Origin of the sequence: Bradyrhizobium semiaridum (assembly GCF_020329505.1) — a bacterium.
In the GTDB taxonomy this organism is placed as follows: domain Bacteria; phylum Pseudomonadota; class Alphaproteobacteria; order Rhizobiales; family Xanthobacteraceae; genus Bradyrhizobium; species Bradyrhizobium semiaridum.
Genome location: NZ_JAGKJJ010000003.1, coordinates 171261 through 228931, shown reverse-complemented (window position 1 = coordinate 228931; position 57671 = coordinate 171261). Strand labels below are relative to the sequence as shown.

Here is a 57671-nt window from a genome sequence, read left to right as displayed (position 1 = left end):
GCTCTTCGGCTTCTGGCTGAAGGTCCGCGCGCCCTTGAGCCGCTCGACCCGGATCGAGAGCAGCAGCTTGTCCTCGTACATCAAGGAGCAGGTCAGCCGCGGGTCGGTCTGGTTCCATTCCAGCGGCATCCAGTAGAAGGCGTCGTCGGCATACATGTCGAGCCATTCGTCGAAGCGCTGCTGATCGATCAGCCGCGCCTCGCGGATGACGAAATCGATCAGGTCCTGATCGGTGGGGACGGCATTCTGCAGCGGGGCTTCGCTGACGTCAGTCATCTCACATCCCCATCGTCATGAACTTGGTCCAGGCCCGGAATTGATGGCGCATCGGCCATTCGCTGGTGCCGTTGACCGCGACATTGGTCTGCCCGGCTTCATCGGGACTGTAGAGGCGTTGCAGGTTGACCCACTCATTGCCGTTCGCATGCAGGCCTTCCTGGGCGCGCTCGTACATTTCGAGATCGTCGTGGCCGACGATCGAGGTCGGCGCGTTGATCAGGCGGTTGTACATCAGCGTGCGCTCGAGCAGGAGGTCGGGCGCGTCGACGAGCTGGAACGTCCAGGACTCCACCAGCGTCTTGTCGGCCGCGATCGGCTTGAACTGCCGCAGCAGCTGGATCGGGCCCTTAATCATGATGTTGGGGAAGTAGACTGTGTTGTGCCTGCTCTCGCCGAGGATCGCCTTGGCGCGCTCTTCGCCATAGGCCGCAGTCATCTTCTCGAAATAGCCGGGCACCGCCGAATAGTCGGAGTGGATCGAGTGGTGCACGCCGGTGTGGCCATGGCCGTTGTCCCAGATCCGGATGCCCATATTCTCGAAGAACTCGTACGGGCTCATGAAGGGCGCGATGATCTCGACCGCCATCGGCTTTTTGGTGCCGGGCGGAGCCTTCTTCCAGACCTCGACCACGGTTCCGGCGGAGGATTCGTGCGCCACCATCGGGTGGCAGGTGTCGGTCTGGTTCTCGACCAGCATCTTCCAATTGCAATTGTGCATGTAGCGCAGCACGCCGCCGGCAACCTTGAGCTGGCCGACCGGCGAGCGGTCGATCATGTTGTCGAAGCTCGACAGGCTGTCGCCGAAGAACTCCTCGAAATCGAGCCCGCCGTCGTTGATCTTAGCGAACACGAAGCCGCGATAGTTGTGCACGTGGCGCACCGGCGTCATGCCGCGCGCGGCCTGGCTCTGCTCGAAGCCGGTGTTCTCGTAGCCCTTCTTGAGCGGGATCGCGAGCAGCGAGCCGTCGGTCTTGAAGCTCCAGGCGTGATAGGGGCAGCGGAAGAATTTTCCGGTGTTGCCGCAGGTCTCGGAGGTGATGCGCGTGCCCTTGTGCGGGCAGCGGTTGAACAGCACCCGCACGGTGCCGTCGGTGTGGCGGACCATGAGCACCGGCTGGGTGCCGATCGTGGTGCCGTAATAATCGCCGGGGTTGGGCACCTGGCTGTCGTGACCGACATAGACCCAGCTGTTCGGGAACATCTGCTCCATTTCGAGCTGGAACACTTCCTCGCTGACATAGATGTCGCGGTGGACTTCGTGGTCGCGGACCAGCGCGCGGATCGCCGCCGAGTTGCCGGCATATCGGGACATGCGTTCCTCCATCACAGGTCGAGCACGAGCCGCGCTGTCTTCGCGCGCGACACACAGATCTGCATCACCTTGTTCGACGCCCTCTCGCTGTCGCTCAGGATGTAATCGCGATGATCCGGGATGCCCTCGATCACGGCGGTCTGGCAGATGCCGCAATCGCCGCGCTTGCAGTCATGCATCGGGTCCTCGCCGGCCTCGATCAGCACGTCCAGGATGGTCTTGCCGGGCGGAATCTCGTAGACGCGGCCGCTGCTCTTCAGCTCGACCTCGAAACTGCTGTCGCCGGACTTTTCTTCGGGCGCGGTAAAGATCTCGAAATGCAGCCGGCCCTGCGGCCAGTCCAGCCGCTTGGCCAGCGCGATTGCCGCCTCGATCATCGGCAGCGGGCCGCAGAGATAGAGCGGCACGCCGGGCGCGAGCCGCGTCATCACGCCCTCGAGATCGAAGAAGCGGCCGGCTTCGTCATCGGCGTGAATGGTCGCATTGCCGCCGGCCAGGCGCTCCACCTCACTGACGAAAGCGAGCTCGGCGCGGCTGCGACCGGCATAGTGGAACGAGAACGGCCGCTTCGCGGTACTGAGCTCGCAGGCCATCGTCAGCAGCGGCGTGATGCCGATGCCGCCGGCAACCAGCGCGACCTCGCCTGCGCCGGCATGAAGCGGAAAGTTGTTCGCCGGGGGTGAGATCTCGAGGCGATCGCCGACCTTGAGATTGTGCATACACGCCGAGCCGCCCTGGCCCTTGCTCTCCTGCAGCACGGCAATGCGATAGGAGGTCGGATGCTCGGTGGCGCGCGGCGAAGTGGTCTCGATCAGCGAGTAGGAGCGGCGGCCGACATCGAGCAGATGGACGTCGATATGGGCGCCGGCGGCCCAGCCCGGCATCGGCGCGCCGTTGGCGCGGGCAAGCACGAACTCCCGCACACGGGACGTGAGCGCCTCGGCCTTCGACACCACGACTTCGAAGCGATCCATCGTCAGGTGTCCTCGAACAGCGTCTCGATTGTGCGCAGCGCGCCGTCGAGCTCGGCACCATCGGCGTCCTTGAGCGCAAGCCTGGTCAGCCGCTGCACCCATTCGGCGGCGTCAGGGCGGCCGGCGAGGCGGTCGGCCGCGCGCATCACCTTGTCGAACTTGGATTCGCCGCGGGAATGCGTATCCGAATAGCCGCCGACCAGACGGCGTGCCTCGCAAACGGCGGTCGCGAGCGCGAGGTCATGTGCGGCGAATGTCCGGACGCGCTGCGCCCAATCCTCGAGGTGGCGCATCTCGCGGGCATGCCGCAGCGTGCCGCGGCGGAAGCGGCGCAGGCCCGCGACGCCATAGAGCAGCAGGAACGCCAGCGGTCCGGTGGTGCGCAGCTTGCGCCCGCGATCAATGAGCCGGGCGAGGCGCGCGTTGCGTTCGAGCTTCTCGCCGAGCCGCGGCGGCAGCAGTCCCGCCATCTCCTCGATCCGCGGATGGAAGAACTCGGTGATCGCGAGCACCTGGTCGTCGCCGGCCCGCACCTCGCGGCGCACCCGATCGAAGCGCCCGGGGCGGGTCTTGAGATCGGCGACGCGGATGACGTCGTCGTAGGCCATCGCGATGGCGAGATATTTGGCAAACGCCTGCATCAGGCCGAGCGCGTCACGCGGCATGGCCTCCAGCCGATTGAGATAGTCCTGGCCATAGGCGACGTCCTGGAAATCGACCACGCGCTGCAGGCCAGCCGCGACGATGCCGTGCAATTCAGCCGGCAGGTGCAGCGCCCGCGCGACCAGCGCGTCGTAGCCGGCATCGCCGATCGGCTCGAGTTTTGGATAGTGTTTAGCGAGTGGCGGCTTTGCCGCCGGCTTGATCTTCGGATCCTGTTTGAGCTCAGCGGCGGCGCGCTCGCGGCCGGCGGCGAAGGCGCGCAGGCTGGCATCGACGCCGACGCCGGCGGCGCGGATCGTGGCTTCGAAATCCTCGGTCGTGAAGGGCAGGGCAGCAGCGCCCGCCAGCGCGCCGAACAGCACCGCGGAGACCGCGCTGCCGGTGCTATCTGCAATCTCGGCCATGTCGAACGCGATGAAGCGGTTGGCGGCGACGTTGGCGGCCTCGTAGACCTGTGATGCGTCGGCGGTGCCGTCGCCGGGCGCGGTCTTCTCGATCACCGCGAGCGAGCGGTGCGAGGAGCCGATCAGCAGCGTGCGGTCGGGCGAGACCAATCCGCGCAACATGGCGCGGCCGGCTTCCATCAATTCGGCGCCGATCACGATATCGACCTTGCCCGGTGCCGGCATCAGCGACAGCACGGGATGACGGTGCGGCCGGCTCGGGTCGGGCGCGATCATTTCGATATAGTAGATCGTGGCGCCGGTGCGCTGGGCGACGCCGGGCACCGACGTCGATTGCGCGTACCAGCCGCGCCGCTCGGCCAGCGCGACGATCCAGTCGACCAGCACGCCGCCGCCCTGGCCGCCCATCGCCAGCACCGCGATGCTGATCGGACGGGCCTGGCTGAGGCCGACGGAGATGGGTGCGACCGAGACGTTCATGCCGTCTCCTGGGTGAACATGATGCGCCGTCCGGCCCGCCGGCGCTGCAAGGCGCCGATCATCCGCCGCCAGAGGCGGTCGAACCACACTTCAGCCGCGGTCGGATTGGAAACGATGTCGGCGCGATAGAACGACGGGCACAGCACGGCGGCATCGGCGACCTCGCCGCAATGGCCGCAGCCGACGCAGGAATTGTCGACGGCGGCGACCGGATTGTCCTTGAGCGGATCGCTGGTCGGCTTCACCGACAGCGACGGGCAGCCCGAGAGGCGGATGCAGGCGTGGTCGCCGGAACAGACGTCCTCGTCGACGCCGAAGCGTTCGCGCACGACGCGTTCGCCGCGCTTGGCGGCGGCCGCCGCCAGCGGCTTGACGCGGCGCTGCTTGTTCAGCATGCATTCGGAGGAGGCGACGATGATCTTCGGGCCCTTCTGCTCCGTGGTCAGCGCTTCGCGCAGCGTGTCGCGCATCCGCGTCACGTCGTAGGTGCGGTCGATCTGGCGCACCCATGTGGCGCCGACGCCCTTCACCGCCTCGACGATCGGATGCTTGGTCGAGCGCGAGCGGTTGTCGGCGCGCGAGGAGGGGATGTCCTGGCCGCCGGTCGCGGCGGAATAGTAATTGTCGACTACGACGATGACGCCGTCGTGCTGGTTGAACACCGCATTGCCGATGCCGCTGGTCAGCCCGTTGTGCCAGAAGCCGCCGTCGCCCATCATCGAGATCGAGCGCTTGCCGGCAGGGATGTTGAAGGCGGAGGCCGACGCGGGCCCGAGCCCGTAGCCCATCGTGGTGGCGCCGATGTTGAACGGCGGCAGGATCGAGAACAGATGGCAGCCGATGTCGGCGGCGACATGGTGCGGGCCGAGCTCCTTCTCCACGAGCTTCATCGCGGAGAAGATCGGCCGCTCCGGACAGCCGGTGCAGAAGCCCGGCGGACGCGGCGGCACCACCTCGGCGAGCGCGCGGATCTTGCCGTCGACCTCGACGCGGTCGATGTTCGGCGCGCGTGCCGCGTCCGGCAGCACGTCGGCGCGCCAGCGGCGGATGAAGGCGCCGATCGCCTGGCTCATCACCTGCGCGGTGTACTCGCCAGCCATCGGGAACAGGTCCTTGCCATGCAGCTTCGCCGGAATGTCGGCGTTGCGTAGGATCTTGTGCAGCGCCTGCTCGATGAATTCCGGCTGACCCTCCTCGACCATCAGCACCGCCTTCTTGCCGCGGCAGAACTCGATCACCTCGGCATCGACGATCGGGTAGGTCACGTTCATCACGTAAAGCGGAATGCGCGTCTCGCCCCAGATGTCGGCGAGCCCCGCCTCGCGCAGCGCCGTGATGACGCCGTTATACATGCCCCCCTGCATGATGATTCCGATATCGTCGATGTCGCCAGCGAACGTCTCGTTCATGCCGCGGGCGTGGATGAACTCGACCGCGGCCGGCCAGCGCTTCTCGATCTTCTCCTTCTCGTGGAGGTACGACGCCGGCGGCAGCACGATCCGGTTGGTGTCGCGCGACGGCTGCTCCAGCGCGCGGGACAGCGGGAATGACGGGCGGACATTGTCGCGGGTGGCGAAGCGGCCGTGGACATGGCAGGCGCGAATCCGCACCTCGAGCATCACGGGCGTGTTCGACGCCTCCGACAGCTCGAAGGAGTCGTGCACGGCCTTGACGATCGAGGCGACGTCCGGCCGCGGATCGACCAGCCAGAGCTGCGATTTCATCGCAAAGGCGTGCGAGCGCTCCTGCATGATCGAGGAGCCTTCGCCGTAATCCTCGCCGATGATGATCAGCGCGCCGCCGGTGACGCCGCCCGAGGTGAGGTTGGCGAGCGCGTCGGAGGCGACATTGATGCCGACCGGCGCCTTGAACGTGACCGCGCCGCGGACCGGATACATCACCGACGCCGCCAGCGTCGCCGCCGCGGTTGCCTCGCTGGCGCTGTTTTCGAAATGCACGCCGAGATCGGACAGGATGTCCTGGGCATCCGCGAGCACGTCCATCAGATGCGAGATCGGTGCGCCCTGGTAGCCGGCGACATAACTGACGCCGCATTCGAGCAGGGCCTTGGTGATGGCGAGGATGCCTTCGCCGCGGAATTCGTCGCCGGCGCCGAGCTTGAGGTCTTCGACCTCGCGCGCGAAAGAGCGTTCTGCCATGCTCGTCTCCTCGGCCTTGCCCGGAACCCGGAACGACCGGATTTAATTTTAGACCTCAAACAAAAATGGTGTCAATCGGGCTCGCGGCGTTCGCCGAAGCAAAACACCGCGCATTCCATTTCCTGCGTCTTGAAAGCGCTTTTCGCCTCGCGTGAGCACTGCAGACCTCGGCCCGATGTCTCCAATAATATTTCAATTATGAACCATTATCGCTTCGGTCAATGGCCGCCGAGATAGGCGGCGATCAGCTTCGGATCGTGGATCAGGGTTTCCGCCGGGCCGGACTGGATGATCTCGCCGGTTTCCAGCACGTAGCCGTAGTCCGCGGTCTCGAGCGCGGCGCGGGCGTTCTGCTCGACCAGCAGGACCGAGACGCCGAGGCTGCGCAGCGAGCCGATGGTGCGGAAGATTTCGCGCACGATCAGCGGTGCGAGGCCGAGGCTGGGTTCGTCGAGCACCAGCAGCTTCGGCTTTGCCATCAGCGCGCGGCCGAGCGCCAGCATCTGCCGCTCGCCGCCCGACAGCGTGCCGGCCGCCTGCTTGCTGCGCTCCCTCAACCGCGGAAAGCGGTCGAACACGTCGTCGAGGCTTTTGCGTGTCGTCGAGCGGTCGCGCAGGCTGTAGGTGCCGAGCAAGAGATTGTCGGCGACCGTCATGTCGGCGAACAGCTCGCGCTTCTCGGGCACGAGGCAGAGTCCGCGCTCGACGCGTCCCTCGACGTCGAGCTTAGCAAGATCGCTGCCCTGAAAGATCATCCGGCCCGTCGATCGCAGCAGGCCGATCGCCGCCATCAGCAGGGTGGTCTTGCCGGCGCCGTTCGGGCCGATCACGGTCACGATCTGGCCTTGCTCGACCGACAGCGAAACGTTGCGCACGGCCTCGACCTTGCCGTAGGCGACCGACACGTTCTCGATCGAGAGCATTTGCGTCACGCGACACCCCCGAGATAAGCCTCTTGCACCCGGGCATCGCTGCGGATCGCCGCCGGCCCGCCTTCGCAGAGTTTCGAGCCGAAATCGAGCACGACGATGCGGTCGACCAGCGACATCACGAATTCCATGTCGTGCTCGACCAGCAGGATAGTCAGATGGTCCGCGCGCAACGACCGCAGCAACTCGGCGAGCTTCAGCTTCTCCTGGCGGCGCAGCCCGGCCGCCGGCTCATCGAGCACGAGCAGCGTCGGATCGGCGGCGAGCGCGCGGGCGATTTCGAGCACGCGCTGATTGCCAAGCGGCAGATTGCCGGCGAGCTCGAACGGCTTCTCGCCGAGCCCGACCCGCTCGAGCTGCCGCAGGGCCTCGTAGCGCGCGCTGGCTTCCTCCGCCTGGTTCAGGTTCAGGGCGCCGGCAAGCAGGCCTGTCCTGGTGCGCGAATAGGTGCCGAGCAGCACATTGTCGAGCAGCGTCATGCGCGGGCGCAGCTTCACGTGCTGGAAGGTGCGGGAAATGCCGGAGCGGGCGATGCGGAACTGCGGATCATGGGTGATCGACCGTCCGGCGAATTTGATCTCGCCGCTGTTGGCGCGCAGCGCGCCGGTGAGCAGGTTGAACATCGTGGTCTTGCCGGCGCCGTTCGGCCCGATCAGGCCGAGGATCTCGCCGGACCGCACCTCGAAGCTGACATTGTTGACGGCGACGAGCCCGCCGAAGCGCCGCTGCGCGCTGCTGACCTTGAGCAGCGGCGTGCCGGGCGCCGGCTGCTCGCGGCGCGGCAGCGGAGCGGCCGGCTCCGGACGGGACGATTTCAGATCCGGCAAGAAGCCCGCGACGAATGGGACGATGCCTTGCCGCGCCCGCTGCAGGAACAGGATGAACAGCGCCGAGAAGGCGACGATCTCGAGCTGGCCGGAGGCACCCTTGGCGATCAGCGGAAGGTAGTCCTGCACGGAATTCTTCAGCAGCGTGACGATCGCAGCGCCCACCACGCCGCCCAGCACGCTGCCGGCGCCGCCGACCATCGCCATCATCAGATATTCGATGCCCATGCTGGCGTCGAACGGCCCGGGGCTGACGAAGCGGCCGAGATGGGCGTAGAGCCAGCCGGACAGTGCGCCGAAGAAGGCGGCGATGACGAAGGTCAGAAGCCTGATCTGGAACGCGCTGATGCCGAGGCTTTCGACCAGCGTATTGCCGCCGCGCAGCGCGCGCATCGCGCGGCCGACGCGGGAGTCCAGGAGGTTGTAGCAGACCAGCAGGACGGCGCCGACGATGGCCCAGATCAGGAAATAGATCTGCCAGCTCTCGGCCAAGGCGACCGGGCCGATCGAGATCGGTGGAATGCCGGAGATGCCGTTGTGTTCGCCGAGCCCCTCGATATTGCCGAAGAGGAACGCGATCGCGAGGCCCCAGGCGACCGTGCTCAGCGACAGAAAGTGTCCCTGCAGACGCAGCGTGACGAAGCCGAGGATCGCCGCAATGCTGCAGGTCAGGGCGACGGCCAGCACCAGCCCGAGCCACGGCGAATAGCCGTTCAGGGCCGTCACCCATGCGGTGGAATAGGCGGCGACACCGACGAAGGCGGCCTGGCCGAACGACACGATGCCGCCGACGCCGGTCAGCAGCGCGAGCCCGATCGCCGCAAGCGCGTAGATGCCGATATAGTTCAGCAAGGTGATGCTGAACGGATTGAGCACGAACGGCGCGGCGATGAAACAGGCGACCACCGCGGCAACGATCAGGCGGAGCTGCGGCCGGGTCATTCCTCGACTTCCTCTTCGGAGTGCTGCGAGGCGAGCGAACGCCAGAGCAGGACAGGGATCAGCAGCGAGAACACGATGACGTCCTTCAGCGTGCTGCTCTGGAACGAGGCGAAGCTCTCGAGCAGGCCGACGCCGAACGCGCCGAGCGCCGCCCCGGGATAGCTGGTCATGCCGCCGATGATGGCGCCGACAAAAGCCTTCAGGCCGAGCAGGAAGCCGGAGTCGTAGAAGATCGTGTTGACCGGCGCGATCAGGATGCCGGACACGCCGGCCATCAGCGATCCCAAGAGATAGGCGATGATGCCGGCGCGCGCCGGCCGGATTCCCATCAGCCTGGCGCCGGTCCGGTTGAAGGCCGTCGCGCGCAGCGCCTTGCCGAGCAGGGTGAAATCGAAGAACAGGAACAGCAATCCGCTGAATACCAGCGCGGCGACCAGGATCAGCACGGTCTGCCCGGGCACGTGAACGCCGGCGATCTCCATCGCGAGCGAGGTCAGCGGCTCGGTGCGGACGCCTTCGGGGCCGAAGAACAACAGGCCTAGACCAACAAGCGCGAAGTGGAGCGCGACCGAGACGGTGAGCAGCAGCAACACCGATGCGTCGGCGATCGGCCGGAACACGATCCGGTCGAGCAGGGGGGCGACCGGCAGGATCAGCAGCAGCGCCAGCACGATCCTGACCGGCATCGGCGGATAGAGGCGCATCGCCAGCCAGACGATCCCGACCGCGATCAACGGAAGCACGAGATAGCCGAGCACGGCTTTCGGCACCGCGCGGAGCTCGCCGGCTCGCGCCAGTGTGCTCACCTCCATCGCACAGGCCATGCAGGCGAGCACGACGACCAGCCCGACCGTTCCAGGAAGCTGCCTGGCATCGAGCGCCGCCAATGTCAGCGCGGTGAACGCCGCGATATCGCCGAACGGAATGAAGATCACCCGCGTGACGGTGAAGATCAGCACGGTTCCGATCGCGACCAGGGCGTAGACTGCCCCGGTCGCAATGCCGTCGATCGCAAGGATTGCCGCGATGTCTGCCGTCATGCCGTCAGCCGTCCTTCGCTATGCTTGCCGCTCACGGCTGGTAGGTCCAGGCGCCATTGATGAGGCGGACGATCACCAGCGAGCGCTCGTCCACGCCGTGATAGGCGCCGGCCTTGAAGTTATAGACCGCGTGCACGCCGGCGAGTTCCTTGGTGCTGAGGATCTCGTCACGCAGCGCCTTGCGGAATTCGGCGGTGCCGGGCTTCGCCGCCTTCAGCGCGCGCGCCGCGGCCGACGTGAAGATCATCCAGCCGTCGAAGGAATAGGCCGAGAAGACGTCGGTCGTCGGGGCATTGTTGGCCTTCTGGTAGGCCGCGCGGAATTCCAGCGCGAGCTTCTTGGCGAAATGGTCGTCCGGAAGCTGATCGGCGACGATGACCGGACCGGTCGAGACCTGGATGCCTTCGGCTGACTTGCCGCCGACGCGCACGAAATCCGGATTGATCAGCGCGACGGTGCCGTAGGTCTTGCCTTTAAACCCGCGCTCGCCGAGTGCCAGCAGCGGCAGCGCGCCCTGCGTGCCGGAGCCGCCGATCAGCACCGCGTCGGGACGCGCCGCGAGAACTTTCAGGATCTGGCCGGTGACCGAGGTATCGACGCGGGCGTAGCGCTCGTTGGTCAGCACCTTGATGCCGTCTTCGGCCTCAGCCGCCTTGGCGCCGTTGTACACGAGATCGCCCCAGGCGTCGGAGAAGCCGATATAGCCGATGTTCTTCATCGCGTCGCGCTTCATGCGGTCGGCGACGACCTTGACCAGCAGCGAGGCCGGTTGTGGCACGGAGACGCCCCATTGATCGGCCGGGTTCGGCTGGCCGGTGACCGGCGAGACGGCGATCATCGGCACCTTCAATTCGGTCGCGACCGCCATCATGGCGATGGTCGACGGGGCGGTCGCGGTGCCGATCAACAGATCGACCTTTTCTTCCTCGATCAGCTTGCGCGCGGCGCGCGTTGCCGCGGAGGGATCGGAGCCGTCGTCAAGCTGGATCAGCTTGATCTTCTCGCCATTGACCTCGTTCTTGTATTCGATCGCGGCCTGGATGCCCTTCCCATAGGGGATGCCGATCGAGGAGCCGGGGCCGCTGAGCGAGGTCACAAAGCCGACCGTGATATCGGCCTGTGCGGTCGATGCCGCGACGAGGCTTGCGACGAGTGCAGTCAAACTCAAGATCTTGCGCATTGAGTTCCCCATGGTTGAAAACAGCCGCTAGCTCTGCGACATGTCAGAAAGGATCGACATCGGATCGGAAGGAGGCGCGGGATGAGCGCGAGCAAGGCCGGCTTTGCCGTCGAACGCCGCTTCGTCGCGACGCATCTTGGCCGCATTCATCTGGCCATGGCGGGAGCAGGCTTCCCGGTCCTGCTGCTGCACCAGACGCCGCGTTCGTGGGACGAGTATCGCGACGTGCTGCCGCTGCTCGGCCGCGATTTCCGCGCCATCGCGATGGACACGCTCGGCTTTGGCGATTCCGACCGGCCCGCGGACGCGCCTTCCATCGAATTGTGGGCGCAGGGCGCGCTCGCGGCCCTCGATGCACTGGAAGTACCGCGTGCTGCGATCGTCGGCCACCACACCGGCGCCGCGATCGCGGTCGAGATCGCAGCGTCGGCGCCTCAGCGAGTCAGCGCGCTGGTGCTCTCGGCCTGTCCGTTCGTCGATGCCGCGCGACGCGCCAGGCACGAGGCCATGCGAGTCATCGACGATGTCGCGGCGCGAAGCGACGGCGCCCATCTCACCGAGTTGTGGGCGCGCCGGCAGCCGTTCTATCCGGCCGGTGATACCGACTTGCTGCATCGCTTCATGATCGACGCGTTGCGGGCCGGGGAGATGGCGGCGGAAGGCCACCGCGTGGTGAACCGCTATCGGATGGAGGATCGTCTGGGGCTCATCAAATGCCCCACGCTGGTCATAGCCCCAACCGACGATCCTCACGCTCATCCGGCAGCTCCTAAGGTTGCTGGAGCCATCGGCGGCAGTGTCCTGCGCGAGCTCTCAGGAGGCATGGTGCCGCTGCCCGATCAGATGCCGGAGGTGTTTTCCGAGCTGGTGCGCGATTTCGTGACTGTCAGCGCCGAACGGTCCTGAGACGCCGCGGCCGATCGCGACGAATGCGAAACCGCCCGTCGCACCTGCTGTTCCGAGCTCGATGATCTCAGCCACGATCGAGGAACCTTCATCCGCGCAACAATTGGCGTTGCGCGCCCGCCAGGGTCGATGCCTGTCAATTGTTTAAAGCCTAAAGTATCTCTCGACGGCAGGTCAATACGTCAAGTTTGCGGTTCGGGGAAAAGTTTGCGGTGGGGCGCAGGGTAGCAGAGCCTGCATTCGCCGCTGCAAAATCGACGGGCGCGCGCTGCCTGTCGTTGCGGCAGATCGTTTCCATCGTGTGCGGCGTGCGCCGTCGCGCCGTTCAATTGACGTCAAAATTGTTTTGTGCTTGAAATATTTCGGTCGATGCGAACGCCGTCCTTGCTGCGGTGCGTTCGTAGCGACAGGCTCGCGTGTGTCGTCAGCCCAGTTTCAGCGGTTCGAGGATCGGCACGATCGCCTGTGAACAGGATATCCGCTGTGCGCATCTTCTGGCAGAGCTTCGTCGACCGGATCACCAGCGCGCCCTATACGGCGCGGCTCGCCGCTTACCTCAACGAGATCGCCGCACCCGGCACCAGCGTTCATGTCGAGGGCATCACGCCCGCCGATCGCGACTTCGGCCGCTTGAGCGAGTTTCGTTGCGCGATCCAGGCCGTCGATAACGGTCTCGCGGCGCAGGAGCGCGGCTTCGACGCGTATGTCATGGGCCATTTCCAGGATCCGGGATTGTACGAGCTGCGCTCGGCGCTGACGATACCGGTGACCGGCGTCGGCGAGGCGACGCTGCTCGCGGCCTCGCAGCTCGGACGCCGCCTCGGCCTCGTGACGCTCGATCAGGCCTTTGAGGTCTGGCATTACGAGCAGGCCGATCGTTACGGCCTTTCCGGCCGCGTGGTGCACGTCACTGGCATGGGATGCAGGCCCGAGGATTTCAGCGCCGCGTTCGCCGGCGATGCCGAGACAAAGGCGCGCATGCTGCGCGATTTTGCGGCCTGCGCGCGGCCGCTGCTCGAGCGCGGCGCCGATGTCATCATCCCGGCAGGCGTGCTGCCGGGCCTGCTGATCGCGAGCGAGCACGGCTTCAAGATCGGGCATGCGCCGGTGGTCAACTGCGCCGCGGTCGCGCTGAAGAGCGCCGAGATGTGGGTACAGTTGCAGCGTCTCAACGGCACCGAGCCGAGCCGCGGGCCGAGCTTCGCGCTGGCCAATGAGCGGGCCCGTCAGGATTTTCGCGCGCTGGCCGCGCGTATGCCAATCGACGAGCCCAAGATACGTTGAGAAACAAGAAACGCCGAGGACATCCATGCAGCAGCCGGACAAGATTCTGTATGAAGCCGAAGTGACCGCAACCGGCGGACGCGACGGCAAGGCTGCAAGCGACGACGGATTGTTGTCGGTCGCGCTATCGCTGCCGACATCGCTTGGGGGTCCCGGCGGGCCGGGCACCAATCCGGAGCAGCTTTTCGCCGCCGGCTATGCGGCGTGCTTTCTCGGCGCGGTGAAGCTGGTCGCACGCACGCGCAAGATCACGCCGTCGGCGGAGCCGACCGTCACCGCCAGGGTCGGCATGGGGCCGGTCGCGGTCGGCTACGCGCTCACGGTCGAGCTCAAGGTGCAGATTCCCGGCGTGGAGCGCGCCATTGCCGAGGAGGTCGTCGCCGGCGCGCATGAGCGTTGCCCTTATTCGAACGCGACGCGCGGCAATATCAATGTCAAGTTGACCGTGCTCTAGGCTGGACCCCGGCACCCCGATGCAGACCTCCATCCGCACACCTTACGACCGTGTCGTGATGGCGGTTCCCGTGACGATCCCCTACGTGCGTTACTCGGTTGAGAGTGCGCAATGGTGGATCGGCCGCGCGCTGAAGGCGCTGGTCGATGGTGCCAAGATCACGCCGCGAGACATCGACGGGTTCTGCGTATCGAGTTTCACCGCCGGGCTCGACAGCGGGATCGGACTCACCCAGCATTTCGGCCTGTGCGTGCGCTGGGTCGACACCATTCCGCTTGGCGGTGCCAGTGCGATCGCCGCGCTGCGGCGCGCGGCGCGGGCGGTGCAGGCGGGCGATGCCAGCATCGTGGCTTGCGTGGCCGGCGACACCAACCATGTCGATTCGTTCCGCGCCACGCTAGAAAATTTTTCGCGGTTCAACCAGGACGCCGTCTATCCCTATGGCGCCGGCGGCGCCAATGCGAGTTTTGCGCTGATCGCGCGCAATTACATGAATACGTTCGGCGCGCGGCGCGAGGATTTCGGCAGGATTGCTGTCGCGCAGCGCGCCAACGCACTGCGCAATCCTAACGCCCTGATGAAGACGCCGCTGAGCATCGAGCAATATATGGCAGCGCGGCCGATTGCCGATCCGATCCACCTGTTCGACTGCGTGATGCCATGCGCCGGCGCGGAAGCGTTTCTGGTGATGAGGGAGGACGTTGCCGCCTCGCTCAATCTGCCGGCGGTGAAGATCCTCTCCACCATCGAGCGCCACAACGCGTTCGGCGACGACCCCGTTCAGGTGCGGGGCGGCTGGGCGATGGACGTTGATGAACTCTACGCGATGGCCGGTGTCAAACCGGATGATCTCGATTTCGTCGAGACCTATGACGACTATCCCGTGATCTCGATGATGCAGTTCGAGGATCTCGGCTTCTGCCGCAAGGGCGAGGGGCCGGACTTCGTGCGGCAGCACGATCTGACGATCGACGGCACGTTCCCGCACAACACTTCCGGCGGCCAATTGTCGGTCGGGCAGGCCGGCGCCGGCGGCGCGTATCTTGGGGTGGTCGAGGCGATGCGGCAGGTGCTTGGCCTTGCCGGGCCGACGCAGGTCAAGGATGCGCGCATCGGCTTGGCGTCGGGCTTTGGCATGATCAATTATGATCGCGGCCTCGCCTCGGGCGCCGCGATTCTTGCGGGGCCCGGCGCATGATCGAGCCGATCGCAAAACCGCGCCGGAAGAATCCGCTGCTGCGGACGCGGCTGCCGACGTCGCCGCCGGCGCCGCGCAGCCGCGCCTCGCATGGATTTACGCGTGCCGCGGCCGAGGGGCGCTTCATGCTGCAGCGCTGCGGTGCCTGCAACGCGTTCTGCTATCCGGCGCGCGATGCATGCCCGGCATGCCTTTCCGCGGATCTGGTGTTTGTCGATGCGCCGCGGCGCGGCATGCTGCTCAGCGAGACCACGCTGCACGTTCCGGCCGACGTGCATTTCCGCGAGCGCGCGCCGTGGCGCGTCGGCCTGGTCGCGATGGAGTGCGGCCCGACGCTGCTGGCGCATCTGCATGCCGATTGCGCCGAAGGGCAGCCGGTCGTGATGTCGTTGCAACTGGACAAGAGCGGGCAGGCGGTGGCCTTCGCGCACCCCGAACGGGAGACCCCGGACATGGCTGACGACAGGCAGTGGCGCGAGATGACCGCCGATCCGAAATTCCGCCGCGTGCTGGTGACGAATGGGCGCAGTGCGGTCGGACAGGAGGCGGTGGCCGCGCTGAAGGCGGCTGGCGCATCGACCGTGTTCGTCGGCATCGCCGAGCCGTGGAAGCCGTTCCGCGGCGAGGACGGCTTGCGGGCGCTGGACGGTGTTCAGATCGTGCCGCTCGATATCGGCGACGAGAAGTCGGTGACCGATCTTGCGGCCGATATCGGCGGCAAGGTCGATATCCTCGTCAACACGACCGAGCACGTCCGCGCCGGCGGGCTGCTCGATCGCCATGGCACCAGCATCCTGCGCGACGAGATCGACCAGAGCTATCTCGGCTTCGTCCATCTGGCGCAGGCGTTCGGGCCGGCGATGCGGATGCGCGGCGCCGACGGGGTCAACAGCGCCGCGGCGTGGGTCAACATCCTGTCGGTCTATGCGCTGGCGAACTGGCCGGTGTTCGGCGCCTATTCGGCGTCGCAGGCCGCCGCGCTCTCGTTGTCGCACAGTTTGCGCGCAGAACTGCGGCCCGGCGGCGTCAAGGTGGCGAACGTGTTCACCGGCCCGCTCGATATCGAATGGTTCCAGACGGTCCCGCCGCCGAAGGTCGCGCCGCGCGCGGTCGCGTCCGCCATCGTGTCGGCGCTGAAGCGCGGGCTGGAGGACGTATTCGTGGGCGATGTCGCCGAGGAGATTCGCCAGCGCCTCGCGGTCAACCCCAAGGCAGTCGAGCGCGAACTGGGCAGATAAGCGAGCTTGCTGAAACAAGAGGGAAGAAGCGCCATGGACAGCAACAGCCTCATGCAATTCGCCGGCGCCGTCGCATCGGGCGCGGTGCGCGTCGTCGACCTGACCTTCACGCTCAGCCCGGATTTTCCGGTCATCGTGCTGCCGCCCGAGTTCGGCCAGGCCGCGCCGGTGCGCATCCAGAAGATCTCGCAATACGACGCCGCAGGCCCGGCCTGGTACTGGAACAATCTCACCTTCGGCGAACACACAGGCACGCATTTCGACGCGCCGATCCATTGGTTCACCGGCAAGGACCTGCCGGACAATTCGGTCGACACGCTGCCGGTCCGCGACATGATCGCGCCGGCCTGCGTGATCGATTGCTCGGCCGAGGCCGCAAAGGATGCGGACTTCCTGCTGTCGATCCCGATCGTCGAGGCCTGGGAGAAGCGCCACGGCAAAATTCCGCCGCGTCACTGGGTGCTGCTGCGCACCGACTGGTCGAAGAAGGGCTGGCGCGACTACGCCAATCTGAAGGACGACGGTGCGCACACGCCCGGGCCCGACGCCGCCGTGATGCGCTGGCTGGTCGAGGAGCGCAACGTCATCGGCTTCGGCACCGAGACGATCGGCACGGACGCCGGCCAGGCCGGTCATCTCGATCCGCCCTATCCGGCGCACCATTTCCTCCACGGCGGCGGGCGCTACGGCCTGCAATGCATGTGCAATCTCGATCAGCTGCCGCCGACCGGCGCGGTGATTTTTGCCGCGCCGCTGAAGATCCAGAACGGCTCCGGCAGTCCGCTGCGCGTGCTGGCGCTCGTAGCGGGGTCCTAAGTCGTTATCTTCCACACCGAGTGAAATCATGAACAAGAAGACTTTGTTGATCGGCGCCGCGCTCTTGCTCGGCGTCATGGCGCCGGCACGCGCGGAAATTCTGGTCGGCTTCGTCACCGGGCTCAGCGGGCCGGTGTCGTCGATCGGCGTGCCCAACGGCAAGGGACTCGCTGCCGGCCAGGCGTATATCGGCGAGGTCGACGGCGAGAAGGTCCGCGTCATCCAGCTCGATGACGGATCGGACCCCGCCGCGTCGACGCGCAATGCGCGCAAGCTGGTGGAGCAGGAGAAGGTCGACTTCCTGATCGGCACGTCAGGTGCGCCGCAGACGCTGGCGATGGCGACCGTTGCCGTCGAAATGAAGGTGCCGATGGTGGCGATCTCGCCGATCGCGCCGCTGCCTGCCGGCGAGGGCGGACCATGGGTGGTGCAGACCCCGCAGCCGACCCCGCTGCTGGTGCAGGGCATCGTCGATCACATGAAGGGCCGCGGCGTGAAGACCGTGGCGTTCGTCGGCTTCTCCGATGCATTCGGCGATCTCATGTACAATTCGCTGGCGCAGAGCGCCGAGAAGGCCGGGATCAAGGTGATCGCCAACGAGCGCTATGCGCGCTCCGACACCTCGGTCACCGCGCAGGTGCTGCGCGCAGTCTCCGCGCGCCCTGATGCGATCATGCTGGGCGGCACCGGAACGCCCGGCGCACTGCCGGTGATCGCGCTCGCCGAGCGCGGCTACAAGGGCCCGCTGTACGGCAATCACGGCATGATCAGCGCCGACTTCCTGCGGCTCGCCGGCAAATCGGCCGAAGGCATCATCTGCCCGACCGGGCCGGTGACCGCGGCCGAGCAGCTTCCCGAGAGCAACCCGATCCGCAAAGTCGCGCTCGCATTCCGCGCCGCCTATGAGAAGGCCAATGGCGAGGCGCCCGCCGATGCGTTCTCGCCTTATGCCTTCGACGGCTGGCTGGTGTTCATGGATGCGGCGAAGCGCGCCAAGGCAACCGGTGCGGCACCGGGCACGCTGGCGTTCCGCAACGCGCTGCGCGAGGCGCTGTTCACGACCAAGGAAGTGGTCGGCACGCACGGCATCTACAGCTACACGCCGGCCGACCGCCACGGCGTCGACGAGCGCGCACGCATCCTGGTGCAGATCGAGAACGGCAAGTACAAGCTGCTGCAATAGATCAGTTGAAGCGGCAGCCATGGAGGCGGTGCGCTCCCTCTCCCCCGTTCTTACGGGGAGAGGGTTGGGATGAGGGGCCGCTTCCGCATATACAGAAATAGCTGAGCTTGCGGAGGCTCCCCCTCACCCGGAACGCATCTGACGATGCGTTCCGACCTCTCGCTGCACGCGGGGAGAGGTGAGACGAAAGCAGCTCAACCCTGGCGCAGCTTAGCCTTGAGCTTGCGCAGGTCGCTCGCGCGGCCTGCGGCTACCGCCGCGGCCGCCAGCGTCTTGATCTCGCCGCGGGCGAGCTTGCGGGTCGATGACAGCGGCAGCTCGTCGACGATGGCGACATAGCCGGGCACCTTGTGATAGGCGAGGCGCTCGGCGCAGGCCGTCACGATCGAGGTGGCGAGCGCCTCGGTGTCATCGGCTTTCGCGTTCGGCACGATGAAGGCAAACACCTCCTCGCCGCGAATGTCGTCAGGCACCGGCGTCACCGCGCAGCCGCCGATGCGCGTATCCATATAGAGCGCGCTCTCGACCTCGAGCACGCCGATATTCTCGCCGCTGCGGCGGACGATGGTCTTCTTGCGATCGAAGAAATACATCAGCCCATCTTCATCCGCGAACACCAGGTCTCCGGTGTGAAACCAGCCGCCTTGCCAGGCCGCTGCGGTGGCGTCCTTGTCCTTCAGATAGCCGCTGAAGAAGCCGGCGCGCGGGTCGTCGCCTTTGGCGCGGACCAGCAGTTCGCCGGGCTTGCCGAGCGCGACATCGGCGCCCTGATCGTCGACGAGACGATGCTCCATGCCCGCGTGCGGCCGACCGACGCAGCGCGCGCCGAAGCCAGCCGGCTCGCGCGCAGTGGTGGTGGCCGCGGCACCTCCGGTCTCGGTCATCGCCCAGGCCTCGACGATCGGGATGCGGTAGCGCTCCTCGAACGTGGCGCGGTGGCGGGCATCGACGCCGGGCGCGAAGGCGAAGCGCACGCGGTGCTGCCGTTCGATCTCGCTCGTCGGCAGTTGCAGCAGGATGGCCGGGATCACGCCGAGACAATGCACGATGGTGGCGCCGCTCTCGGCCACACATTGCCACCAGCGGGTGGCATGGAAGCGGTCGAGCGGCACCACGGCGCCGCCGAGCACCATCATGCCGACCGCGCTGCAGCCGAGCGCGTTCATGTGGAACATCGGCAGCGGCGTCAGGTTGATTTCGCGGTCCGCCTGCAGCTCCGCGACGCCGCCTTGCGCGAGGTACCAGTCGGCGACCTGCAGGAAATAGCGGTTCGACAGCATGCATCCTTTCGGTTTGCCGGTGCTGCCCGAGGTGAACAGCAGCGCGCATTCGTCGTTGAATTCAGGTGTCTGCCTGATGACCTCGCTCCGGCAGAGCGGAATGAGGCCGTCGGTGTCGATCAGGCGGGCGCGGCCGAGCGCGGCATCCCTCGTGAGGTGCATGCGATCCGGTGTCGCCACCAGCAGGTCGGCCTCCGACAGTTCGAGCTGGTAGGACAATTCGTCAGGGCGGACGTCGGGATTGATCGGGACGATCGAAACTCCGAGCGCGTTCAGCGCGAGCCAATGCAGGAAGAAGACCGGACGATTTTCCAGCAGCAAGGCAACGCGCGCGCCGTGTCCATAGCCGGCGGCGGCGTATTCGTTCCGAAGACGATCGACCTCGGCCTTGAACAATCCGTAGGCGTAGCTGAAGCCGTCCGGCGCGTAGGGCAGAGCGGCGGCGGCCGGCGCAAGCAGGAACGGCGCGTCCGGTCGTCTGGCGGCGGTGGCTGCGAAGGCATCGAAGGGCGATCGATATGGAATGTCGCGGCTCATCGCGGGACTAGCTCCTGTTGACGCTCGGCGCCGCCAGATGGGACGGTGCCGGAACCCGCACACGGCACTTGCCGTGGCGGCGGCATTCGTCGATACTTTAAGCCTAAACTATTTCGGTGGCCAGTGTCGATCGCGGCGGATCGGGCACGGCGATCGGTGGAGGTTCGGGTGCACGCAGATGATGGCAGCGCGGTTGGGCAAGGCCCGGGACGGCCGATCTGGCCTCAGGCGCCCGAACGTTTCGCGCCTGCGGACCGGATTCTCTCGACCATGTTGACACGGCAGGCCGCGCAATATGGCGAGCGCACATTGTTCGTGTTCGGCGAGACGCGATGGAGCTATGCCGAGACCGGGGCCATTGCCGCGGCGTCGGCGGCGCGGCTGCTGCGGGCCGGCATTCGCACCGGCGACCGCGTCGCGCTGATGTGTTCGAACCGCCCGGAATTTCTCGAAGTCTATCTCGGCTGCGCCTGGATGGGCGCCGTATGCGTGCCGATCAACACCGCGCTGCGCGGCATCCAGCTCAGCCACGTCCTGCGCAACTCGACGCCGGCCCTGCTGGTCATCGAAGCCGCGCTCACGCCGGCGATTGCGACGCTGGAGCACGACGTTGCGCCGCCGGATCTGATCTGGACGGTCGGAGAGACGGCCGAACCGCTGGCCGCGCGGCAAGACATGGTGCCGCTGCCCGCGCTCGGCGAGGGCGTGGCGCCCGCGCCGCTGCGGCCGGGAGACACCGTGGCCATCCTCTATACGTCGGGCACGACGGGTCCTTCGAAAGGCGTGTGCTGCCCGCAGGCGCAGATGTTCTGGTGGGGCGTCTATTCGGCGCGTGCGCTCGGCATTGTCGAGGGCGACGTGCTGTTCACGACGCTGCCGCTGTTCCACACCAACGCGCTGAATGCATTTTATCAGGCGCTGCTGAATGGCTGCACCTACGTGCTCGAGCCGAAATTCTCCGCTTCCGGATTCTGGGCCGCGGCGCGGCGTCATAATGCGACGGTGGGCTATCTGCTCGGCGCAATGGCCGTGATGCTGCTGGCGCAGCCGCCATCGGCCGACGACGCGGCGCATGGTGTTCGCGTTGCGCTCGGCGGCGGCGTGCCCGGCCAGTTTCACGCGCCATTTCTGGCGCGGTTCGGCGTGCCGTTGCTCGACGGCTACGGCTCGACCGAAACCAATTTCGTGTTTGCAGGCACGATCCCGTCGGATCGTCCCGGCACCATGGGCCATCTCGCCGAGGGCATCGAAGCATGCATCGTCGATGCCGACGATGCGGTGCTGCCCGACGGCGTCGCCGGTGAGTTGCTGCTGCGTGCATGCGAGCCCTTTGCATTTGCCACCGGCTATTTCGGGATGGCGGACAAGACAGTCGAAGCCTGGCGGAATCTCTGGTTCCACACCGGTGACCGCGTCGTGCGCGACGCCGACGGACACTACCGCTTCATCGACCGGATGAAGGATTCGATCCGCCGGCGTGGCGAGAACGTGTCGTCCTGGGAGGTCGAGCAGGTGCTGCTGACGCATCCGGCGATCGCCGCTTGCGCCGTCTATCCGCTGCCGTCCGAACTCGGCGAGGATGAAGTCGCCGTTGCGATCCAGCTCGAGGGCAGCCATGTGCTCGATGCCGCCGACGTGGTCAGGCATTGCGAGGGGCGGATGGCCCATTTTGCCATTCCCCGCTTTGTCCGGATCGTCGGCCAGATGCCGCTCACCGAAAACGGCAAGATCCGCAAGGTGGCGCTGCGCGACGCTGGCAAGACTCCCGACACCTGGGATCGCGAGGCCGCGGGGTACAGGCTGCGCCGCTAAAGCGCGATGAGATCTGGTTGGATCGTCATCGCGCTTTAGCTCTTGTTTGAGCATGATCTTTTCGGAAAACCGATTCGCACTTTTCCGGATCATGCTTTAGCGCAGACCATCATGGCAGCGAAACGACGCGCAGGTTATTGGTCGTTCCTGCCTGCGCGAAGGGGATACCGGCGACGACAACCAGGAGATCGCGGCTCGATGCGAATTGCTCGGCGAGCGCGAATGTGGTCGCGCGCTCGACCATCTCCTCATAGCTCCGGACATCCTCGGACAGCACGCTGTGCGCGCCCCACAGCAGGCACAGGCGGCGAGACACCTCGCGGCTCGGCGTGATAGCGAGGATCGGCAGGCTCGGCCGCTTGCGCGCCACGCGCGCCGCGGTGGTCCCGCTCGACGTATAGGCCACGATGGCCGCGGCGTGGACGACGGAGGCGAGGTCGGCCGCCGCAGTGGCGACGGCGTGCGGCGGTGTCTGCTCTTCGCCGGGCTGGGTCGCCTCGACGATCGAGCGATACATCTTGTGCTGCTCCGTGCTGCGGATGATGCGGTCCATCATCTCGACCGCCTCGCAGGGATAGCGGCCGGTCGCCGACTCCGCCGACAGCATCACCGCATCGGCGCCGTCATAGATCGCGGTCGCGACGTCGGAGACCTCCGCGCGGGTCGGCGTCGGCGCCGCGACCATGGAATCCAGCATCTGTGTCGCCACGATCACGGGCTTCACCGCGAGCCGGCAGGCCCGCACCAGCTCCTTCTGCCGGCCCGGCACGTCCTCGTGGGGAATTTCGACGCCGAGATCGCCGCGCGCAACCATGATGGCATCGCAGAGTTGAATGATATCGTCGATCCGCTCGAGCGCCGCCGGCTTCTCGATCTTGGCCATCAGCCCGGCACGGTCGCCGATCAGGCTCCGCGCCTCGATGATATCGGACGGTTTCTGGACGAAGGACAGCGCGACCCAGTCGACGCCGAGCTTCAGACCGAAATCGAGGTCCTCGCGGTCCTTCGCGGTGAGCGGTGAAAGGTCGAGCACCGTCCCCGGCAGATTGACTCCCTTGTGGTTCGAGATCGCGCCGCCGACGATCACCTTGGCCTCGATGAAATCGTCGCCAAGCCCGGTGACGCGAACGCGGACCCTGCCGTCGTCGATCAGGAGATCATGGCCGGGCGCCACCGCCGCAAAGATCTCCCGGTGCGGCAGCGGGATGGCCGAGCGGTCGCCGTCCGATCCCGACAGCACGAACCGAATGGTCTCGCCGGCCTCGACGGCGATCTTGCCATTGCGCAAGGTGCCGACGCGGATCTTCGGTCCCTGCAGATCCATCAGGATGCCGATCGGACGGCCGACATCCTGTTCCAGTTTCCGGATCGCCGCATGCACCTTGGCGTGATCGCCCTGCGTTCCGTGACTGAAGTTGAGGCGGAAGGTGTCGACGCCCGCCAGCAGCAGCGCCTTCAGCATCTCCGGAGAATTGGTCGCGGGGCCGACGGTGGCAACGATCTTGGCTCGTCGATGTCGACGCATGGATCACCTCATTTTGTCTTTGGCGGGCCGCCTGCGATCAACACGGCACGAATGTCGTTGATATTCGTCAGCGTCGGCCCGGTGCGCACGAGATCGCCAAGGTAATCGAAGAATGTGTAGCTATCATGGGCCATCAGGGCTGCGCGCGCGTCAAGACCTTCGCGGCGGCGCGGGTGAGCGTATCCGGACCAATCAAAGCACCAGCCGCGTCTTCCGTTCCATCGATGCCGTCGCTGTCTCCCGCGATCGCCCAGATACCCGGCGCGCCTGACAGCGGCAAGCCCCAGCAGGAACTCGGTGTTTCGGCCGCCGCGGCCGCCGGCCCGCGGCCGATCGTCACCGTCGTCTCGCGGCAGCACGGCCGGAGCAGGGTGGGGCTGCGCTCGTGCCGCGAGCGAACGCGCGATCCTGCTCGTCAAGGTGCCGAGTTCCCGGGCTGCGGCGTCGAGGCCCGCGGCCATCGCCGCGAGGCCTTGTCCGCGCCGCGAAGATTTTGCGAAGGGCAGTCCGGGCGCGCTGGTCAGTCAATTCAGCGTTCAATTGCTCGGCCTCGGACAGATCACCTGGCGTCTTGCTGCGATCGCTACTGACGGAATTCGTTGGTCAACTCCCCGATGCCGTCGATGGCGATGGTGACCGTATTGACCGGCTCCTTCATCACGCCGACGCCGATCGATGTCCCGCAACAGATCAGATCACCCGCCAGCAGCGTCATGTCGTGCGAGATCTTGCTGACCAGCTCCTGCGCACTGAAGATCATGTCCGCGATCGGGTAGTTCTGCCGCTCGACGCCGTTGAGGATGGTGCGGACGACGAGGTTTGCGGGATCGACGCCGACCGCAATGGCGGGACCGAACGGGCCGTAGCCATCGAAGCCCTTGGCCCGCGCCCATTGCGGGAAGGTTGGATCGCGATTGAGAATATCAGCGGCAGTGACGTCGTTGGTGCAGGTGTAACCGAAGATGTAGCCGTCCGCTTCTTCCGGAGCGACGGCAGTGCAGGTCTTGCCGATAACAATGCCGAGTTCGCCTTCGTAGGTCGTCTTGCCGCCGTAGCTTGGCGGACGGTTGATGACGGCGCCGGGCGCGGTGACGCTGGTCAGAGCCTTCAACAGGTACAACGGCTCGGGCGGCTCAGGCGATTTCAGCTTCGCGGCGAGCGCATGAAAATTGTTCCACAGCGCGATGATCTTGCTCGGCTGTGCCGGCGCGAGCAGTTCTACGTCATCAAGGGCAAGCGTCTGGCCGGTCGGACGCGTATCGCCGAACATCTCGCCGGTGTGGACGGATATGCCGGATGGCGTGAGTTGACCGAAACCGGTTTCGGCATCATGGCGGAAGCGGACCCAGCGCGTGACAGCGGCCATCTGCGTTACGCCACCTCGAGCGATTTGGCTTCGGAGGCGCCGGCGATGCCGTCATAGAGGCCCGCCAGCCTGGTGCGCTGCGCGACCAGGGCCAAAACCGCATCGAGGGCAGGGGTCGCAATCCCGGTCATCCGGCCCATCTCCTGGACCACGGTGATCAGCGGATCGATCTCGACCGGACGTCCGCGCTCGAGATCCTGCAGCATCGAGGTCTTGTGCGCGCCGACCTTGCGCGCGCCCTCGATGCGGCGTTCGACATCGACGCGGAACTTGACGCCGAGGCTCTCCGCGATGGTCTGGGCTTCGAGCATGATGGCGCGCGACAGCGCACGAGTGCCGGGATTGGTGCAGATCACGTCAAGCGTGGCGTGGGTCAGCGCGCTGATCGGATTGAAGCAGACATTGCCCCACAATTTGAGCCAGATCTCGTCGCGAATGCGGTCGAGCACCGGCGCCTTCATGCCGGCTGCCGTGAACAGGCGGGACAGGCTTTCGACGTCGGGCGTCATCTCGCCGGAGGGCTCACCAAGCGGAAAATTGTTGCCGTAGACGTGACGGATCACGCCGGGGGCTTCGATCTCCGTGGCCGGATAGACCACGCAGCCGATAGCGCGCTCGGGGCCAAGCTCGCGCCACTGCCGGCCGCCGGGATCGATGCTCTCGAGCGTCGATCCTTCGTGGCGTCCGCCATGCTTGTAGAAATACCAATAGGGAATGCCGTTGACTGCGGTGACGATGCGGGTGTGCCGGCCGAGCAGCGGCTGCATGCGCTCGATGACGGCGGTGATCGAATGCGCCTTGAGGCAGATGATGACGACGTCCTGCTCGCCGAGTTCAGCGGGATCGTCGGTGCAGCGCGGATGCACCACGCGCTCCTCGGCGCCGATCAGGAGTTTGAGCCCGTTCTGCCGCATCGCTGCGAGATGAGCGCCGCGTGCCACCAGGCTGACATCGGCCCCCGCGCGCATGAATTCGACCCCGAGATAACCGCCGATCGCGCCGGCGCCGTAGATGCAGATCCTCATGAAATCCTCGCAAGCAGGTGAAGACACAGCACGGGCACGCCGGCCCGAACCGAGGTGTGGCGATGGCGTTGGAAAGGCCGCTCAAGCCGCCGTGCCGGCGGCGTGCTCGAAGGCAAGCGCGATGTCCCGCATGCTGACGACGCCGACGAGCCGGCCGTTGTCGATCACAGGGACATGACGCATGCGGTGACGGTTGATGAGACGCTCGACATCGGTGAGTGCATCCTGCGAATTGCAGGACACGAGCGGCCGCGGCGAGATGAACTGCGCGACCTTCATGGCAAGGCCGCTGATGCCGCGCTCGGCGATGACGGCAACGACGTCCCGCTCGCAGAACATTCCGGCCACGGGTGCATCCTTGCTGCGCGAGGCCTTCCTGACCACGAGCGCGTCGGCGTTGCTCGCGTACATCAGGTTTGCCGCGATGCTGACGGTCTCGTTCGAACCGATCGTCACCAAATGTGGGCTGGAGTTGCGAAGGATGTCTCCGACGTACATCGCGGCGTTCTCCCGGTCGGGTGAGGGTAGCTATGATAATGGTGGTATACATTATCCCAGAAGTCAAACAAAAGAATCGACCAGATATTCGAAAGAAATGGCACCTATGCTGACATATTTGCGACGCTGGATGCCTTGACTTCCAAGCTAACTGGCATGCCAAATGCCAAATCTAGGTGGCTTCGCCGCGAGCAATTCCGCTCTGAAGCGCAACTGGTTAGGGGCATGTCGTGATGAAACGAGAGCCGATCCGGCGCAGGCCGTCCGACCCCGATCTTCGCGCACAGCCGGACCCCGACGCGCGCGATGGCGGCGTACAATCCGTCGATCGCGCGCTGCAGATCATGGAGACCCTCGCAGAGGATGACGAAGGCTATCGGCTGACCGATCTTGCGATCCGCACCGGCCTGTCGCCGTCGACTGTTCATCGGCTGCTGACGACGCTCGAAAACCGCAGGTTCGTGCAGTTCGACCGCGAGGAATCCAAATGGCACATCGGCGCGCAAAGTTTTGTGGTCGGCTCGACCTTCATGCGCCGGCGGAATTTTGCAGCGCGGGCATTGCCCTATCTGCGCAAGCTGCGTGACCAGACCAGGGAAACCGCCAATCTTGCCGTGGTCGACGATGAATCCATCATCATCGTGTCCCGCATCGAAAGCCGCGAGATCATGCGTTCGGTGACCAAGGTGGGCGGACGCGTCGCGATGATCGCGTCGGGACTGGGTAAGGCGGTGCTCGCCGCCTATTCCGATGCCGACGTCAATGCGATCATCCGCCGTCAGGGCATGCCGCGCCTGACGGAAAAGTCGATCATACGGCCCGGCGAACTGTTCAAGGAATTGGAGACGGTGCGGCGCCAGGGTTATGCGGTGGACGATGAAGAGGCGCGGCTTGGCCTGCGTTGCGTGGCCGCGGTGGTGTTCAACGATTGCAGCGAGCCGTTTGCCGCGATTTCCGTCTCGGGCATGGCGGACCGGATGATGCATGAGCGCCTGCCGGAGATCGGCGCTGTCGTGCACCGCATTGCGGCCGAGCTCACGGCCGAGCTCCGCGGCAACAGCCTTGCGCAGCAGGAACCGGCGTGACGCCCGTTGCGTCTCTCGCTGCGCAACGATTTCCATTTTTCTGCCGACGCTAATCGATTGGAGACATACAGAAAATCGCGAACGCTGCCACAGCGCGGAAAATTGTAGCGACGGCGTTGAGATCGACGCGCGCGCACCGGATGATCCTGCCAAGCCAACTCGTAGCGAAGTGGGATCATCAGATGAAGATGCGAGCAGTCGATGCAGCGGTGCGCATTCTCGAACGCGAAGGCATCACGTGTGCCTTCGGCGTTCCCGGCGCGGCGATCAACCCGCTTTATTCTGCCTTGAAGCGGAACGGTTCGATCAGGCACATCCTGGCGCGGCACGTCGAAGGCGCCTCGCACATGGCCGAAGGCTACACGCGGGCCACGGCGGGCAATATCGGCGTCTGCATCGGCACATCGGGACCCGCCGGAACCGACATGATCACCGGCCTCTATTCGGCGATCGCCGATTCGATTCCGATCCTCTGCATCACCGGGCAGGCGCCGCGGGCGCGGCTCTACAAGGAGGATTTCCAGGCCGTCGACATCGAAGCGATCGCCAAGCCGGTGACGAAATGGGCCGTCACCGTGCGCGAGCCGGCGCTGGTGCCGCGCGTATTCAGCCAGGCGTTCCACATCATGCGGTCGGGACGGCCGGGACCGGTCCTCATCGATCTTCCGCTCGACGTGCAACTGGCCGAAATCGAGTTCGACGACGAGACCTATGCGCCGCTGGCGGTCTACAAGCCGGCGGCGACGCGCAAGCAGATCGAGAAGGCGCTCGAGATGCTCAATGCCGCGGAGCGGCCGCTGATCGTCGCCGGCGGCGGCGTCGTCAATGCCGATGCGTCCGAGCTGCTGGTTGCCTTCGCGGAGGCTGTCAACGTTCCCGTGGTCCCGACGTTGATGGCATGGGGCGCCATTCCCGACGATCACGCGCTGATGGCGGGCATGGTGGGCCTGCAGACCAGCCATCGCTACGCCAACGCCACGATGCTGGACTCCGATTTCGTCCTTGGCATCGGCAATCGCTGGGCCAACCGCCATACCGGCTCGATCGAGACCTACACCAGGGGCCGCAAGTTCGTTCATGTCGACATCGAGCCGACGCAGATCGGCCGCGTCTTCAATCCGGATCTCGGCATCGTGTCGGACGCGAAGGCGGCGCTGGAATTGTTCGTGAGTGTCGCCAAGGAGTGGCGCAAGTCGGGCAAGCTGCGCGACCGGCAGGCCTGGCCCGCCGCCTGCCGCGACCGCAAGCGCACGATGCTGCGCAAGAGCCACTTCGACAACATCCCGATCAAGCCGCAGCGCGTCTATGAGGAGATGAACAAGGCGTTCGGCCGCGACACCTGTTACGTGACCGTGATCGGATTGTCGCAGATCGCCGGAGCCCAGTTCCTCAACGTCTATCGTCCGCGCAACTGGATCAATGCCGGGCAGGCCGGTCCACTCGGCTGGACGTTGCCGGCCGCACTTGGTGTGCGTGCCGCCGATCCCGACCGGGACATCGTCGCACTCTCGGGTGACTACGACTTCCAGTTCCTGATCGAGGAGCTCGCGGTCGGGGCGCAGTTCAATCTGCCCTACATCCACGTCGTCGTGAACAACTCGTATCTCGGCTTGATCCGGCAGGCGCAGCGCGGCTTCGACATGGACTACAACGTCCAGCTTTCGTTCGAGAACATCAACGCACCCGAACTCGGCGTCTACGGCGTCGACCATGTGGCCGTCGCCGAAGGACTGGGCTGCAAGGCGATCCGGGTCACCGATCCGAACGACGCCCAGGCAGCGTTCGCGGCCGCGCGCGAGCTGATGGCCAAGCACCGGGTGCCCGTGGTGGTCGAGTTCATTCTCGAGCGGGTCACCAACATCGCGATGGGGACGGAGATCGACAACATCGTCGAATTCGAGGAGGTGCTCGACCTGCCGCTCGATGACATGCCGAGCGCGCAACGATCCGGCACGCTGCTGCCGGCCTGACGCGATCCTTTTGCACTGCTTCAAGCGGAGACATCACCCATGCCGCAATTTGCCGCCAATCTCACCATGCTTTTCAACGAGCTGCCGTTCATTGACCGCTTCGCGGCCGCCAAGGCCGCCGGCTTCAGTGCGGTCGAATATCTGTTCCCCTACGACTACGACAAGGCGCAGCTGTGCGAGGAGCTGGCGCGCTGTGACCTGACCCAGGTGCTGCACAACCTTCCTGCCGGCAACTGGGCCGCTGGCGAGCGCGGCATCGCGATCCTGCGCGATCGCGTCGACGAGTTCCGCGATGGCGTGGCGCGCGCCATCGACTATGCCAAGGCGTTGGACTGCCGGCAGCTCAATTGCCTGGTCGGCATCGCGCCCGCGGGGACGGACAGGGCGGACCTCAACGAGGTGCTCGTCTCCAATCTGCGCTATGCCGCCGGCAGGCTTTCCGAGCACGGCATCAAGCTGCTGATCGAGCCGATCAACACGCTGGATATTCCGGGCTTCTTCCTGAGCGGAACGGAGCAAGCGGTGCAGCTGATCTCCGAGGTGCGCTCGCCCAATTTGTTCATCCAGTACGACATCTATCACATGCAGATCATGGAGGGTGACATCGCACGAACCGTGCAGAAGCATCTCGACCGCATCGCGCATGTGCAGCTCGCCGACAATCCGGGCCGCCACGAGCCTGGCACTGGCGAGATCAATTATTCCTATTTGTTCAAGCACCTCGACAGCATCGGTTATCGCGGCTGGATCGGCTGCGAATACAAGCCGCGCACCACCACGGTCGAGAGCCTCGGCTGGCACGCCGCGCATACGTTCGAGACCTGAAGTCAGCCGACGGGAGAGGCAAAATGAAAGACATTGGATTCATCGGGCTGGGCACCATGGGACGCCCGATGGCCGCGCACATCCTAGCGGCCGGTTACCGTGTGTTCCTGCACGACGTCGCGGCGCTGCCGCCGGAATTGGTTGCCGCCGGCGGGATTGCCTGCGACTCCGCGAAGCAGGTCGCGGAGGAGGCCGATGCCGTCATCATCATGGTGCCGGATACGCCGCATGTGGAGGCGGTGCTGTTCGGAAGGAATGGCGTCGCGGAGGGCGTCTCCAAGGGCATGATCGTGGTCGACATGTCCTCGATCTCGCCGCTGGCGACCAAGGAGTTCGCGCGGAAGATCGAGGCGCTCGGGGCCGACTATCTCGACGCGCCGGTCTCGGGTGGCGAGGTCGGCGCCAAGGCCGCGAGCCTGACCATCATGGTCGGCGGCAAGGAGCGGGCGTTCGGCGCAATGAAGCCGGTGTTCGACACGATGGGCAAAAACGTCACCCATGTCGGCGGCAATGGCGACGGCCAGACCACCAAGGTCGCCAACCAGATCATCGTGGCGCTGACCATCGAGGCGGTGAGCGAGGCCCTGCTGTTCGCGTCGAAGGCCGGCGCCGATCCGGCGCTGGTGCGCCAGGCCTTGATGGGCGGCTTTGCGTCGTCGCGGATCCTCGAAGTGCACGGCGAGAGGATGTTGAAGCGCAATTTCGATCCGGGTTTCCGCATCGAGCTGCATCAGAAGGATCTCAACCTCGCGCTGGAGGGCGCGCGGGCGCTCGGGCTGTCGCTGCCCGGCACCGCCGCCGCGCAGCAGCTGTTCAACGCCTGCACCGCCCTCGGCGGCAAGGCGTGGGATCACTCCGGCATCTTGCGGGCGCTGGAGGTGATGGCCGGCCACGAGGTGGCGGCGGCGTGAGGCGGCAAGGCTGCCGCTAAAGCATGATCCGGAAAACTGCGAAGCGGTTTTCACTCGCGACAAACGCGGGACGCGTTTGCGCGGAGATCAAGCTCAAACAAAGAGCTAAAGCGCGATGACGATTCAACCAAATCTCATCGCGCTTTAAGGTAGGATTGGTGGTACCAGCATCGCACAACAACCGACATCGGTGGTCCCTGCTTTCGCAGGGACGACGCGGACTGTGGGTTGGCATCGCGTGAACAACGCGGTGTCATCACCCGCGCACACGGTCATCCAGTATTTCAGAGACGCCCGACGCCGCGATCCGCAGGGGCGGGTGGTTCGGCATCAAGCCGCCGCCCGCTTCTTTTTCCGGGCCTTGGCGGGTTGAGCCTCTTCCTGTTCGTCGTCGTTGGGGGCTGCACCGTCCGACATGGCGAGCAGATTGTGCTTCATGGCGAGCAGCGCATCGGAGGCGGCCTCGAGCTGCTTGCGATCGATGCCGTTGACGATCTGGGCGTTGAACTTGTCGGTTTCCTTGCGCAGCTTCTCCAGGAAGCCGCGCGCCTGCTTGGTGACATAGACGCGCTTGACGCGGCGGTCGACCGGATCGGCCTGGCGCAGCACGAAACCGGAAGCCTCGAGCCGGTCAATCAGGGCGCCGACGGCGACCTTGCCGACATCGAGCTCATTGGCGAGCTGGGTCTGGGGCAGGCCGTCCTTGCGCGAGATGAACGCCAGCACCCACCATTGCGAACGGGTGATGCCGAGCGGCGCCAGGGCGCGGTCGAACATCATGCGCCTGAGCCGCGATACGTCATGGATCAGGTATCCGAGCCGCAGATCCCAATCGGGCTGATCGACCATGCTGTTTCCTTTTGAAGCCCGAGTCGGGGGCGGTTCAGCAATACCATACACCAGCGTATTTTAAAGGGAAGGTCGTCGAATGAACGGAACGCCTTGAGCCGGTGGCATCGGGTGATTTACAGAATAAGTACGCTAGTGTATTAATACGGATATAGGCGCCGCTACCTGCCGGCGAGCCGGCGGCCAATTTCAGCCATCAGGGAAGGAAGCCTTCGATGTTCGACGCTGCCGTGCTCAAGGGAAAGCGTATCCTGGTCACCGGCGGAGGGACCGGGCTCGGCAAGGAGATGGCAGTCGGCTTTGCCGCCCATGGCGCCCAGGTCTACATCTGCGGACGGCGCAAGGAGGTTCTGGATCAAGCCGCGCAGGAAATTCGCTCGCGCTCGGGAGGACAGGCGTCGGCATTGCTCGCCAATGTGCGCGACCCCGACGGCATCGAAGCGATGATGGATCGCATCTGGGCCGACGGACCGTTGACCGGACTCGTCAACAATGCCGGCGCGAATTTCCTGGCGCCGACCGAAAGCCTGTCGCCGCGCGGCTACGAGGCGGTCCGCTCGACGGTGATGGACGGCTCGTTCTACGCCTCGCTGGCCTGCGGCAAGCGCTGGATCGCTGCTGATCTGCCGGGGGTCATCATCAGCAATCTGGTGACCTGGGTGTGGACCGGGTCGGCCTATGTGGTGCCGGCGGCGATGGCGAAGGCGGCCGTGCACGCCATGACGATGTCGCTCGCGGTGGAGTGGGGACCGAAGAATATCCGCGTCAATGCGATTGCGCCCGGGCCGTTTCCGACCGAGGGCGCTTGGGACAAGCTCAATCCGCTGGCAGAGACCGGCGTCGGTGCGACGCAAGCCGATGAAGTGCCGCTCCGGCGTTTCGGCAAGATGGACGAGCTGCGCAATCTCTTGATCTTCCTGATGTCGGATGGCTGCAGCTACATCACGGGCGACACGATCAGCATCGACGGCGGTCACCACCTGGCCGCGCCGAGCACGTTCGCCGGACTCTCGAAGCTTTCGCCGGCCGACTGGCAACGGGCGCGCGAGGCCATTCAGGCCTCGGTGCAGAAAGAAAAGCAGGCGCGGTCGATCTGAGGAGGGAGCCGATGGGACTGGCTACAGCGACCAAGAGTTTTGAATGCACGATCGACGGCGGACTTGCGTTCGGCGCCATCAAGCGGCTGTTCTCGCAAACCAATGACCGGTCCTTCGAAAGTCAGCTCGAGGAGGAGGCGCAGACGCTGGCCGCGATTTCGCGAACCGCGGATGCCCAAGAGGGCGTCAGGGCCTTCGTCGAGAGCGGAAGCCGGTGTTCTCGGGGAAATGACCGGCGACGCGGCGGGGAAGCGACAATCTGACCATTGGCAGTCAATCGTACTCTGCAATAACGTACACACGTGAACGAAAATAACCGGCACCAAGCTGGACGCGCACGACACCACCAGGAGGGAAAGATGATCACGGCCGCCGCCATGCGCGACACCTCTCACGCGAATTTTCGGGAAGCCGGTTATTGGCTCGACAAGACCGTCGACCAGTTGCTGACGGAGGCGGTTGCCAGAGCGCCCGACAAGGTCGCGATTGTCGCCGACCGTGCCGATCGCGAGCAGGGGCCGCGCATTACCTATAGGGAGCTGAACGATCTGGCCGACCGGGCGGCGAGCTCGCTGCTGCAGCTCGGCGTCAGCAGCGGCGATGTCGTCACCGTGCAATTGCCCAACTGGTGGGAGTTCGTCGTCACCGCCTTTGCATGCAGCAAGATCGGTGCGGTGATGAACCCGGTGATGCCGATCCTGCGCGAGCGCGAGCTGCTCTATATCCTGAACTTCTGTCAGGCCAAGGTTTTCATCGTGCCGAAGAGCTATCGCGGATTCGATTACGCCGCGATGGCGGAGGGCATGCGCTCCGAGCTGCCGCATCTCAAGCACGTCATTGTCGCGGATGGCGAGGGCGAAACCGGCTTCGAACAGGTGATGCTGTCGTCGGAGCCGGCAAAGCTTCCGCCTGGGCTGCGTCCTGATGATGTGGCCGTGCTGATGTTCACATCGGGCACGACCGGCGAGCCCAAGGGCGTCATGCACACCTCGAATTCGCTGATTGCCTGCTGCAAGGCGCTGTCCGGCCGGTTCGGACTTGATAGCAGCGACGTGCTGCTGGTGGCTTCGCCGGTCGGCCACATGACGGGTTATGCCGCCATCGTCCTGCTTTCGGTCTATCTGGGCGGCACCATGATCCTGCAGGACGTCTGGGAAGCCAAGCGCGGCGTCGGCCTGATGGCGCGCGAAGGCGTCACCTACACTGCGGCGTCGACGCCGTTCCTCGCAGATATCTGCGAGGCCGTGAAGGGCGGCGCGCCGCAGCCGACGAGCCTGCGCTCCTTCCTGTGCGGCGGCGCGCCGATCCCGTCGGTGCTGATCGAGCGCGCGGCCGATGAGCTCGGCCCGAAGGTCTGCTCGCTCTGGGGCATGACGGAAGTGCTGTCCGGCACGCTGACCGAGCCGGCGCGCGCTGCGGAGAAATCGGCCAGCACGGACGGTCGCTCGCTCGAGGGAATGGAAGTCAGGATCGCAGATGCGGACGGTAGGCCGCTGCCGGCAGGCGAGCCGGGGCGACTGCTGGTGCGCGGTGCCCAGATGTTCAAAGGCTATTATAGGCGGCCGGAGCTGCAAACCTTCGACGGCGACGGCTGGTTCGATTCCGGCGACCTCGCCTATATGGACGCGGACGGCTACATCCGCATCTCCGGCCGGGTGAAGGACATCCTGATCCGCGGCGGCGAGAATGTGCCGGTCGTCGAGATCGAGAACCTGCTCTACAAGCATCCCGCCGTCGCCGCGGTCGCGGTCGTCGGATTTCCGGATGCCCGGCTCGGCGAGCGCGGCTGTGCATTCATCGTGCCGCGCAGCGGAAGCACGATCGACTTGGCGGCCGTGCAGGCCTATCTGGCCGAGGCGCGGATGGCGAAGCAGTTCTGGCCCGAGCGCGTCGAACTGGTGGCCGAGCTGCCGCGCACGGCGAGCGGCAAGATCCAGAAGTTCAAGCTGCGCGAGATCGCCGCGGCGTTCGCCGGCGCAGGCTAGGATTCACTGATCGGAGTAGATCGGATCGCGTCGCTCGCGAAACGCGGCGACGGCTTCCGCGTGATCATGCGTCTCAAGCAGGATGACCTGCTGGCGGTCCTCGATCATCAGCGCGGCATCGAGGCTCGGCGCGTCGATCAGCGTGTTGAGCGCCTGCTTGGTCATGCGCAGTCCCATCGGCGATACGCGGAGCATCTCCTGCGCAAATTCCATCCCCTTCGCGGGGAGATCTTCGGCGGGCACGATGTCGCTCACCAGCCCGATCGCCTTGGCGCGCTCGGCCTTGAGGAAGCGTCCGGTCAGCAGGAATTCGGAGGCGGCCGAAAGGCCGATCAGACGCGGCAGCAGATAGCCCGACCCCATGTCGCAGCCGCCGACGCCGATCCGGATATAGGCGGCGTTCATCCGCGCATCCGGCGCGGCAAAGCGGACGTCGCAGGCGAGCAGGAAAGAAAAGCCCGCGCCGCAGGCTGCGCCGTGGGCGAGACCGATGATCGGCTGCGGACAGGACCGCATCAAGCGGATCACGCCGGAGTAGTTCTGCTGCATCTTGAGCTGGCGCTGTGGCCGGCCCTTGCCGGGGGCGGCGAATGCGTCCGAGCCGAGCTCGGCGCCGGCGGAGAAATGCGGCCCGTTGCCGCGCAGAACGACGACGCGCGTTGTGGTCCGCTCGTGCAATGCGGAGAAATAGGCGGTCAGTTCCGCGATCATGTCGGGAGAGACGGCGTTGAGCTCGGCGGGCCGGTTCAATGTCAGGATATCGATCGCGCCGTTCGTCTCGATCGTGATGGTGTTCGGTTGCGTCACGTCTCGCTCCCATCATTCATTGTCGTTGCCTGAAGATAGTAATAAAGTGTACGATCATCGGGCGCAATGCTCGCTGACGGCCTCCTCTGTCCGAAAGCGCGGGCGGCAATGATGTTACAAGCGCTAGGGAGCCAGGCAGATGCCATACCAGTCGGTGTTCAGGCCGGATTTGTTCAGGGGACAGACCATCATCGTGACCGGCGGCGGCAGCGGGATCGGGCGCTGCACCGCGCATGAGCTGGCAGCGCTCGGCGCCAATGTCGCGATCCTCGGGCGGACGATCGAGAAGCTCGTCGAGGTACAGCACGAGATCGAGGAGGATGGCGGGCAGGCGATGAGTCACGTCTGCGACATCCGCGATGAGACCATGGTCGCCACCGCCGTCGATGCGGTGCTGGCGCGTTACGGCCGGATCGACGGCCTTGTCAACAACGCCGGGGGGCAGTTTCGCGCACCGTTGAAGGCGATCTCGACCAAGGGATTCGAGGCCGTGGTTCGCAACAATCTGACCGGCGGCTTCATCTTCATGCGCGAGGTCTATAACCGCTGGATGGAGGCCAATGGCGGCGTCATCGTGAATATCATCGCCGACATCTGGCACGGCTGGCCGGAGTTCGGCCATTCGGCCGCGGCGCGCGGCGGCATGTTGACCCTGACCGAGACGGCGGCCTGCGAATGGTCGGCGTCGGGCGTGCGGGTCAATGCGGTGGCGCCCGGCGGCATCGTCTCGAGCGGCTTCGACACCTATACGCCGGAGATGCAGAAGAAGCTGCACGACTTCACCGAGCGCGTACCGCTGCAGCGGTTCGGGACGGAAGCCGAGATCTCGGCCGCGATCGCCTATCTGTTGTCGCCGGCGGCGGCCTATATCACCGGCTCCTGCCTTCGCGTCGACGGAGGAACGCCGAATGCCCGCACCACCTGGAAGCTCGAACCGCACAGCCGCAGCGTGCCGTTCGAGGGCTTCCACCGCGTGAAGCTGCCGGAGGTGATGAAGCGCAAGGCCAGCGCATAGCGCGCGGTGCCTAAAGCGCGATGAGGTTCGGTTGAATCGTCATCGCGCTTTAGCTCTTTGTTTGAGCATGATCTTTTCGGAAAGCCGCTTCGCACTTTTTCCGATCATGCTCTAGTCCACCGCGATGATCAGCTTGCCGTGGTTCTCGCCGCGGTAGAGCCGGGCGATCGCGCCCGGCGCGTGGTCGAGGCCGGGCAGGATCTCCTCGTCGTGCACGATCTTGCCGGCAAGGGCCAGCTCGGCGAGCTGCGCCGCTGCCGTCTCGAACTCGGCGAGGTGATCGAAGATGATGAAGCCCGACCACCGCAAGCGGCGGGTGAGGATTTCGCGTTCGGGCCGCGGCCCGGTCGGCGTGGGAGTCCAGGATGCGTTCGCGGCCGTGCCGCACTGGATCACGCGACCGCGCAATCGCATGGTGCGGATGGCGGCGTCGGCGATCATCCCGCCGGTATTGTCGAAGAAGATGTCATTGCCGTCAGGACAAGCCGCCCGGATCGCCGCGCCGAGGTCGGCCACGTCGCGATAATTGATCATCTCCCGGTAGCCGTAGCGCGCTTTCGCCAAGGCGGCCTTCTCGCCCGAGCTGGTCAGGCCGACCGCACGGCAGCCGGCGATGGTCGCGAGCTGGCCGACGAAGCTTCCGACGCTGCCGGCGGCCGTCGACACCAGCACATGCTCGCCGGGCTTGGGGTCACCGAGGCCGTGAAAGGCGAGATAGGCGGTGATGCCGTTCATGCCGAGCACGCTGAGATTGGCGCTGAGCGGCAGACGCGAAGGCGTGACGCGGCGCAGCACCGCCTCTGGCGTCGTCACGCAATAACGCTGCCAGCCGAACCAGCCGTAGACGTGTTCGCCGGCACGATAGCCGGCAACATTGCTTTCCAGGATTTCGCCGACCGCAAGGGAGCGCATCGGGGTATCGAGCGGCACCGGCGCGCTGTAGTTCCCTTCGTCATTGGCCCATCCGCGCTGGGCCGGATCGACGGAAAGGTAACGGTTCTGGATCAGGATCTCGCCGTCGCCGGGAGCGGCGACGGGCTCCGTCACGACCGAGAAGTGTTCCGCCTGCGGGATGCCGCGCGGCCGCGCCGTGAGCCGGACCTCTCGATTTTCGCGAGCGGACATCAGCGATCCTCATAATTAGTACGCTTGTGTACGATATGAGTATACGGTAGAAAATCGGCGGGAGACAAGGACATCCGGACGGTATCGCCGTCCGCGACCCTGCAACAGATCGTAAAGAGGCAAAGCCATGGCGGGGCTCTATTTCGAGCAGTTTTCGGTCGGACAAACCTTTGTCCATGAGATCAGGCGCACGGTGACGGACATGGACAACATCCTGTTCTCGTCGCTGACCTATAATCCCGCGGCTGTGCATATCGATCACGAATATGCAAAGGGCACCGAATTCGGGAAGCCCCTGATGAATTCGATCTTCACGCTCGGCCTGATCATCGGCCTGTCGGTGCAGGACACGACGCTGGGGACCACCGTCGGCAATCTCGGCATGGAGGACACCCGGTTTCCGAAGCCGGTGTTCGCCGGTGACACGCTGCGTGCCGAGACCAAGGTCGTTGCGGTGCGTGAGAGCAAGTCGCGGCCGACGCAGGGCATCGTGACCTTCGAGCATCGCGGCTTCAACCAGCATAACGAAGAGGTGATGTATTGCCGCCGCAACGGGCTGATGATGCGGAGGCCGGCATGAAACTGCGCTCGCTTCTGTTCGTGCCGGCCGACAGCGAACGCAAATTCGCCAAGGCCGACGGCATCGGCGCCGACGCCCTGATCCTCGATCTCGAGGATTCGGTGGCACCCCGCCGCAAGGCCTTCGCGCGTGACGCCGTGAAGAACCTGCTCGGCGGCGGTCCGAGGAACTGGTCGTTCCTGGTCCGGATCAATCCGTTCGGCACCGGGCTGACGCTGGAAGATTTGGCGGCCGTGGTTCGTCCTGGGCTGGATGGGCTTCTGTTGCCCAAGGTCAACGGGATCGAGGATGTCGATCTCATCTCGCATTATGTCGATGTGCTCGAGGTCGCCAACGGCGTTCCTGCCGGTCATGTCAAGCTGCTGACGGTCGCAACCGAAACGCCGGCCGCGATGATCGGCTTCAGCGGCTATGCACGGAGGAACAAGCGGCTGGTCGGAGTGACCTGGGGCGGTGAGGATCTGAGCGCGGCGCTCGGCGCGCTCACGCCGCGCGAAGCCGACGGAAGCTGGACCTTTCCATATCAGGTGGCGCGTGCGCAGTGCCTGTTCGCGGCCGGTGCCGCCGGCGCGGCGGCGCTCGAAACCTTGTACGTCGATTTCAGGGACCAGCAGGGGCTGGCGGACAGCTGCAAGATCGCCCGGCGCGACGGCTTCGTCGGCCGCATCGCGATCCATCCGGATCAGGTCGCGACCATCAACGCCTGCTTCACGCCATCGGATGAGGATCTCGCGCATGCGCGGCGCGTCGTTGCCGCGTTCGCGGCCGCACCCGATGTCGGCACGGTCGGGATCGACGGCAAGATGTACGACATTCCGCATCTGGTCGCCGCAAGGCGAACGCTGGCGTCGGTCGGGGAGGGCAGCGCGAATGGATAGGTCCTTTGCCAACCAGCTCGATGTGCCCGAGGACTACGCCGCCATTCGCGAGGGGGTTCGTGCGGTCGTCTCCCGGTTCGACGACGAGTACTGGCTGGCCCGCGACGATGATGGCGAATTCCCGCGTGAATTCCATCGCGCGATGGCGGACGCCGGCTGGCTCGGCATCACGATGCCGGAGGAATATGGCGGCGCGGGCCTCGGCGTGACCGAAGCCGCGATCATGATGCACGAGGTCGCAAGCCATGGCGGCGGAATGACGTCGGCATCCGCGGTGCACATCAATCTGTTCGGGCCGCATCCGATCGTGGTGAAGGGCACCGACGAGCAGAAGCGGCGCTGGGTGCCGCGGCTGGTGTCCGGCGAGGATCAATGCTGCTTTGGCTTCACCGAGCCGGATGCCGGGCTCAACACCACACGGATCAAGACCTTCGCCGAGAAGGTGCCGGGCGGCTATCTCGTCCATGGCCAGAAGGTCTGGACGTCGACGGCGCAAATCGCCAACAAGATCATGCTGCTGACGCGGACCACCAAATTCGAGGACTGCAAGCGGCCGACCGACGGCATCACCATCTTCTACACCGACCTCGACCGCTCGAAGATCGAGGTGCGCCGCATTCCGAAGATGGGACGCAAGGCGGTGGATTCCAACGCCATCTTCATCGATGGCCTGTTCATTCCGGAAGCCGACCGGATCGGCGAGGAGGGCAAGGGCTTCTCCTATATCCTGCACAGCCTCAATCCCGAACGGATCCTGATCGCGGTCGAGGCGATCGGCATCGGGCAGGACGCGTTGCGCCGCGCGACGCGCTATGCCAGGGAGCGCGTGGTGTTCGACCGCCCGATCGGGCAGAACCAGGCGATCCAGCATCCGCTCGCCGAGAAGTGGATGTATCTGGAGTCAGCCTGGCTGATGGCGATGCGCGCGGCCTGGCTCTACGACTCCGATCGACCGTGCGGCGCCGAAGCCAACAGCGCCAAGCTGCTCGGCGCCCGGGCGGGGCACGATGCGGCGTGGCAGGCGATCATGACCCACGGCGGCTTCGGGTACGCCAAGGAGTATCACGTCGAGCGGTTGTTCCGCGAGGTCTCGATCACCCGTCTGGCCCCGATCACCGAACAGCTGATCCTCAGCTTCATCGCCGAGAAGGTGCTCGATCTGCCGAAGAGCTACTGACGTGCAGCAAGGCGCGGGCGCACAAGCGGCCCACATCAGAGGTTGCGCGAGATCAGCTCCCGCATGATCTCCGACGTGCCGCCGTAGATGCGCAGCACCCGCGCATCGGCAAACAGCCGGCAGATCTCGTACTCGCGCATGAAACCGTAGCCACCGAAGAACTGCAGGCACTGGTCGACCAGGCGTCCGTGCATCTCGGTGGTCCAGAGCTTCGCGGTCGACGCGCCATACGTCGTGAGCTCGCCGCGGATATGCTGGGCCAGGCACTGGTCGACATAGGCCCAGCCGACCTGCAGGTCCGACTTCAGATCGGCCAGCTTGAAGCGGGTGTTCTGGAACGTTCCGATCGCCTGGCCGAAAGCCTTGCGCTCCAGCACATAGGCCTTGGTGATGTCGAACGCTTTCTGCGCCGCCGCGATCGAGTGGAGCGCGATCGTCAGCCGCTCCTGCGGCAGCTCGCTCATCAGCGCGCCCATCGCGCCGCCCTCGGAGCCCAGCAGGTTGCCGACGGGAACGCGGACCTGGTCGAAGAACAGCTCCGATGTATCGGCGGAGAGGTGGCCGAGCTTATCGAGGTTGCGGCCATGCCGGAAGCCGGGACGGTCGGTCTCGACCAGGATCAGGCTCATGCCGCGTGATCCGCCATCCGGATTGGTGCGGGTGACCGCGATGACGAGGTCGCACATCTGGCCGTTGCTGATGAAGGTCTTCTGCCCCGAAATGACGTATTCGTCGCCGTCGCGGACCGCGCGGGTGCGGATGCCCTGCAGATCGCTGCCGGTGCCGGGCTCGGTCATCGCGATCGCGCAGACGGTCTGGCCGGCGATCATGCGCGGCAGCCATTTCTTCTTCTGCTCCTCGGTGCCGTAGCTCAAGAGGTAGCCGCAGCAGACGTCGTTATGCACCGAGAAGTCGGTCGCGGGGCCGGCGAAGCCGGAATAGGCGAGCTCCTCGATGATGACGGCGTTGTGGCGGAAATCGCCGCCGATGCCGCCATACTGCTCCGGCACCTGCGGGCAGAGCAGGCCGGCTTCACCGGCTGCCGGCCACAGCGCGCGGTCGATAATCCCCGCGTTCTCCCATGCCAGGAAGCGCGGTTCGATCTTCGCAGCGGCGAAGCGGCGGACGCTGTCGCGCAGCATGGCGTGCTCTTCGTCGTAGACCGGGCGATTTGGCAGCATGTCCGTCGAACCGTCTGTTGGAATTAGAATGCGACCTTGTCGCCGCCCTTGAGCTGGAGGATATCGCGTGCCTCCTCGGGGCTCGCGATCTCGAGGCCGAGGCCTTCGATGATCTTGCGCACCTGCGTCACCTGCGCCGCATTGGTCTCGGCGAGACGGCCGGCGCCGATCCACAGGCTGTCCTCGAGGCCAACCCGGGCATGGCCGCCCATCGATGCCGCCATCGCCGCCACTTGCATCTGGGCGCGGCCGGCCCCGAGCACGGACCAGCGATAATTGTCGCCGAACAGGCGATCGGCGGTCCGCTTCATGTGCATGACATCGTCCGGATGCGAGCCGATGCCGCCGAGCAGGCCGAAGCAGGTCTGGATGAACAGCGGCGCCTTCACCGTCCCTTCGGTCCAGAAGTAGTGCAGATTATAGAGATGGCTGGTGTCGTAGCATTCGAACTCGTAGCGCGTGCCGGTGCCGTTGAGCGTCTCCAGCGCGTAGCGGATATCCTTGAAGGAGTTGCGGAAGACGAGATCGTGGGAGCCCTCCAGCATCTGCGGCTCCCAGTCGTGCTTGAACGACTTGTAGCGCTTCAGCATCGGGAACAGGCCGAAATTCATCGAGCCCATGTTGAGGCTCGCGACCTCCGGCTTCCAGATCGCCGCCGGACGGACGCGCTCCTCCACGGTCATGTAGGGCGATCCGCCGGTGGTCAGATTGACCACGACGTTCGAACTCTGCTTGATGACGCGGAGAAAAGGCTCGAACGCCTCCGGCGATTGATCAGGACGGCCGTCGTCGGGATTGCGCGCGTGCAGATGCACGATCGCGGCCCCCGCCGCCGCGGCGCCAAGCGCGGACTCGGCGATCTCCGCCGCCGTCACCGGCAGATGCGGCGACATCGAGGGCGTGTGGATCGATCCGGTGACCGCGCAGGAGATGATGACCTTGTGAGGCGCCATGGCTTGATCTTCGTGGCCCGTGATCAGCGCGCGAATTTGTGGAAGTCCGGATCGCGCTTCTCGTTGAACGCGGCGACGCCTTCCTTGGATTCCGCGGTGTCGTAGAACAGCTTGACGGCGTGAAGCGCAAAATTGCTGATGCCGCGGATGTTGTCGGAATCGGCATTGAAGGAGCGCTTGGCGAGCGCGATCGCGGTCGGCGAGCGCTGGGCCAGCTTGTCGGTCCAATCCTTCACGGCAGCGTCGAGCTGCGCCATCGGGACGACCTTGTTGACGAGGCCCATCTCGCGCGCCTGCTCGGCGGTATAGCGCTCGTTGAGGAACCAGATCTCGCGCGCCTTCTTGTCGCCGACGTGCCGCGCCAGGAACGCTGTGCCCCAACCGGCATCGACCGAGCCGACCTTAGGACCGACCTGGCCGAACTGGGCATGCTCTGCCGCGATCGTCAGGTCGCATAGCGTAGCGAGCACGTTGCCGCCGCCGATCGCAAAGCCGTTGACGCGGGCGATCACCGGCTTGGGGACGTCGCGGATCAGGCCCTGAATCTCGTCGATGGGAAGGCCGACCACGCCGCGGCCGTCATACTGCCCCTCATGCGCGGACTGATCGCCGCCGGTGCAGAACGCCTTTTCGCCGGCGCCGGTCAGCACGATGCTTGCGACATTGCGATCGTTGCCGGCGAGCTGGAAGGCCCAGATCATCTCGTCCAGCGTGCGCGCGCGGAACGCGTTGTAGACCTTCGGCCGGTTGATGATGATCCAGGCGGCGCGGTCGCGGACTTCATAGATGATATCGGTGAATTGCTTGGGATCGGTCATGGCGTTTCCTTCCGCTGATCAGATCATGTTCATTCCGCCGGAGACGGAAATGGTTTGTCCGGTGATGAATTTGCCGTCGTCGGAGGCGAGCATCGCAACGATCCCGCCGTAATCGTCTGGCTCGCCCATCCGCTTGAGCGGAATGCCGCGCACCATGGCATCCTTCCACTTCACGGCATGCTCGCCTTCGCCGAGTACCGCCGCCATCATCGGCGTGTTGGTCGGCCCGGGGCACACGGCGTTGCACAGCACGTTCTTGCGTGCCAGCTCCCGCGCCAGCGACTTGGTGAAGGAGATCAGGCCGCCTTTGCAGGCCGAATAGACCGCCTCGTCGCTGGTGCCGACCCGCGCCGCGTCGGAGGCGATATTGACGATGCGGCCACCGCCGCGCTCGGCCATCAGCGGCGCGATCGCCTTGTGGGTGTTGAGCGGTCCGTAGAGATTGATCCGGATGATCTTGTCCCAGAGCTCCCTGTCGGTCTTCAGGAACGGCATCGGGCGGTCCCAGCCGGCATTATTGACCAAGAGCCAGATCGGGCCGAGCTCGCCTTCGACCTTGGCGACGGCGGCCTCGACCGAGGCGGCATCGCCGACGTCGACCGCATAGGTCCTGATGATGGCCTGCGGCGCGAGTCTTGCGGTCTCTTCGCCGCCCTGCGGATTGATGTCGAAGATCGCGACCTTGCAGCCTTCCTCGGCCAGCCGCAGCGTCAATCCCCGTCCGATGCCCTGTCCGCCGCCGGTCACGACGGCAACCTTTCCCGATAGGCCCTTCAACGCTGATCTCCCTTGTCGTTTGTCGTTTTCTTCCTTGGTCCTCGACGGTCAGAAGGAGAGAGGGGCTATGTGGCCGACCCGTTCTTCTGAATGTCGAAGCCGCGCTGTGAATACATCTGCCGAGCGATGATCGTCTTCATGATCTCGATCGATCCCCCGGCGATCTTCACCACTCGCGCATCGGCATAAGCCCGTGCGATCGGATATTCCCACATATAGCCCCAACCGCCGAACAGTTGCAGGCACTCGTCTACCGTCTCGCAATGCAGCTCCGAGGTGAACATCTTGGCCATCGCGGCGTCCACCGGATCGAGCTTGCCGTCCATGAACAGGGCAATGCATTTGTCGGTGAAGACACGCGCGACAGTCGCCTTAGTCTTCAACTCGGCGAGCTTGAACTGGGTGTTCTGGAAGCCGGCGAGCTTCTGGCCGAACGCACTCCGCTCTGCGGTATATTGCAGCGTCCAGTCGATCACGGTTTCGGTGACCGTGGCCGACCGGATCGCCTGAGCAAGGCGTTCCTGCGAGAGCTTGGTCATCATCTGGGCAAAGCCCCTGCCTTCCGCGCCCAGCATATTGCTGGCGGGAATGCGGACATTGTCGAAGAACAGCTCGGAGGTGTCTTGCGCCCGCATGCCGAGCTTTTCCAGATTCCGGCCGCGCTTGAAGCCGGGCCTGTTGCTTTCGACGATGAACAGGGTGACGCCCTTGGCGCCGGCCTGGCTGTCGGTCTTGGTCGCCAGCACGATGAAGTCGCAGAGCTGGCCGTTGGAGATGAAGACCTTCTGGCCGTTGATGACGAATTCGTCGCCGTCGCGGGCGGCTTTGGTGCGGATCGCCTTGAGGTCGCTGCCGGCATGAGGTTCCGTCATGCCGAGCGAGCCGATCGCCTCGCCCGACACCATCTTCGGCAGCCATTTGCGCTTCTGCGCCTCGCTGCCGAACGACAGGAGATAGGTGGCGACGAGATCGGTGTGGATCAGGAAGCCCGGGCCGCTCGCGCCGGCCCGCCAGAGTTCCTCGAACACGACGACGTCGAACAGGTAATCGAGCCCCATGCCGCCATATTGCTCGGGGACGGTGCAGCACAGCAGGCCGGCGGCGCCCGCCTTCAGCCACAGCTCCCGCGGCACGATGCCGTCCTCTTCCCACTGGGCGTGGAACGGCACGATCTCGTGGTCGACGAAGCGACGCACCGTCTGCCGGAAAATTTCATGCTCTTCACGAAAGATCGTGCGCTCGATCATTGTCAAAACGCGTCCCGCCTGATTTAGTTTGCTAGTGTACAGTATTCTGATTGGGTATACAACTCGAACCGGGATCAGCGCAAGCGAGATCGTACACCAATGAACCTTAATCGAGGAGGCAAGAATGCCGAGCGGACCGGAACTGAAGCAGTTTCGCATGGAGCTGGCGGGAAACGGCGTCCTGCACCTGGTCTTCGATATGCCGGATCGTTCGATGAACGTGTTCTCGAACGCCGCGATCGAAGAGCTCGGTATGTTTGCGGACTGGCTCAGGCAAAGCGACGTGGCCGGTGTCGTCATCAGCTCCGGCAAATCCTCGGCGTTTTGCGCCGGCGCTGATCTGGCCGAGCTGGAGACGGCCTATGACATGATCATGGCGGCGGCGCCGGAAGACCGCGATCGTCTTGCCTTCGACCACTTCTTTCGGCTGAGCCACGGTTTGCGCAGGCTCGAGACCGCCGGCAAGCCGATTGCCGCGGCGGTCGCCGGCCTCGCGCTGGGCGGCGGCTGTGAATTCGCGCTCGCGGCCCATCACAGGGTGCTCGCCGACCAGCCGCAGGCGACATTCGGCTTGCCGGAGTCGCTGGTCGGATTGTTGCCGGGTGGCGGCGGAACGCAGCGGCTACCGCGCCTGATCGGCATTGAGGCCGCGCTTCCGGTGCTGCTCGACGGCGCACGGCTCAATGGCAAGGCGGCGATCGCCGCGGGTCTCGCGCATGAGCTGGTGGCGCCGGGCGAGGAGGTGGCCGCGGCAGAACGTTGGATTCTGTCGCGTCCCGCGGCCGCCCAGCCCTGGGATCGGCCGGATTGGCGGGCGGCGACCGCCCGGCAGATCGCGGCAGAGTTCGGCGCCCGTCGAAGCAAGATGCTCGCCGACACGCTCGGGCATTATCCGGCGCCGCTGGCGATCCTCGATTGCGTCGAGCAGGGCCTGCCGCAGGACTTCGACACCGCGATCCGGACCGAGATGCGGATCTTCGCAAAGCTGATCCAGCGCCGGGAGCCGCGCAATATGATCAGGACGCTGTTCCTCGGCAGGCTCGACTACGAGCGCCTGAAGAAGAAGGGTCTCGATCCCAAGGTCGTGCAGGCCGCAGGCGCGGTTTCAGCCGTGCTGGCTGCCCAGGCCGAGCACGGTGAGGAGCTCTCCGAGGCCTTTGCCCGGGCGGGCTTTGGCTGCGACGGGCAGCGCAAGGCGAGTTTTGACGGCTGGATCGCAGGCGGCGTCTATTGGCATGACGATGAGCCGGAGAGCTGGGGCAAGGAACTGCTGCGTGCGCGTCTCGCGGCCGCGGATGCCGCCGCAGCGCGCTGGCGCTACGAGCTCGACGAGTCGGAGCGGCGCGCCGCCGACTACGTCCTGGTCACGCAGCTGGGATTTCCGGCCTATCTCGGCGGCCTGTTTGCCGTCGCGCTCACCTGATCGTGCAGCAAGGGAGAGACTGTCGTGTCAAGACCGCTCGATGGCATCAGGGTTCTCGATCTTTCGAAGGTCCTGGCCGGTCCGCTCTGCGCGCAATATCTCGGCGACCTCGGTGCCGAGGTCATCAAGGTCGAAGCGGTGGGGCAGGGAGACGAGACGCGGGGATGGCCGCCGTTTCCCGCGCCCGGCCTCGGCACCGTCTTTCTGAGCGCCAATCGCAACAAGCGCAGCATTGCGATCAACATGAAGTCGGACAAGGGACGCAGGCTCGTGCACACGCTCGCAAGATCCGCCGACGTCGCCATCGAGAGCTTTGGTACCGGTGTCGCCGAGCGGCTGGGTATCGATGCCGCAACGCTTTGCGCACTCAATCATCGGCTGGTCCATTGCAGCATCTCCGGTTTCGGCCGGACCGGTCCGCTGAAGAACTCGCCGGGCTATGACGTGATCCTGCAGGCCTTCGGCGGCATCATGTCGATGACCGGCGACGAGGGCGGCGGCTATATCCGCAGCCCGATCTCGCCGATCGACCAGATGACGGGCGTGCATGCCTTCAGCGGCATCCTCGCCAGCCTGCTTGCACGGCAGAAGTCGGGCAAGGGCGGGGCGATCCAGGTGTCGCTGTTCGATACGGCGCTTGGGCTGCTCGGCTACAACCTGCAAACCTATTGGCAGCGCGGAACACAGCCGGCCAAATGCGGCTCCAGCCACGAGTCGCTCTGTCCCTATCAGGCATTCGAAGCTTCCGACGGACCGATCATGATCGGCGTGGCCAACGACAATCTTTGGCGCAAGTTCTGCGTGATCGCGGGACTCGGCGCGATCGTGGACGACCCAAAATTCCGGACCAATGCCGACCGGGTCAAACACCGCGCCGAAACGCTGCATCACGTGCAGGCGACGATCGCGACGCGGACGGTTGCGGATTGGAACGAGGCGCTGAACGCAGCCGGCATTCCCTGCTCGCTGATCAATACGCTCGCGCAACTGCTGGACCATCCGCATACCAGGGCGGACACGCTGATCATGCAATATGACCATCCGGCCGCGGGCCGCCTGAACTGCGTCGGCCACCCCGTGACGTTCGTCGGCGAGGAGCGGGACCCGGGGTTGCCCCCGCCGATGCTCGGCCAGCATACGGATGACGTTCTGAAAGAGATGGGTTTGACCAACGCGGCCATCGCGGACCTGCGCCGCGATGCCGTCATCAGCTGAGCCGCAGCGCGTGTGTTTCCGTGAGCGGTTGACGTTGTGCCCTCTCCCCTTGTGGGAGAGAGCTGCATAGCCACGGACTCGCTTGGGTGAGGGGTTTGGCCCCACAAAAGAATAATCCTACTGCGGAGACACACCCCTCATCCAGCGCTGTGCGCCACCTGCTCCCGCAAGGGGAGAAGGTACTTTTTAGGCCACCGTGAAGAACGGCAGTGGTGCGCCGTCGGTTGGCTTCCACAACCTTCACCCTCGGACTGATTTTGATCTTCTCCAGGTCGCAACCGACGATGTTGGTCGGCAGCGACGGCCCTTCTCGCGCGGGGTACAGACCTGCCGGAGGGAGCGCTATTCCTCGAGCAGCTTCCAGGACGTTTTCTCGAAGATCGCCATCCGCAGCGTGCGGTAGGGGGCGTAATTCTCTCTGGAATTGGAGAGCTCGATTCCCGGCAGCAGCATGCCGACCCGCTCCTTGCTGAAGCTCGTCGCCTGCGCCAGCAAGTTCTCGCGCGTCAGATTGTCGCCGCATCGCTGCAGGCCCTTCGCGATCGCCTGGGCATTGATGTAGCCGGACAGCGCGATGAAATCGTTCGGGCTGTCGTTCGGCGCCCACTTCTTCATGAAGGCGATGTAGTCCTTCACCTCCTCGTCGTCGGCCCAGGCCGGATCGCCGGCCTGCTTGGCGAACTGGGTCGTGTAGGCGCCTTGAACAGTCTCAAGCCCGGCCGGCATCAGGACGCCCTGGATCGAGTTGACGGGACTGGCCAGGAACTGCGCCGGCTTCCAGTTCAGTTCGTTCGACTTCTTGATCGCCTGCGCGGCGAACTTCGGCGTCGCAAAGTAGACGATCGTGTCGGCGCCGGACGCTTTGAGCTTCAGGACCTCGGAGTCGATGGTCGGATAACTCAGTTCGTACGGCGCCTCGGCCACGATCTTTGCCGTGCCGTCGGCGCCCAGACCCGACTTGAAGCCTGTCAGGTAGTCCTTGCCGTAGTCGTCATTCTGATAGAGCACCGCGACCTTCGCATTCGGCAATTTCCTGGCGATGAACTTGCCGAAGGTCGCGCCCTCCATCTCGAACGGCGGATAGAACGGCACCGTCCAGGGGAAATTCTGCGGGTCGTTGAAGCGGCGGCCGCCGGCCGAGATGAAGACCTGCGGCACCTTGTTCTGGTTCAGGTATTTCTGGACGGCCACGTTGGGGACGGTGCCGACCGTGCCGACCTCGGCAAGCACGCCGTCGTCGTCGACGAGCTTGCGGGTCTGCTCGATGGCCTTCGGCGGGCTGTACGCATTGTCCAGCGAGATCAGGTTGACCTTCCTGCCGTTGATGCCGCCGCGCTCGTTCAGCATCTGGAAGTAGCCGGTCATGACGCGGCCATAGCTCGCGAAGGCCGATGCGGGGCCGCTGTACGGCACGGTCTGGCCGATCTTGATCTCGGTGTCGGAGACGCCGGGACCGTATTGCTTGTCGGCGGCGCCGGCCGCGCTGCCGAGAATAACGGCGGAAATGCCGACCAGTATCGGAAACCTCATGTTTCTCTCCCTTGTCACTCTAACCATGTTTCTGGCTAATAAGTACATATATATACCATATACTATCAAACGAAAATATCCGGCGGCGCGTCACGGCCGGATTTCAGCTTGCGACGGGGATTGCAATGCATCCGAACTTTTGGGCGATCGCGCCGTGCGGCTAGCCATGCCTTGAACGCGGCCCGGATTGTGCTACAGATGGTACATAAGCGTACTAATTATGCGATGCCCCGGTCGCCGGCGGCAAGGGAGGGAATCATGGCCGCCTCGGGTGCAACGGCGCTGGCTGCGCTCAGGATCGGCGGACGCGTCGCCTTCGAGCGTCTGGTGCGGCCGAAGGCCCGCCGCGCGGAAGATGTGCCGTGCTCGCCCGGCGCCATCACGCCGGAATGGCTGACTGCCGTGCTCTGCCAGAACAACCCCGGCGCCGTCGTCACCGACGTCGTGGTGAAACCGGCAAGCGCGGGCACCCATGAACGTCACCAGTTGATCGTCAGCTACAACGAGGCCGGGCAGCGCGCCGGGCTGCCGACATCGATGTTCACGAAATCACTGCCCAGCGTCGTCACCCGCATGATCGGGGGCTTCAACGGCACCGCGCGGGTCGAGGGCCGCTTCTACATGCAGTTGCGGCCGCAGCTCGAGATCGAGGCGCCGATCGGTTATCACGCGGCATCCGATCGCCAGACCTACGCCTCGATTCTCCTGCTCGAAGATATGGTCGCGACCAAGTCGGCGACGTTTTGCAACTACAAGACCTATGTCGATCGTGCGACGGCTGAGGATATGGTCGATGTTCTGGCCGCGCTGCACGCCCGCTTCTACGGCGACGACGAACTCGCCGCGCGCTATCGCTGGGTCGCCAGCTATCCGCGCTGGTTCACCATCGGCGCGGAGAAGATGAGCCTCGAACACTACACCAGGAAGGCCTTCGACGCCGCCGCCCATGTCATCCCCAACAGCGTGCTGGCCCGGCGCGAGGCGGTCTGGCCGGCTGCCATGCGGGCGCTCGCCGTCCACGACAGCGAGCCGCAGGGGCTGATCCATTCCGACGTGCATATCGGCAATTGGTATCGGACCGGCGCGGGGAAGATGGGGCTGTGCGATTGGCAGTGCCTTGCCCGCGGCCACTGGTCGCGGGACTTCTCCTATGCCGTGACGGCGGCGCTGACGCCGGATGACCGCCGCAATTGGGAGGAGGACCTGCTCCGCCGCTATCTCGACCGGTTCGGTGAATTGACGGGAACGAAGCCGGATTTGGACCGCAGCTTTCTGCACTACCGGCAGCAGATGGTCCACGCACTCCTGATGTGGACGATCACGCTGTGCCACTCGCCGCTGCTGCCGGCCATGCAGTCGGAGGCGACGACGCTGGCGATGATGGAGCGCATCTCGATCGCGATGGCCGATCTGGACGCGCTGCGCAGCTGATCATGGCGCGCGCCAGCGATGCGCGAGACGCCGCAGCGCGCGGTCCCGATCAGGATTTGCGGCGAACAACAGTATGAGCCACTGTACTAATCGAGCGTTGAACTCGAAAACGTCCGCTTGGATGGGAAATGCTGAAGGCACCCGCGGTAAAGCGCGATGAGATCGGGTTGAATCGTCATCGCGCTTTAACTTTTTGTTTGAGCATGATCTTTTCGGAAAACCGCTTTGCACTTTTCCGGATCATGCTTTAGTCGGCCGTCACCGGATCGCCCGACAGCGTCCAGCTGGCGCCGTCGAATGTGGCGATGCGCAGGGTCTTGAACGGCGTGTAGTCGCCGGGCGCCGTGCTGATCGAGATGCCCGGCAGCATCAGCGGCATCCGTTCGCCATGCAGCGAGGTGGCCTGCCGGATCAGATTCTCGCGCGTCAGCTGGTTGCCGCATTTCTTCAGCACTGCGGTGAGCGCGTTGACGTTCATGTAGGCGACCAGCACCGAATAATCGTCCGGATTGGCCGACGGCGCGTATTTCTTCAGGAAGTCGTGATAGGCTTTCACCTCGGCATCGTCGGCCCAGGCGGGGTCGCCGGGCTGTTTGAGGAATAGCGTGGTCACGAGGCCTTTCGATGCCTCGAGGCCGGCCGGCCGCAGCACCGTTTCGACCGATGCGGTCGACCCGCCGATAACGTGCAGCGGATTCCAGTTGAGCTCGCGTACCTTGCGGATCGATTGCGCTGCCGCTTTTGCCGAGGACTGCTCGATCAGCGTATCGACGCCGGCAGCCTTGAGCTGCACGATTTGGGAATCGATGGTGGGATCGGCAAGCTCATAGGACGCTTCGGCGATGATCTGCGCGGCCTTTGCCCCGAGGCCGGCGCGCAATCCCTTCATATAGTCGCGACCGAAATCGTCGTTCTGGAATAGGATACCGATCTTGGCGTCCGGCTTGGTGTTGCGGATGTAGTGCGCGACGACGCGTCCCTCGGTTTCGAAGTCGGGATAGAACGGCACCGTCCATGGAAAGGTCTTGGGGTCGTTGAAGCGGCGGCCGCCCGCCGTGATCAAGAGTTGCGGCACCTGCTTGGCGTTCAGGTACTTCTGGATCGCGACGTTCGGCACCGTGCCGATGGTGCCGACCTCGGCGAGCACGCCGATATCCTCGACCAGCTTGCGCGACTGCTCGATGGCCTTCGGCGCGCTGTAGGCGTTGTCGAGCTGCGTGAAGTTGATCTTGCGGCCGTTGATGCCGCCCTGTTCGTTGATCATCTGGAAATAGCCGACCACCGCGCGGCCGGCGCCGGCGCCGAACGCCGATGCGGGACCGCTCAGCGGCGTCGACTGGCCGAGCTTGATTTCGGTGTCGCTGGCGCCCGGTCCATAGGCGTTCTCGGCGACGGCTGGCACGACGATCAGCGCTGCGGATATCGCGGCGCCTCCCAACATCCGGCAAAGGGTCTTGTTCAAGGTGTTTTCTCCCGTCGATCATCTTGTTTGTTGTTGAAAAATTGTCTTATCGAAGCAGCTCGCGCGCGATCACCATGCGCTGGATCTGGTTGGTGCCTTCGAAGATCTGGGTCAGCTTGGCGTCGCGCATCATGCGCTCGACCGGGTAATCCATGGTGTAGCCGTAGCCGCCGAAGATCTGCACGGCATCGGTCGTCACCTTCATCGCCATGTCGCTGCCGATGCATTTGGCCATGCTGGCGAGGACGTTGAGGCGCTTCCAGTCGCCGGCATCGCCGGCGCGGGCGCATTCGTAGACGAGGGCGCGCGCCGCCTCGATCTGCATCGCCATGTCGGCGAGCATGAACTGCACACCCTGGAATTCGGAGATCGGTTTCTTGAATTGCTTGCGTTCCTTGGCATAGGCGACGCAGGCATCGAGCGCGCCCTGCGCCAGTCCGACGGATTGCGCGCCGATGGTCGGGCGGTTGAGGTCGAGCGCGCGCATCGATGCGCGAAAACCCTTGCCTTCCTCGCCGACGAGGTTTTCGAGCGGCACCCGGACGTTGTCGAAAAAGATCGGCGTGTTGGGCGCGCCGCGAAAGCCCATCTTGCGCTCGTGCCGGCCGAAGGTGATCCCCGGCATCCTCTTCGGCTCGACGATGAAGGCACTGATGCCGTCGGCGCCCGGACTGTCGCTGGTCCGCGCCATCACGACGATGTAGTCGGCGACGACGCCGTAGCTGCACCATTGCTTGCGCCCGTTGAGGACGTAGCTGTCGCCGTCGCGTTTGGCGCGGGCGTTGATGGCGGTGACGTCGGATCCGGCCTGCGGCTCGGAAATCGCGATCGCGGTCACGACGCCGCCCTTGGCGATGATGGGCAAGAACTTGCGGCGCTGCTCCTCGGAGCCGAAATGCAGCAGCGGCATGATGAACATGGTGTTCAGCGCGGCGATCGAGGCGCAGGCCGGCGAGATCTTCGAGATTTCTTCACGCGCGATGCACGCCAGGGTCAGATTGCCGTTGGGGCCGCCATACTCCTCGGGAACCCAGAGCTGCATCAGCCCCATTTCACCGAACAGTTTGACGATCTCGAGCGGGAAGCGGTCGGTCTCGTCGATCTCGGCGGCGATCGGGGCCACGTGTTTCGCAGCCATCCGCCGTATGTTGTCGCGGAACGCGATCTGCTCCTCGGTGAAGCTCATGGACGACCTCCGCTGTCGCTGATTTTCTGTTGGGATGCCCAGAAAGGGGCTTCCATTGAATGGGTGAACCATTTAATAATTCACCGCATGTCGACCAAGTCAAGCCCCCACCCATCCACCCGCGCGCGGCCGCTCGCCGCGGCTCGGCGCGAGCGCGCCTCAGATTCCAGAACCGCCGGCGCGCCTGCCGCCGTGACTTTCCGGCCGATTCACACGAGGCGGGCCTTCGAGGAGATCTGCGCGCGGATTCGCGAGCAGTTGGCGCTCGGCGTGCTCAAGCCCGGCGACAAGCTGCCCGCCGAGCGCGATCTCGCCCAGCAGCTCGGCGTCAGCCGCAACGTGCTCCGCGAAGCACTGCGCAGCCTCGAGATGGCCGGGGTGCTGCGGCTGCAGAAGGGCGTCAAGGGCGGGGCGTTCGTCCAGGCTGGCGACACCAGCCGCATGAACGTCGTGATGCGCGACATGCTCAGCCTTGGCACCATCTCGGTGCGCGAGCTGTCGGAAGCGCGTGTCCACGTGCTGGAGCTCGGCGTGCGGCTTGCCTGCGCCAATGCACGGCAATCGGATTTGGAGGCGCTCGAGGCGAATGTCGAGCGCACCGACCTCGCTACGCGGGAAGGGCGACTGCTCGATCGTGTCGAATGCGCCCGGGAATTCTACAAGCTGCTGGCCGAAGCGAGCGGCAACAAGGTGATCGCCATGATCATGGACTCGGTCACCGAGATCCATATGCGGTTCGTCTACGCCAAGGTGGCGTCGAGCGGGGTCGCGATGGCGGGGCTGGTCGAGCGGCGCCGCAAGTTCCTGGCGGCGCTGCGCGAGCGCGACGTGTCGTCGGCGACGCGGCTGATGCGCAGCCATCTCGGCGCCGTGCAACGCATGCTGGAGCAGGATCCAGGTGCGATGTCGCTGCAGGTGGCGCTGGCCGAGATGCAGCCCGGCATGCGGCCATAGGTGCCGCCGAACACCTCGTGAATTGCATTCGAACAAGAAAACGAACGGAGGAAGTCATGTCTCACTATGCCAAGTATGAATTTCTGAAGGTCGAGGTGGCCGACAAGGTCGCGACCGTGACCCTGAACCGCCCGCAGGCGCGCAATGCGATCAACCAGAAACTCATCCGTGAGCTGCGGACCATTTGGGACGATCTGGCCGACGACCACTCCGTCAATGTCGTGGTGCTGACCGGCGCCGGCGAATTCTTCAGCGTCGGCGGCGATGTCAAGGCGATGTCCGAACGCCCCGGCGGCGATGTCCTCGAAGAGGGCGAGGTGCACGATCCCATGATCAGCCGTCGCGGCGTCACCCGGCAGCTCGAGCTCGACAAGCCGATCATCGCCGCGATCAACGGCGATGCCATCGGCCTTGCGGCGACGCATGCGCTGCTGTGCGATATCACTGTGATGGCCGACGACGCTCGGATCGGCGACACCCATGTGTCGCGCGTCGGGCTGGTCGCGGGCGACGGCGGCACGGTGATCTGGCCGCTGCTCGTCGGCATCAACAAGGCCAAGGAGTGCCTGATCCGCGGCACGCTGCTGAAGGGCGCCGAGGCCGAACGGATCGGACTGGTCAATCACATCGCCCCGCGCGCGGAAGTCCTGAACAAGGCGCGCGAGATCGCGATCGAGCTCGCCAACGGGCCGACCTGGGCGATCCGCTGGACCAAGCTGTCGATCAATCAGATCGTCAAGGACCGCGTCAACATGCTGCTCGAGGCGTCGATGGCGCTGGAGCAGGTGACGTTCGAGACCGCGGACCACAAGGAGGCGACGATGTCCTTCAAGGAAAAGCGCAAGCCACGGTTCGGCCAGGGCTAGGCGCGTCCGATGGAGGCGGAGCCGTCAGGCGACGACGTCAGGGACATGCTGCGGGATTCGCTGCGTGGCTCTCTCGCCGCGCAGTGGAGCGCCGATTGCGTCAGGCATCATGCGGCGGCGCCGGAGATCGCGGCGATATGGAACAAGCTGGTCGGGCTGGGCGTGGCCGGCATTGGCAGCGATGCCGGTGAAGGCGGTCTCCGCGAGGCCGTGGTCGTGCTCGCCGAGCTCGGCCGCGCGGCATGCCCGGCCCCGATGTGGTCTGCGGTGCTCGCCAATCTTGCGCTCTCGGCTGCGCAGTCCGACTCGGCCGTCGAGTTGCTGAAGGCCCAGCACGCAGGTACGGCGCGTGTGGCGTTCTCGTTCGGAGTGCTCGATCCGGAGTCCGGCGCCGACACGATCCGGGTGAGCGGCGGGCATGCAGGTGGGCTGCTCCGCTTTGTCGAGGCCGCGGCGAGTTGTACGCACTTGCTCGTCGCGATCGACCGTTCGACACTGGGCCTCGTCGCGCTGGATGGGGAAGGAGTCGAGATTGTCCCGACCCGCGCCATGGGGGCGTGGGGATTCCATGAGGTCCGGCTGAATGGGGCGTCCATCGCGTGCATTGCCCTGCACGATGGCGTGCTTGACGATCTCCTGATCAAGGCCAGGCTGGCACTGACGGCGCGGGCGCATGGCGCTGCCCGTCGCGCGTTCGAACTGGTGACCGACTATGCGCGCGAGCGCCATCAATTCGGCCAACCGATCGGACGTTTTCAGGCGATCCAGCACAAGCTCGCCAATGGCTTGATCGCCCTCGAGGGCGTTCGTCTGGTCATCGACCATGCGGCCCGGCTGCACGATCAGGGCGACCGCGACTGGCGCCACTTCGCCAACTGCGCCGTGGTGTTCGCTGGCGATGCGCTGCGGCGGGTGTCGCTCGAGACCCATCACGCCTTCGGCGCGATCGGCTACGCCGACGAGCATGAGGCCCCACTGCATTTCAAGCGGGTGCATCTCGATACGATCGCGCTCGGCGGTGCGCGGCAGGCGAAGCGGTCGCTGGCGTCGTCCTTGCTGGATCCGGCAAGCGCAGGGCTTCCCGAATATGATCTCGGTCCCGCCGGCAACGCGCTGCGCGACGAGGTGAGGGGCTGGCTGGCACGGAACTGGTCCGGTGAGCGCAAGGCCGCGTTCGACCGCAGGCCGTACTCCAAGCGGGAGTTCGATGCCGGTTTCGCACGCGATCTCGGCAAGACCGGCTGGATCGGCCTCGGCTGGCCCGAGCAATTCGGCGGCCAGGCGCGATCGCCGCGCGAGCAGATCGCCTTCATGGAAACCATGGAGCAGGGCGAGGCACCGCGAGTCGGCGCGGCGATCCAGGCCAATGCGCTGATGATGTTCGGAACGGACGAGCAGCAACGGAAATATCTGCCGGAAATCCTCGCCGGCGAGGCCATGCACGGCATGGGCTACAGCGAACCGCAGGCCGGCTCCGACCTCGCGGCGCTGCGCACCAGCGCGGTGCGTGACGGCGAGCATTGGGTGATCAACGGCCAGAAGATCTGGACCACGACCTGGTGGGGCAAATACATGTTCCTGGCGGCGCGCACCGACAAGGATGCGAAGCCACCGCACGCCGGCATCAGCATGTTCATCGTGCCGATGGATGCCGAAGGAATCACGATCCGGCCGGCGACCACAATGTATGACGGCAGCTTCGCCAACATCTTCTACGACGACGTCCGCATTTCCCTGGACAGTCTCGTCGGCGAGGTCAATGGCGGCTGGAAGGTGCTGACCGGCGCGCTCGCCTTCGAGCGCGGCCTGGTCGGCGGCGGCATCGTGCTGAAGGTCGCCTACGCCTTCGAGCAGTTGCGCCGGCATGTCATGGCAAAGGATGATGCCGGGGCGGCGCTGAGCGACGATCCGATCGTCCGCGACAAGATGGTGACACTCGCGGCCGAGATCGAGGTCGGCCGCCAATTGATGATGCACTGCGCGGATCTTGCCGCCGGCGGCGTGACGCCGCCG

At 65.2% G+C, this 57671-nt stretch carries 49 protein-coding genes and 2 pseudogenes (2 of these 51 cut by a window edge); 24 read left to right on the top strand and 27 right to left on the bottom strand.

All coding sequences use genetic code 11. From position 1 onward, the window contains the following. The 9 genes from J6500_RS05730 to J6500_RS05690 form a co-directional block, all read right to left on the bottom strand. Positions 1-276 carry the 5' portion of an aromatic-ring-hydroxylating dioxygenase subunit beta gene (locus J6500_RS05730; RefSeq protein ID WP_225711697.1) on the bottom strand. 237 nt of this gene lie to the left of the window's left edge, so 276 of the gene's 513 nt are visible here — the first part of the coding sequence; it begins with the start codon at positions 274-276; the stop codon falls past the left edge of the window. Between the two features lies 1 nt (position 277). After that, complete coding sequence (locus tag J6500_RS05725; RefSeq protein WP_225711696.1) at positions 278-1591, bottom strand: aromatic ring-hydroxylating dioxygenase subunit alpha; 1314 nt, start codon at positions 1589-1591, stop codon at positions 278-280. Between the two features lie 11 nt (positions 1592-1602). Then, positions 1603-2565, bottom strand: a complete 963-nt coding sequence (locus J6500_RS05720) for a PDR/VanB family oxidoreductase (protein ID WP_225711695.1) — start codon at positions 2563-2565, stop codon at positions 1603-1605. A gap of 2 nt (positions 2566-2567) precedes the next feature. Further along, positions 2568-4112: an indolepyruvate oxidoreductase subunit beta family protein gene (locus J6500_RS05715; RefSeq protein ID WP_225711694.1), complete on the bottom strand. Its 1545-nt coding sequence runs from the start codon at positions 4110-4112 to the stop codon at positions 2568-2570. Beyond that, positions 4109-6271 carry a thiamine pyrophosphate-dependent enzyme gene (locus J6500_RS05710; protein ID WP_225711693.1) on the bottom strand — a complete coding sequence of 721 codons (2163 nt, stop codon included), beginning with the start codon at positions 6269-6271 and terminating at the stop codon, positions 4109-4111. Before J6500_RS05710 ends, J6500_RS05715 begins: the two co-directional genes overlap by 4 nt. 218 nt (positions 6272-6489) lie before the next feature. Further along, positions 6490-7203, bottom strand: a complete 714-nt coding sequence (locus J6500_RS05705) for an ABC transporter ATP-binding protein (protein WP_225711692.1) — start codon at positions 7201-7203, stop codon at positions 6490-6492. Continuing rightward, positions 7200-8969 (bottom strand): branched-chain amino acid ABC transporter ATP-binding protein/permease, encoded by a 1770-nt coding sequence (locus J6500_RS05700; protein ID WP_225711691.1) that lies wholly within the window; start codon positions 8967-8969, stop codon positions 7200-7202. The genes J6500_RS05705 and J6500_RS05700 overlap by 4 nt, the downstream gene beginning before the upstream one ends. Continuing rightward, positions 8966-10009: a branched-chain amino acid ABC transporter permease gene (locus J6500_RS05695; protein WP_225711690.1), complete on the bottom strand. Its 1044-nt coding sequence runs from the start codon at positions 10007-10009 to the stop codon at positions 8966-8968. Before J6500_RS05695 ends, J6500_RS05700 begins: the two co-directional genes overlap by 4 nt. 31 nt (positions 10010-10040) lie before the next feature. Then, positions 10041-11189 carry an ABC transporter substrate-binding protein gene (locus J6500_RS05690; protein ID WP_225711689.1) on the bottom strand — a complete coding sequence of 383 codons (1149 nt, stop codon included), beginning with the start codon at positions 11187-11189 and terminating at the stop codon, positions 10041-10043. Between the two features lie 81 nt (positions 11190-11270). Between J6500_RS05690 and J6500_RS05685 the strand changes: the two genes are divergently transcribed. From J6500_RS05685 to J6500_RS05655, 7 genes are all read left to right on the top strand, one after another. Then, on the top strand, positions 11271-12095 hold the full coding sequence (locus tag J6500_RS05685; protein WP_225711688.1) for an alpha/beta fold hydrolase: 825 nt from the start codon (positions 11271-11273) through the stop codon (positions 12093-12095). Positions 12096-12578: 483 nt separating this feature from the next. Continuing rightward, entirely contained in the window at positions 12579-13379 is an 801-nt protein-coding gene (locus J6500_RS05680) for an aspartate/glutamate racemase family protein (RefSeq protein ID WP_225711687.1), read from the top strand. A 25-nt stretch (positions 13380-13404) separates the two neighbouring features. After that, positions 13405-13833 carry an organic hydroperoxide resistance protein gene (locus tag J6500_RS05675; protein ID WP_225711686.1) on the top strand — a complete coding sequence of 143 codons (429 nt, stop codon included), beginning with the start codon at positions 13405-13407 and terminating at the stop codon, positions 13831-13833. Between the two features lie 19 nt (positions 13834-13852). Then, positions 13853-15031: a thiolase family protein gene (locus J6500_RS05670; protein WP_225711685.1), complete on the top strand. Its 1179-nt coding sequence runs from the start codon at positions 13853-13855 to the stop codon at positions 15029-15031. Continuing rightward, positions 15028-16269: an SDR family NAD(P)-dependent oxidoreductase gene (locus tag J6500_RS05665; protein ID WP_225711684.1), complete on the top strand. Its 1242-nt coding sequence runs from the start codon at positions 15028-15030 to the stop codon at positions 16267-16269. The genes J6500_RS05670 and J6500_RS05665 overlap by 4 nt, the downstream gene beginning before the upstream one ends. Positions 16270-16302: 33 nt before the next feature. After that, positions 16303-17085 (top strand): cyclase family protein, encoded by a 783-nt coding sequence (locus tag J6500_RS05660; protein ID WP_225711683.1) that lies wholly within the window; start codon positions 16303-16305, stop codon positions 17083-17085. Positions 17086-17113: 28 nt separating this feature from the next. After that, positions 17114-18268: an ABC transporter substrate-binding protein gene (locus J6500_RS05655; protein ID WP_225711682.1), complete on the top strand. Its 1155-nt coding sequence runs from the start codon at positions 17114-17116 to the stop codon at positions 18266-18268. 194 nt (positions 18269-18462) lie between these two features. On the opposite strand, the gene J6500_RS05650 is transcribed toward J6500_RS05655, so the two are convergent. Then, a complete protein-coding gene (locus J6500_RS05650; RefSeq protein WP_225711681.1) occupies positions 18463-20085 on the bottom strand; it encodes an AMP-binding protein in 1623 nt (540 codons plus the stop codon). 270 nt (positions 20086-20355) lie between these two features. Between J6500_RS05650 and J6500_RS05645 the strand changes: the two genes are divergently transcribed. Beyond that, a complete protein-coding gene (locus J6500_RS05645; RefSeq protein ID WP_249781358.1) occupies positions 20356-21897 on the top strand; it encodes an ATP-dependent acyl-CoA ligase in 1542 nt (513 codons plus the stop codon). A 109-nt stretch (positions 21898-22006) separates the two neighbouring features. Here J6500_RS05645 and pyk read toward each other — a convergent pair whose 3' ends face one another. The 5 genes and pseudogenes from pyk to J6500_RS05620 all read right to left on the bottom strand — a co-directional run bounded on the left by pyk (position 22007) and on the right by J6500_RS05620 (position 26311). Next, on the bottom strand, positions 22007-23422 hold the full coding sequence (pyk, locus tag J6500_RS05640; protein ID WP_225711679.1) for a pyruvate kinase: 1416 nt from the start codon (positions 23420-23422) through the stop codon (positions 22007-22009). A gap of 8 nt (positions 23423-23430) precedes the next feature. Further along, a pseudogene (locus tag J6500_RS05635) lies at positions 23431-23762 on the bottom strand (MOFRL family protein). A 243-nt stretch (positions 23763-24005) separates the two neighbouring features. Continuing rightward, positions 24006-24788, bottom strand: a complete 783-nt coding sequence (locus J6500_RS05630; RefSeq protein ID WP_225711678.1) for a fumarylacetoacetate hydrolase family protein — start codon at positions 24786-24788, stop codon at positions 24006-24008. Between the two features lie 5 nt (positions 24789-24793). Then, complete coding sequence (locus J6500_RS05625) at positions 24794-25813, bottom strand: 2-dehydropantoate 2-reductase (RefSeq protein ID WP_225711677.1); 1020 nt, start codon at positions 25811-25813, stop codon at positions 24794-24796. An 81-nt stretch (positions 25814-25894) separates the two neighbouring features. Next, entirely contained in the window at positions 25895-26311 is a 417-nt protein-coding gene (locus J6500_RS05620) for a CBS domain-containing protein (RefSeq protein ID WP_225711676.1), read from the bottom strand. 233 nt (positions 26312-26544) lie between these two features. On the opposite strand from J6500_RS05620, the gene J6500_RS05615 reads away from it, so the two are divergent. From J6500_RS05615 to J6500_RS05600, 4 genes are all read left to right on the top strand, one after another. Beyond that, positions 26545-27396 carry an IclR family transcriptional regulator gene (locus J6500_RS05615; protein ID WP_225711675.1) on the top strand — a complete coding sequence of 284 codons (852 nt, stop codon included), beginning with the start codon at positions 26545-26547 and terminating at the stop codon, positions 27394-27396. Between the two features lie 182 nt (positions 27397-27578). After that, entirely contained in the window at positions 27579-29366 is a 1788-nt protein-coding gene (gene gcl, locus J6500_RS05610) for a glyoxylate carboligase (protein WP_225711674.1), read from the top strand. Positions 29367-29405: 39 nt separating this feature from the next. Then, complete coding sequence (gene hyi / locus J6500_RS05605; RefSeq protein ID WP_225711673.1) at positions 29406-30191, top strand: hydroxypyruvate isomerase; 786 nt, start codon at positions 29406-29408, stop codon at positions 30189-30191. A 23-nt stretch (positions 30192-30214) separates the two neighbouring features. Next, positions 30215-31102, top strand: a complete 888-nt coding sequence (locus tag J6500_RS05600) for a 2-hydroxy-3-oxopropionate reductase (RefSeq protein ID WP_225711672.1) — start codon at positions 30215-30217, stop codon at positions 31100-31102. Positions 31103-31432: 330 nt separating this feature from the next. Here the strand turns inward: J6500_RS05600 and J6500_RS05595 are convergent, their stop codons facing one another. After that, complete coding sequence (locus tag J6500_RS05595; RefSeq protein WP_225711671.1) at positions 31433-31951, bottom strand: MarR family winged helix-turn-helix transcriptional regulator; 519 nt, start codon at positions 31949-31951, stop codon at positions 31433-31435. Positions 31952-32166: 215 nt separating this feature from the next. Between J6500_RS05595 and J6500_RS05590 the strand changes: the two genes are divergently transcribed. Continuing rightward, positions 32167-33048 carry an SDR family oxidoreductase gene (locus tag J6500_RS05590; RefSeq protein WP_225711670.1) on the top strand — a complete coding sequence of 294 codons (882 nt, stop codon included), beginning with the start codon at positions 32167-32169 and terminating at the stop codon, positions 33046-33048. Positions 33049-33407: 359 nt separating this feature from the next. Further along, entirely contained in the window at positions 33408-35033 is a 1626-nt protein-coding gene (locus J6500_RS05585) for an AMP-binding protein (RefSeq protein WP_225711669.1), read from the top strand. 3 nt (positions 35034-35036) lie between these two features. Here J6500_RS05585 and J6500_RS05580 read toward each other — a convergent pair whose 3' ends face one another. Further along, positions 35037-35840: an enoyl-CoA hydratase/isomerase family protein gene (locus J6500_RS05580; RefSeq protein WP_225711668.1), complete on the bottom strand. Its 804-nt coding sequence runs from the start codon at positions 35838-35840 to the stop codon at positions 35037-35039. A 139-nt stretch (positions 35841-35979) separates the two neighbouring features. On the opposite strand from J6500_RS05580, the gene J6500_RS05575 reads away from it, so the two are divergent. Further along, positions 35980-36855: an SDR family oxidoreductase gene (locus J6500_RS05575; RefSeq protein WP_225711667.1), complete on the top strand. Its 876-nt coding sequence runs from the start codon at positions 35980-35982 to the stop codon at positions 36853-36855. Between the two features lie 111 nt (positions 36856-36966). On the opposite strand, the gene J6500_RS05570 is transcribed toward J6500_RS05575, so the two are convergent. After that, positions 36967-37980, bottom strand: a complete 1014-nt coding sequence (locus J6500_RS05570) for an NADP-dependent oxidoreductase (RefSeq protein ID WP_225711666.1) — start codon at positions 37978-37980, stop codon at positions 36967-36969. A 127-nt stretch (positions 37981-38107) separates the two neighbouring features. Here J6500_RS05570 and J6500_RS05565 point away from each other — a divergent pair, with 127 nt between their 5' ends. The 3 genes from J6500_RS05565 to J6500_RS05555 are packed head-to-tail and all read left to right on the top strand — an operon-like array spanning position 38108 to position 40615. Next, positions 38108-38560, top strand: coding sequence for a MaoC family dehydratase (locus J6500_RS05565; RefSeq protein ID WP_225711665.1), 453 nt, complete (start codon positions 38108-38110; stop codon positions 38558-38560). Beyond that, a complete protein-coding gene (locus J6500_RS05560; protein WP_225711664.1) occupies positions 38557-39438 on the top strand; it encodes an HpcH/HpaI aldolase/citrate lyase family protein in 882 nt (293 codons plus the stop codon). Before J6500_RS05565 ends, J6500_RS05560 begins: the two co-directional genes overlap by 4 nt. Then, positions 39431-40615, top strand: a complete 1185-nt coding sequence (locus J6500_RS05555) for an acyl-CoA dehydrogenase family protein (RefSeq protein WP_225711663.1) — start codon at positions 39431-39433, stop codon at positions 40613-40615. The genes J6500_RS05560 and J6500_RS05555 overlap by 8 nt, the downstream gene beginning before the upstream one ends. 35 nt (positions 40616-40650) lie before the next feature. Here J6500_RS05555 and J6500_RS05550 read toward each other — a convergent pair whose 3' ends face one another. The 5 genes from J6500_RS05550 to J6500_RS05530 all read right to left on the bottom strand — a co-directional run bounded on the left by J6500_RS05550 (position 40651) and on the right by J6500_RS05530 (position 45591). Continuing rightward, positions 40651-41796: an acyl-CoA dehydrogenase family protein gene (locus J6500_RS05550; protein WP_225711662.1), complete on the bottom strand. Its 1146-nt coding sequence runs from the start codon at positions 41794-41796 to the stop codon at positions 40651-40653. A gap of 23 nt (positions 41797-41819) precedes the next feature. Continuing rightward, positions 41820-42749, bottom strand: coding sequence for a 3,5-dioxohexanoate:acetyl-CoA acetone transferase (gene kce, locus J6500_RS05545; RefSeq protein WP_225711661.1), 930 nt, complete (start codon positions 42747-42749; stop codon positions 41820-41822). A 23-nt stretch (positions 42750-42772) separates the two neighbouring features. Continuing rightward, complete coding sequence (locus tag J6500_RS05540; RefSeq protein WP_225711660.1) at positions 42773-43567, bottom strand: enoyl-CoA hydratase-related protein; 795 nt, start codon at positions 43565-43567, stop codon at positions 42773-42775. Positions 43568-43585: 18 nt separating this feature from the next. Further along, the gene (locus J6500_RS05535; protein ID WP_225711659.1) at positions 43586-44344 is read right to left on the bottom strand and encodes an SDR family oxidoreductase; all 759 of its coding nucleotides are present in this window, start codon (positions 44342-44344) and stop codon (positions 43586-43588) included. Positions 44345-44409: 65 nt separating this feature from the next. Continuing rightward, positions 44410-45591: an acyl-CoA dehydrogenase family protein gene (locus J6500_RS05530; RefSeq protein WP_225711658.1), complete on the bottom strand. Its 1182-nt coding sequence runs from the start codon at positions 45589-45591 to the stop codon at positions 44410-44412. A 124-nt stretch (positions 45592-45715) separates the two neighbouring features. Between J6500_RS05530 and J6500_RS05525 the strand changes: the two genes are divergently transcribed. Both J6500_RS05525 and J6500_RS05520 read left to right on the top strand, forming a co-directional pair. Beyond that, positions 45716-47014, top strand: coding sequence for an enoyl-CoA hydratase-related protein (locus J6500_RS05525; protein ID WP_225711657.1), 1299 nt, complete (start codon positions 45716-45718; stop codon positions 47012-47014). A gap of 24 nt (positions 47015-47038) precedes the next feature. Next, positions 47039-48229, top strand: coding sequence for a CaiB/BaiF CoA transferase family protein (locus J6500_RS05520; RefSeq protein WP_225711656.1), 1191 nt, complete (start codon positions 47039-47041; stop codon positions 48227-48229). Positions 48230-48415: 186 nt separating this feature from the next. Here J6500_RS05520 and J6500_RS32065 read toward each other — a convergent pair. Beyond that, positions 48416-48542, bottom strand: a pseudogene (locus J6500_RS32065) (DNA-binding protein); the annotation flags it as partial. Between the two features lie 29 nt (positions 48543-48571). After that, positions 48572-49759, bottom strand: coding sequence for an ABC transporter substrate-binding protein (locus J6500_RS05515; protein WP_225711655.1), 1188 nt, complete (start codon positions 49757-49759; stop codon positions 48572-48574). Between the two features lie 258 nt (positions 49760-50017). Between J6500_RS05515 and J6500_RS05510 the strand changes: the two genes are divergently transcribed. Beyond that, a complete protein-coding gene (locus J6500_RS05510; RefSeq protein WP_225711654.1) occupies positions 50018-51190 on the top strand; it encodes a phosphotransferase family protein in 1173 nt (390 codons plus the stop codon). 247 nt (positions 51191-51437) lie between these two features. On the opposite strand, the gene J6500_RS05505 is transcribed toward J6500_RS05510, so the two are convergent. Then, a complete protein-coding gene (locus J6500_RS05505) occupies positions 51438-52631 on the bottom strand; it encodes an ABC transporter substrate-binding protein (protein WP_225711788.1) in 1194 nt (397 codons plus the stop codon). Between the two features lie 67 nt (positions 52632-52698). Then, complete coding sequence (locus tag J6500_RS05500) at positions 52699-53838, bottom strand: acyl-CoA dehydrogenase family protein (RefSeq protein WP_225711653.1); 1140 nt, start codon at positions 53836-53838, stop codon at positions 52699-52701. A gap of 87 nt (positions 53839-53925) precedes the next feature. Here J6500_RS05500 and J6500_RS05495 point away from each other — a divergent pair, with 87 nt between their 5' ends. The 3 genes in view from J6500_RS05495 to J6500_RS05485 are tightly spaced (at most 56 nt apart) and all read left to right on the top strand, a layout consistent with a single transcriptional unit that may run on beyond the window. Continuing rightward, positions 53926-54792: a FadR/GntR family transcriptional regulator gene (locus J6500_RS05495; protein WP_225711652.1), complete on the top strand. Its 867-nt coding sequence runs from the start codon at positions 53926-53928 to the stop codon at positions 54790-54792. Between the two features lie 56 nt (positions 54793-54848). After that, positions 54849-55658 (top strand): enoyl-CoA hydratase/isomerase family protein, encoded by an 810-nt coding sequence (locus tag J6500_RS05490; RefSeq protein WP_225711651.1) that lies wholly within the window; start codon positions 54849-54851, stop codon positions 55656-55658. A 9-nt stretch (positions 55659-55667) separates the two neighbouring features. After that, positions 55668-57671: the 5' portion of an acyl-CoA dehydrogenase family protein gene (locus J6500_RS05485; protein WP_225711650.1), read on the top strand. Its footprint extends 234 nt past the window's final position; the window shows 2004 of its 2238 coding nt (coding positions 1-2004); its start codon is at positions 55668-55670; its stop codon lies off the right edge, out of view.

What these genes read in the sequence shown, in the direction of transcription:
- J6500_RS05725 (WP_225711696.1), bottom strand. Translation starts at nt 1,591, where the DNA reads ATGTCCCGATATGCCGGCAACTCGGCGGCGATCCGCGCGCTGGTCCGC.
- J6500_RS05720 (WP_225711695.1), bottom strand. Translation starts at nt 2,565, where the DNA reads ATGGATCGCTTCGAAGTCGTGGTGTCGAAGGCCGAGGCGCTCACGTCC.
- J6500_RS05715 (WP_225711694.1), bottom strand. Translation starts at nt 4,112, where the DNA reads ATGAACGTCTCGGTCGCACCCATCTCCGTCGGCCTCAGCCAGGCCCGT.
- J6500_RS05710 (WP_225711693.1), bottom strand. Translation starts at nt 6,271, where the DNA reads ATGGCAGAACGCTCTTTCGCGCGCGAGGTCGAAGACCTCAAGCTCGGC.
- J6500_RS05700 (WP_225711691.1), bottom strand. Translation starts at nt 8,969, where the DNA reads ATGACCCGGCCGCAGCTCCGCCTGATCGTTGCCGCGGTGGTCGCCTGT.
- J6500_RS05695 (WP_225711690.1), bottom strand. Translation starts at nt 10,009, where the DNA reads ATGACGGCAGACATCGCGGCAATCCTTGCGATCGACGGCATTGCGACC.
- J6500_RS05690 (WP_225711689.1), bottom strand. Translation starts at nt 11,189, where the DNA reads ATGCGCAAGATCTTGAGTTTGACTGCACTCGTCGCAAGCCTCGTCGCG.
- J6500_RS05685 (WP_225711688.1), top strand. Translation starts at nt 11,271, where the DNA reads ATGAGCGCGAGCAAGGCCGGCTTTGCCGTCGAACGCCGCTTCGTCGCG.
- J6500_RS05675 (WP_225711686.1), top strand. Translation starts at nt 13,405, where the DNA reads ATGCAGCAGCCGGACAAGATTCTGTATGAAGCCGAAGTGACCGCAACC.
- J6500_RS05670 (WP_225711685.1), top strand. Translation starts at nt 13,853, where the DNA reads ATGCAGACCTCCATCCGCACACCTTACGACCGTGTCGTGATGGCGGTT.
- J6500_RS05665 (WP_225711684.1), top strand. Translation starts at nt 15,028, where the DNA reads ATGATCGAGCCGATCGCAAAACCGCGCCGGAAGAATCCGCTGCTGCGG.
- J6500_RS05660 (WP_225711683.1), top strand. Translation starts at nt 16,303, where the DNA reads ATGGACAGCAACAGCCTCATGCAATTCGCCGGCGCCGTCGCATCGGGC.
- J6500_RS05655 (WP_225711682.1), top strand. Translation starts at nt 17,114, where the DNA reads ATGAACAAGAAGACTTTGTTGATCGGCGCCGCGCTCTTGCTCGGCGTC.
- J6500_RS05650 (WP_225711681.1), bottom strand. Translation starts at nt 20,085, where the DNA reads ATGAGCCGCGACATTCCATATCGATCGCCCTTCGATGCCTTCGCAGCC.
- J6500_RS05645 (WP_249781358.1), top strand. Translation starts at nt 20,356, where the DNA reads ATGTTGACACGGCAGGCCGCGCAATATGGCGAGCGCACATTGTTCGTG.
- pyk (WP_225711679.1), bottom strand. Translation starts at nt 23,422, where the DNA reads ATGCGTCGACATCGACGAGCCAAGATCGTTGCCACCGTCGGCCCCGCG.
- J6500_RS05630 (WP_225711678.1), bottom strand. Translation starts at nt 24,788, where the DNA reads ATGGCCGCTGTCACGCGCTGGGTCCGCTTCCGCCATGATGCCGAAACC.
- J6500_RS05625 (WP_225711677.1), bottom strand. Translation starts at nt 25,813, where the DNA reads ATGAGGATCTGCATCTACGGCGCCGGCGCGATCGGCGGTTATCTCGGG.
- J6500_RS05620 (WP_225711676.1), bottom strand. Translation starts at nt 26,311, where the DNA reads ATGTACGTCGGAGACATCCTTCGCAACTCCAGCCCACATTTGGTGACG.
- J6500_RS05615 (WP_225711675.1), top strand. Translation starts at nt 26,545, where the DNA reads ATGAAACGAGAGCCGATCCGGCGCAGGCCGTCCGACCCCGATCTTCGC.
- gcl (WP_225711674.1), top strand. Translation starts at nt 27,579, where the DNA reads ATGAAGATGCGAGCAGTCGATGCAGCGGTGCGCATTCTCGAACGCGAA.
- hyi (WP_225711673.1), top strand. Translation starts at nt 29,406, where the DNA reads ATGCCGCAATTTGCCGCCAATCTCACCATGCTTTTCAACGAGCTGCCG.
- J6500_RS05600 (WP_225711672.1), top strand. Translation starts at nt 30,215, where the DNA reads ATGAAAGACATTGGATTCATCGGGCTGGGCACCATGGGACGCCCGATG.
- J6500_RS05595 (WP_225711671.1), bottom strand. Translation starts at nt 31,951, where the DNA reads ATGGTCGATCAGCCCGATTGGGATCTGCGGCTCGGATACCTGATCCAT.
- J6500_RS05590 (WP_225711670.1), top strand. Translation starts at nt 32,167, where the DNA reads ATGTTCGACGCTGCCGTGCTCAAGGGAAAGCGTATCCTGGTCACCGGC.
- J6500_RS05585 (WP_225711669.1), top strand. Translation starts at nt 33,408, where the DNA reads ATGATCACGGCCGCCGCCATGCGCGACACCTCTCACGCGAATTTTCGG.
- J6500_RS05575 (WP_225711667.1), top strand. Translation starts at nt 35,980, where the DNA reads ATGCCATACCAGTCGGTGTTCAGGCCGGATTTGTTCAGGGGACAGACC.
- J6500_RS05570 (WP_225711666.1), bottom strand. Translation starts at nt 37,980, where the DNA reads ATGTCCGCTCGCGAAAATCGAGAGGTCCGGCTCACGGCGCGGCCGCGC.
- J6500_RS05565 (WP_225711665.1), top strand. Translation starts at nt 38,108, where the DNA reads ATGGCGGGGCTCTATTTCGAGCAGTTTTCGGTCGGACAAACCTTTGTC.
- J6500_RS05560 (WP_225711664.1), top strand. Translation starts at nt 38,557, where the DNA reads ATGAAACTGCGCTCGCTTCTGTTCGTGCCGGCCGACAGCGAACGCAAA.
- J6500_RS05555 (WP_225711663.1), top strand. Translation starts at nt 39,431, where the DNA reads ATGGATAGGTCCTTTGCCAACCAGCTCGATGTGCCCGAGGACTACGCC.
- J6500_RS05550 (WP_225711662.1), bottom strand. Translation starts at nt 41,796, where the DNA reads ATGCTGCCAAATCGCCCGGTCTACGACGAAGAGCACGCCATGCTGCGC.
- kce (WP_225711661.1), bottom strand. Translation starts at nt 42,749, where the DNA reads ATGGCGCCTCACAAGGTCATCATCTCCTGCGCGGTCACCGGATCGATC.
- J6500_RS05540 (WP_225711660.1), bottom strand. Translation starts at nt 43,567, where the DNA reads ATGACCGATCCCAAGCAATTCACCGATATCATCTATGAAGTCCGCGAC.
- J6500_RS05530 (WP_225711658.1), bottom strand. Translation starts at nt 45,591, where the DNA reads ATGATCGAGCGCACGATCTTTCGTGAAGAGCATGAAATTTTCCGGCAG.
- J6500_RS05525 (WP_225711657.1), top strand. Translation starts at nt 45,716, where the DNA reads ATGCCGAGCGGACCGGAACTGAAGCAGTTTCGCATGGAGCTGGCGGGA.
- J6500_RS05515 (WP_225711655.1), bottom strand. Translation starts at nt 49,759, where the DNA reads ATGAGGTTTCCGATACTGGTCGGCATTTCCGCCGTTATTCTCGGCAGC.
- J6500_RS05510 (WP_225711654.1), top strand. Translation starts at nt 50,018, where the DNA reads ATGGCCGCCTCGGGTGCAACGGCGCTGGCTGCGCTCAGGATCGGCGGA.
- J6500_RS05505 (WP_225711788.1), bottom strand. Translation starts at nt 52,631, where the DNA reads ATGTTGGGAGGCGCCGCGATATCCGCAGCGCTGATCGTCGTGCCAGCC.
- J6500_RS05500 (WP_225711653.1), bottom strand. Translation starts at nt 53,838, where the DNA reads ATGAGCTTCACCGAGGAGCAGATCGCGTTCCGCGACAACATACGGCGG.
- J6500_RS05495 (WP_225711652.1), top strand. Translation starts at nt 53,926, where the DNA reads ATGTCGACCAAGTCAAGCCCCCACCCATCCACCCGCGCGCGGCCGCTC.
- J6500_RS05490 (WP_225711651.1), top strand. Translation starts at nt 54,849, where the DNA reads ATGTCTCACTATGCCAAGTATGAATTTCTGAAGGTCGAGGTGGCCGAC.